The sequence below is a fragment of the Pseudomonas sp. NPDC088444 genome, from assembly GCF_044900175.1.
GTDB lineage: Bacteria > Pseudomonadota > Gammaproteobacteria > Pseudomonadales > Pseudomonadaceae > Aquipseudomonas.
The window spans coordinates 1-56,645 of the sequence record NZ_JBJDNK010000011.1 but is presented as its reverse complement, the minus strand read 5'-3'; the positions used below and the strand labels follow the sequence as shown (position 1 = coordinate 56,645).

Below are 56,645 nucleotides of genomic sequence, written 5' to 3'. Positions count from 1 at the left end.
TCCTGATCGCCGTCGGCCAGTTGCGTTCACGTACGCCAATCCTGCGCCTGCAATTGATGCTCAACGGCAGCTTCGGCAGCGTCTTGTTGATCGCCACGGCAGTGGGTGCCGGTCTGTACGGAACGGCCTATCTGGTGCCGCAGTTCCTCGGCATCGTGTCGGGCTACAACGCCGAACAGTCCGGTTCGATCATGCTGTTGTCGGGCATTCCGGCATTTCTACTGATGCCGATCCTGCCGCGAATGCTCGGCCGTTATGATTTGCGAATCATGGTCGGGCTGGGGTTGCTGCTGTACTGGGCCAGCTGTTTTCTCGACACCGAACTCACGACGCAAAGCGTCGGCCATGATTTCGTCTGGTCGCAATTGCTGCGCGGCTTCGGGCAGATTCTGGTGATGATGCCGCTGAGTCAATTGTCGATGCGCTCGGTGGAGGCCAAAGACGCAGGCGACGCCGCCGGGCTCTACAACATGTCGCGCAACCTGGGTGGCACCATCGGCCTGGCGCTGCTCGGCGTGCTGATGGACCGTCGCAGCCACTTTCACGACGACGCCCTGCGCGAAGGCATTCTGGCCAACAGCCAATTGGCCCAGGACCAGATGGCCAGCAGCACGGCCAGCCATCTCGCACAGACCGGCGATGCCTCGACCGCACAACTGCGAGCGTTTGCCCAACTGGCCAACGACATCGCGCAGCAGGCCTCGGTCATGGCCTACAACGACGCGTTTTACGTGCTCGGTCTGGCCATGCTGGCGTGCCTTCCCTTGATCTTCATTCTGAAAAAGCGCGCGGCGCTGGCAGGCACACGAAAATGATTGCTCGCACGATTCCCCTCTTCCTGACCCTCGGCCTGTTGTCCGCCTGCACCGTGGGGCCAGACTACAAAGGTGCACCGGACATAGCCCCCAAAACCCTCGCCGCCAGGCAACTGCCCCATGCCGACAGCACGGCGAGGAAAGCCCCCGCCGTTGCCCAGTGGTGGCAGACCCTGGGCGATCCGCAGCTCAACGGCTTGATCGAGCACGCCATGAACAACAGCCCCGATATCGCCACTGCGCAAGCACGTCTGCGCCAATCCAGGGCCAGCCTGAAAGGCAACCAGGCCAACCAGATGCCCAAGATCAGCAGCAACGCGGCGATGTTGAAACTGCGCTCCCCCGACACCTCAGCCTTTGGCGGTGAAAGCGGCGGCAGTCGAGGCCCGTTGACCTTGTATCTGGCGGATTTCGACGCCAGTTGGGAAGCTGACCTGTTCGGCGGCACCCGGCGCGCCATCGAGGCCGCACAGGCTGAAGCCGAATCGTCTCAGGCCCGGCTGGCCGATGCACAAGTGCAACTCGCCGCTGAGGTGGTGCAGACCTACGCGGATTTGCGTGATCAACAGACCCGACTGGCACTGGTGGACGCCAGCGTCGAGATCGAAGAACAGGCCGTAGACCTGACGCAACAGCGTCGTACCCAAGGCGTCGCCTCGCAGTTACAACTGGAACAAGTGCTGACCCAGGCCGAGAACACCCGCGCACAACGCCTGCCTTTGCAAGCGTCGATCATCGAGTCGATGGATCAACTGGGCCTGCTGTGCGGGCTGGAGCCGGGTGAATTGGACACGCAGTTGAATACCGCGCGCCCATTGCCAAACATTCCGAGCCAGGTGCCCTTCGCTGACCCGGCGGCGATTCTCAAGGCCCGGCCTGACATTCGTGTGGCCGAACGCGCGCTGGCGTCCAGCAACGCGCAGATCGGCGAGAAGAAAGCCGACTGGTTCCCAAAACTGAGCCTGATGGGCGACTTGTCGTTCTCGGCTGCCGATCCCGCCCATCTCGCACGCAAGGACAACGGCACCTGGTTACTGCTGCCACGGCTGAGCTGGAACATTCTGGATTTCGGTCGCGTGGCCGCCAGCGTCGAAGGCGCAGAAGCCGGACACGACGAAGCCCTCGCCCAATACAAAAGCGTGGTCTTGAGTGCTCTGCGAGACGCCGACGTCGCCCTCGCCCGTTATGGCCATCAGCGGGAAAATGTGGTGCTGTTGAGAAGTGTCGAAGCCTCCGCTGTGCGCGCCGCCGACCTGACGCGCCAACGCTATCGCGCGGGCACCGCGAGCACCCTCGACTGGCTAGACGCCGAGCGCACGCGCTATCAGGCGCAGGAAAGCCGCATCTCTGGCGACGCGGCACTGCTCAAGGATTTTGCCTCGCTGCACAAAGCCCTGGGGCTGGGCTGGACGCTGTAATCATCCGCGATCACACGCAGTCTTTGGCGGCCTGACCGAAACCGGTGGTCAGCAGGCTGCGTTCATAAATGAACACCTTGCCCCCGGTAGGCGCCTTGTACGCTTCGATCACGTTGTCAGCGGCCACCGAACTCGACACGACGATTCGGTAATGGCGTTGGGCCTGAGACAAGATCGGACTCATCGAATGGCCCTGTAACTTGGGCACCACACAGGCGGCGAATTGTTCGGGCGACTTTTTGGTTTCCAGCGTGAGGGTCGGCTCATTGGGTGCCGAGGCGCAGCCGGTCAACAGTGCGAGAGCGGTCAGGGTGGCGGAGATCATCAAAGTGCGCATGGTCAGGTCCTGTCAAAAATGCTGCTCATCAGGCAGTTCTTCTATGCAGGCCATTGTCCGGATTGATCGCCAGAACTGAACTTGAAAGGGCTGATGCTCACTATCACTGCAAGCGATAGTTGAAAGCCTATGACGCAAACTCAAAAAAAAACGCTGCATCTTCATGCAGCGTTTTTTATTCATCCATTTCAATCATACCGATAGCGCCAATCCATTAACCGTTTTGACGGCCATAACCTTGAGTGGTGTATTCCAGATTGTGCGAGGCGCCATTGCTGTCGACATAAGTCATTTGAGTTTTGACCAGACCGTCGACTTTCTCAGGGTCTTGAGCGGTTTTGACGCTGACGACCTTGGCAACGTCCAGGCCTTTGTGACGGTTGTACTGCTCGACCTGAGTCAGTGGCTGGGCGCTGGCGGCGCTGGTGGCAAGCTCATTAGCCGAAGCGAAGACACTAAAAAACGAGAGAGCGGCGAAGGCAACGTATTTCATTTTGATTCTCCAGAAGTCGGTTTAAAACGTGAGTGAGCAAAGCGCGGTTTCGTTTGCTTCTGGAACTCATTCTTATGGATTTTTTATCGAAGGATAAATACTTGCTGTCGATAGGAAACATTAGCGGCATCAATACCCGCGATTGTACTATTTGCTGCAACAGTGTTTATTCATATTAAACAACAATAACACCTCAACTAAGTTACACCGCGCAGGGTGGCGCAACCCTGCGCGACCCTTGAGTCTTAACGCAAACCGAAGCCAAGGCGTTTCAGCTCTTCAACCAGATGCTCCCGGCCATGCAGGTTGGCCACGCTGCGCAGGCGAGCGACCACCTGCTCGGACCACCCTGCCGCCTTCAGGCCTTCCTGCCTATAGAACGCACCCAGTCGCGCATCGTACTGTTCAATGGCGGACTGCTCGGGCGCCACCGAGTAAGTCTCGCGGTGCAGCACGGCCGACTGAGGCAAACGTGGCTTGACCTGCGCTGGACGCTCGGGCGCCGGATAGCCAATGCACAGGCCAAACACTGGATAGACCTGAGGAGGCAGTTCCAGTTCTTTCGCCACACCTTCGATGTCATTGCGGATCGCGCCAATGTAAACGCTGCCCAACCCCAACGACTCCAGCGCCACGACGGCGTTCTGCGCGGCCAGTGCTGCATCGATGGTGCCCAGCAGCAGGCTTTCCAGATAAGGCATGGCTTCGAGTTCAACCTGCTGGCGCTCACCCAGACGCGAGACGCGAGACAAATCGGCGAGCCACACCAGAAACAGCGGGGCCTGATGAATATGCGCCTGATTACCTGCAAAGCTCGCCAACCGAGCCTTACGCGCGCTGTCTTCAACCGCCACCACGCTCCAGACCTGCAAGTTTGACGAACTGGCCGCCGACTGGGCAGCCGCGATCAAGGCTTCCAGCGTGCCATCAGGCAAGGGCCGATCGGTGAAAGAACGGACGCTGCGATGATTGAGCAGCTCATCGAGCATTGGACTCCAGCTCCCTGGGACCTGAATGTCGGGCTGACCATAGCGAGTGGCGAGGCGTTGTTGAGCGGTGTCTGTCATGGGGAAGTTCCGGAACCGATGAATAAATCGTCTGAGACCGGCATTTCAGGACAGAACGCCCGCAAAAGGCAAGTTTTCGGGCAAACAAAAAAGCCAGCTACATGAGCTGGCCTTTTTGATGTTTCGTCTGGCTCCACGACCTGGACTCGAACCAGGGACCCAGTGATTAACAGTCACTTGCTCTACCAACTGAGCTATCGCGGAATGAGCGCTATCTTACTGATTGAAAAAGAGAAGTCAAGCAATCGAGTGAAAAAAATTCGCCGGGTAAGTCGACTCCACGTGCGAACCCGCCCGACGCACTTTTCGCCCTCAACGCTTAACGACGGTCCAGCCACACCGTTTGCGCGTTGCAGAATTCGCGGATGCCGAAGTGCGACAGTTCGCGACCGAAACCGCTCTTCTTCACGCCACCAATCGGGACGCGGGCGTCGGATGCAGTGTAGCCGTTGATGAACACGCCACCGGTTTCCAGACGCGCCGCGATATCGCGCGCCTTCTCGACGTCGGCAGTCCAGACGCTCCCGGCCAGGCCGAATTCGCTGTCATTGGCCAGTTCGACCGCATGCTCGGCGTCGCGAGCGACGATCAGCGACGCGACAGGACCGAACAGCTCTTCCTTGAACGAAGTCATGCCAGGGCGTACGTTCGACAGAATGGTCGGCGCGTAGTAGTTGCCCTCGCCTTCGATCTTCTCGCCACCGAACAGCAAGGTCGCGCCTTCGCTGACGGTCTTGAGCACTTGCTCGTGCAGCTCGTCACGCAGATCGTAACGGGCCATCGGGCCGATGTAGTTTTCTTCGTTCAGCGGGTCGCCGATTTTCAGGGCTTTGACCGCCGCCACGAACTTCTCGGTGAACGCAGGCAGCACGCTCTCTTCAACGATGATGCGTTTGGCCGCCACGCAGATCTGGCCACTGTTCTGATAACGGCCGATGGTCGCGGCTTTGACGGCCTCGTCCAGATCGGCGTCGGCCAGTACGATGAACGGATCGGAACCGCCCAGTTCCAGCACGCACTTCTTCAACGCAGCGCCCGCTTGGGCTGCAATCGCAGAACCGGCGCGCACGCTGCCCGTCACGGCGACCGCAGCAATGCGTGGATCAGCGATGGCCTTGGACACGCCTTCGTTGCCCACGTTGATGACTTCGAAAACACCTTGCGGCAGACCGGCTTCAGCCAGCGTGTCACGCAGCAAGTAAGCGCTGCCCATGACGTTTGGCGCATGCTTGAGCACGTAAGTGTTGCCCGAGAGAATCATCGGAATCGCGCCGCGCATGACTTGCCAGATCGGGAAGTTCCACGGCATGACCGCAAGGATCGGCCCCAGCGGCAGGTAATCGATGTAAGCCTTGTCGTTTTCCACCGGAGTCGTTTCAGGGGCCAGCATGGCCGGACCGTTTTCGGCATACCACTCGCAGGTCACGGCGGTTTTTTCCACTTCGCCACGGGCCTGAGCGATGGGCTTGCCCATTTCAGCGGTCATCATCTGCGCGAGGGCTTCGGCGTTCTTGCGCAATGCCTTGGCGATACTGCGCAGTTGCTCGGCACGGGCGCTGACGGGCTGCTTGCGCCAGGCCTTGAAGCCGGCAGCAGCGCGGGTCAGGGATTGTTCGAGATCAGCGGCGGTTTCGAACGGGTATTGTGCAAACACCTTGCCGGTAGCGGGGTTCAGCGAGACAGCGTGGGTCGACGATACGTGTTGCGACATGACAGATAGCCTCCTGTAAGGGTTGATCTTCACCACTGGGCTGACACCCGTTGCTGAAGTCTTGGCGTCACGATAGGCTCTCTGAAAAATTTCCGATAATGAATAATTATCAAAAATACATTCTCAAAACGAGAAAGATGAGAATTCGCCATGGACCTGACCCAACTCGAACTGTTCAAGGCCATCGCCGAGGAAGGCAGCATCACCGCTGCCGCCCAGCGCCTGCACCGCGTGCCGTCCAACCTGACCACCCGCATCAAGCAACTGGAGCAGGAATTGGGGGTGGACCTGTTCATCCGAGAGAAACTGCGCTTGCGCCTGTCCGCCACCGGCCACACGTTTCTGGACTACACCCGGCGCATTCTGGAACTGGTTGAAGAGGCAAAACAGGCAACCTCGGGGTCTGAGCCGCAGGGCGTGTTTTCCCTCGGTTCGATGGAAAGTACGGCAGCGGTACGCATCCCTTCCCTGCTCGCCGAGTTTCATCAGCGTTATCCAAAGGTTGAGCTGGATCTGTCCACCGGCCCCTCCGGTGACATGATCGATGGCGTGTTGTCGGGACGACTCAGTGCAGCCTTCGTTGACGGGCCGTTGCGCCATCCGGATCTGGACGGCATTGAATTGTTCGAAGAGGAAATGCTGTTGATCACCGCCGCCAGCCACGACCCCGTGACACGGGCACAGGACGTCAGCAGTAAAACGGTCTATGCGTTTCGCCAGAACTGCTCCTATCGCCGCCACTTCGAAGCCTGGTTCAAGGCTGATATGGCGACACCGGGGAAGATTTTTGAGATGGAGTCCTACCACGGCATGCTGGCGTGCGTGACGGCGGGTGCGGGGGTCGCCATGGTGCCGCGCAGCATGCTCGAAAGCATGCCCGGCAGCCGCAACGTCAACGCCTACCCGCTGAGCGAGGAGTTTCGCTACCTGAACATCTGGCTGACCTGGCGCCGTGGCGTGCGCTCACCGGCGTTGAATGCGTTCATCGACCTGGTGCAGAGCGCTGTAACAGCCACCGCCCCTGTCGAAGAATTGGCGGGAGAACCGAGCCCCACCATAACCCCTGTAGGGCATACCTCCTTGTTCAGCACGCAGCCCCTGTGAGCGAGTTTATCTGCGAAAGCGAGGTGTCAGGCGCCATCGATGTAAAGGCTGCCGACGTCTTCGCGAATAAATTCGCACACAAGGGTTAGCGACGCCCATTGCTCACGCTCAGGCGGACGACCTCTACGCCAACATCATGGAGCGCGGTAAAGTGCGGATCGGCGTCAACCTCAGTGGCCTGCCGTTTGGCACCTACAAGCCCGGCACGCAGACGCCGGTGGGGTTTGCCGTCGATCTGGCGCAGGACATTGGCCACAAACTGGGGGTCGAGACGGAAGTGGTCCCGGTCGTCGCCGCCAACCGCGCAGTGTTTCTGCAACAGGGCAAGGTCGATCTGCTGATCGCCAACATGACGGTCACGCCTGAGCGAGCAGAACAACTGGATTATGTCCCCACGCCCTACGAGCAACTGGGCGGCGCATTGGTTGCCCCGCGCCATTCCGGCATCACCCGCTGGGAGGACTTGAAGGATAAAACGGTGTGCATTTCTCAAAGGCGTTTCGCGGTCAGTCCGAGGTTCTGTTGGCCTTGCGTGGCAACGGCTGTGACGCGATTGTCCTCAACAGTCCAATCATGCATGAACTGTTGAGGCAGCCTGAGTGGGCGGGTTTCGAGATTCCGATTGCCGAGGATCTGGTGCCTGCAGATTCGGTGATCTGGCTGCGCAAGCGACAGCCCGAACTAAAGAGCGTGCTGGACCGTATCGTGCAGGACTGGCACGGCAGTGGCTGGCTGCTGGCCCTCGGCAAGCAGTACCAGATGCAACCGTCGCCCTTGATTGCTCAACTGCACGAGCAGTACGCATCAAAACCCGCGCTTGCGGTGCCGGTGACGCCCTGAACGGCGCCCACAAAAAAGCCACCCTGAACCGAATCGGGGTGGCTGGTTCGGCCTGACACTATTTGGTGAGTCGGTCGTAATCCATCTCACCGGCCACTTCGCGGAAGTTCATGTGGTCCAGTTTCTGGCCCTGTTCAGCCAGACGACCTGCGCCCACCTTGTCCGAACCGTCAGAGGCCAGGCCACGCTCTGGTTGGCCATTGGCAGCGACGGCGTTAGCGCCGACATGGTCTGCACCATCCGAAGCAACGCGATTGGCGCCCACTTTGTCTGCACCATCCGAAGCAACGCGATTAGCACCGACTTTGTCTGCGCCGTCCGAGGCAACGCGATTAGCACCAACTTTGTCTGCGCCATCGGAAGCTACGCGATTAGCGCCGACTTTATCCGCACCGTCCGACGCAACGCGGTTGGCACCGACTTTATCCGCACCATCAGAAGCCACGCGATTAGCACCGACTTTGTCTGCGCCATCCGAAGCCACGCGATTAGCGCCGACTTTATCCGCACCATCAGAAGCCACGCGATTAGCACCGACTTTGTCTGCGCCATCAGAAGCCACGCGATTAGCGCCGACTTTATCCGCACCATCAGAAGCAACGCGATTAGCGCCGACTTTATCCGCACCATCAGAAGCAACACGATTAGTGCCCACTTTATCGGCACCGTCCGAAGCTACGCGGTTAGCACCGACTTTATCCGCACCATCCGACGCCGTCGCATTGGCACCGACATGATCTGCACCGTCGGACGCCGTCTTGTTCGGACCTACCTTCTCGGATCCGTACTCGGCGACGGTTTTGCCGTCATTCACGTCGGACGCCGCATACGCAACAGACACACCCATGGCCAGCACGGAAACCGCGAGGCCCATCATCAATTGTCTTTTCATAACCGATTGCTCCACGTGTCATGTCGGTCGGTGCGAGCAAGATGCCCGGCAAGTTGCCTTCCTCGACAATAAAACATCGCACGTCCAATTCAATATGCGCGTACGTTCCTGATAACTAACGCCAGAACAGCCAGCAGGCAGTGATGAACCGGGCCGGTGTCTGGAAGACGACGGCCCACGTTCGCTCAGGATAGACCGCTTTGCGGGCTTGCGCCCGGCCACGCTGGACTGTCCGCCCAATGGCCAAGTCATACGCTACCGAAAGTTTCGAGCTATTACGCGTCCATTAGTTCGTCGCGGCGAAATAAAAGCACAATTGTGCAAGTGCGCGCTGCTACAACTTCGCAAAAGATTAATCGTGTAGCGGTAATAATAGAGGCGTTAACAGTGCCTCAAATAAGTGCACTCTGTGATCCATAAAGTAAGTCGGAGGCGACGCATGACTTAACCGATTGATTTCTCGGTACTCCCATGACGCAACGTTCATCGAGGCATTGCGAACAGACGTCCGCAATACCCCCATTGAAGCGAAATCTCGCAACAGAGCGTCACGTCATCTCGATGAAGTCTTCATCGGGGTCACGATCACGACGCCTGACGTGGTTGTCGTATTGTGCACGCAAGGCGGCGCCGGTCGTCACCGCCGCGTTGATTCCGGTGTTCGTGGCGCGGACTGCGGCATTGGCTGTCGCACGGGCTGCCTCGGCGGTGTGGGTTCCGACGAACGAAGCGCTGGTTGACGCGGCATTCTTCACGGTGTTTTGCAACAGATCCTCCGCCGCACGGGTGGCGGGATCGGTCACGACGCCCGCCGTGGTCCATCCTGCGAATACCGCCGATGAAGCCGCCGCGTTGGTGAGTTGGCTGACGGCGGTTTTCGCGTAAGGATTGCTGATGTTTTTCGTCGCCAGTTCCTGCAACTTGCCGACACCTGCAAAGCCGCCCGCCAGCGCCAGGCCATTCTGGGTCAGGCTGCTGGCCGTCACCAGACCGCGCACGGCCTTGCCGCCATCGGTGAGGATGTCGATGGGCATGCCCGCCACCCGCTTTGCGGCGTTCAACGCAGCGCCGGTATAGCTCGCGTTCTTCATGCCGCGCCAGGCGTCCAGCCATTCGGTTTCCTCATCCAGCGGCTTGGTTTCAGTGTCCTTGCGCCCGAAGACGTAGGCCCCGCCGCGCTGATGATCGCGGTTTTCGGTGGTCTGCATCCGACTGGCAAAGGCTGCGTTGGCCGCCAACCCGCCCACCGCCGCGATACCGGTGTCCATGCCTGCCTGAAGGCCAGGATGACCCGCCAGCGCCGTAGCCACTATCGTTCGCCCCAGGTTCCGTGCGGTGTAGCTCTGGATCGCGCCGCCCATGTCGACGCTTCGCTGAAGCAATCCCGGGGCCTGACGCTTCAGCGAGTCGGCCATGGCGCCATGCAGCTTTTCAGGCGCTGCCTTGAGGTATTGGGTGTCGCCGGTCACGCGATTCATCACCCCTGTGCCGACCTGATCCATGACCCCGGACAACGCGCCGGAAATCAGCGGCGTCAACGGTTTCAGCGGCGTGGGCAGCCAGTCACCCTTGTTGATCTCTGGACGTGCGTATTGCAACACCGTGGCGGCGGCGAACGGAATGGCACGAAAGGCGCTGGAACTGCGCGCCGCCAGGCGATCGAGCTTGTCGGCCTTGGCCAGCGTGTCAGCGATGTCACCCAGGGTTTCACCTTCGCGTTGCAGGACGCGCGCACGACTTTCGGCGATCAGGTCAAGCTGACGATTGTTTTGCGTGGCACGTTCGTTGTACAGGCCGACCTCATCCAGTTCCGCCTGGCTGGCGTCGCGGGGGATATCCTTGAGGGCTTGCCGGTGGGCGGCGAAGACATGGGTTTTCAGGTAATCGGCGATCACCCTGACTTCATGGGCCACCATCGCCGGGGTCATGGCATTGACCGGCCCGGTGCCTTGCCCTCCTTCGGTTTCGTGAATCGAGCTGGCGGCCGAAGTATCGACCGGCGCGACGCCTGGTGACGGCGTTCTTTGAATTCCATTCATGGTTGAACTCTCTGAAACGGGGGCCGCAGCGTTTCAGCGATGCGGCCAATGGCCGACGAGCAGGCACAGCCCGTCGGTGTTGGAAGGGACTGACCAGCGTCAGGCAGGCAGTTGACCCTGACCGCTTTCGATGATTTTGGCGAAGTTCATCACGTTGTTGACGTAGTTCGGATCGCCCACGCCGCCTGCGTTGGACAAATCGCCTTTGCTCACTTTGTCAGGGCCGGAGTTGTATGCCCGCAGCGCTGAACCCCAGTCGCCGAATGCCTGATGCTGGTCACGCATGTACAGCGCGCCCGCCATGATGTTGTCGTGGGCGTTGTTCACGTCGGCGTTGCCCAGCAGGTCGGGGTTTTCTTTCTTCAGACCGGCGAACGTATCGGCGTTGACCTGCATCAGACCGGCATCCGTCTTGCCGTTGACGTTGGTGGTGTCCTGCCCCAACTGGCCACGGGATTCGGCCCAGATTTGCCCGGCCAGAATGTTGGCCGGAACGCCGGTCGCTTGCGAGGCGTCCATGATGTCGTTGCGGTACGGTTCCAGTTGCTTAGGCAGGTGCAGATCGCCAGAGCCGCTGAGGGACGTGTCGTCGGTCACGCCGCTGGCAGCATTGCGGGTGGGCGCGCCCACACCCGAGCCGCCGTCCACGGAGCCACTTCCTCCGCCACCACCGCCATTGTCCACGCCGCCGCCACCGCCGTTTTGCGCAGCGAGGTTCTGTGTGTTCGGCAAGTTGTTGGGGTTGTTCTGCATGAGCATCTGCATCAGTTCCATCAGCAGGGTCATGATCTGCTGCACGATGCCGTTCTGGTTGTTATCACTGGACAGCGCATTGCTCGCATTGACTTGCGGGTCCTGGCTGTTCGGGGGCGCGAAGTTCACTTGTGACTGCTGCGCGGGGTTGGCGAACAGCAAGGTGCTCGGGTCAATGCTCTGATTGCCGCTACCACCGCCGTTCAACGGGTTGTGTTGCCCGGCTTTACCGCTCAGGGACGAGAAGTCCGTGGGCGTGCTCAAGTCCTGTAACGGACGAAGCGACGAAACACCGATGTTCATGATCGTTTACCTCTTTCAGCTCAGGGGGGATGAATCAATGGGCCTTGGGAATGCCGAACTGGTCCAGAACCGGGTCGACGTTGTGATCGAAGGCTTTTTGCGCCTTGTGTTTTTTCACCGCTTCGATGATCGCGGAGATGCCAAAACCCAGGCTCATGGCCGCGTCAGCGATCCAGCCCACCACTGGAATCGATGCACCGATGGCCGCGCCTGCCGCCATACCAGCGGCCTCGCCGACGACCATGCCCGCGACGCGGCCACCGACCTTGGCCGCGACTTCGCCCAACCCGGCACGGCCTGCAGATTTGGCCAGTGCGTCATAGCCGTGTTTGGCTGCCGACAGCCCGGATTTGGTGCTGTCGTAAATGGTTTTGGCCGCATCGGCCTTGTCGCCACGGGCGAGCATGTCCGAGACCGACGCAAAGCCTGCGATGGACTGAAACGCTTTAGGCCCCATCTGCGACGCCGCCTGCATGAGCATCGAAGGCGCGTGGTCCTTGTCGCCCTTGGCGTTGTCCAGCACCTTGCGCCCGGCCTTGGAGTCCTGAAGCTGATTCAACGTGGACTGCACGTAACTCGCCTGCTGCCCCTGAACGAAATCCTCGGGCAGCACGCTGTCGTAGGCGGCCTTTTGCGCGTCGGCGCTGTTCAGCGCCTGCTCGCCATCGGCCTTCTTCTGGTTGAGCAATTGCTGAACCGCGCCGCCTTCGCTGAAGTTCCGCACGTAGGAGTCCTGCACCCGGCCTCGCAGATCGGGGCGCTGGCCCAGCACCTGTTGCGCGGTCGGGACATTGGCGTCCGGCCCCAGCAGATCCTTCTGCATCTGCAACTGCGCGGACAACCCGCCCAATGCGCTGCTGTAGTCGGCGTTAGGTTTGTCCTTGGTGGTGGCCTTGTCGGCGGTGTTCAGATCGGTTTGCAGCGCCTGCCCGCTGTTGACCCGCTGCATCTGTTCGTTGACCGCCTTTTGCAGTGACGGCGTGCTGCTCACCAGCGCGCGGGACTGCTGCGGAATCTGCTGATCGAGGAACGCTTGCACGTCCGGATCGGCCTGTAACTGGGCAATCTTCTCATTCAGGGCGTCTTCGGTCTTGCCGGTCTTGCGCAGGTCCTCCCCCGCCACCACGCTTTGCAGGGTCTGCTGGAGTTTCACCATGACCGCCGCTTTCTGTTCCCCGCTATAGGCCGAGGGGTTCTCGAAGACGTCCTTGCCCAGTTTGCTGATGTCGGTATTGGCCACTGAATTGAGGGTCGCCGCGTCGCTGAGCACACTGGCGAACTCGCCGCCATTAGTGGGCGCCTGCTTCTTGATCCAGTCGCTGATGTTGCTGGCGCTGAACAGTTTGTCCGGGCTGTGGGCGGCCAGCGAACGGCCTTCAAGGCCACCCTGGTCGATCTGTGTCAGAAAGCCGGGCTGCGACCAGGTTTTCGCGGCCTGCCGCAACGGTCCGGCCAATCCCGGGTTGTCGTTCTGCAGGGCTTTGAGGCCATCGGCGCTGGTCAACCCGTTGACCTTGGTTTCGCCCTCGGTGCCCGCCGCGTGCTTTGGATCGGCGGCTTTGGTCAGCGGCTCGTTGGCCCGCATCAAGGCGGCGCTGCGGACCAGTTCAAGGGACTGCGGGTCAGCATCTGGATGGTCTTTCTGGTAATTGGCGATGTCCTTGTCGGCGCTGTCAGCGGCCTTTTGCATGTTCTTGGCGAAGGCTTTCAAGTCACCGTCAGTGATTTTTCCGTCGGCCTTGCCGCCATGTTTTCCGGTGTCTACCGCGGTTTTCAGGGCCGGGTTGGCGTTAATGAAATCCATCGCCTTTGCCGCGTCCGGGCCTTTCTCGGCGGCCATGCGGGCCGCGGCGATCGGTCGGTTCAGTTCTTTGGCCGCTTGCTCGCGCTGGTCCGGTGGCAGGTTGGCGACCATCGGCGCCCAGCGCTCCAGCTCTTTGGGTGATGAGTATTTGGAATCGTCGAGAAAACTCGCGTCGTCGGCCTTGGGGGTATCGACCGTGGTATCGGTATCGACGGGTTTCGGGGTGCCTACGTCGCTCACCGCCTGGGTTTGGCTGGTGGTGGTCGTCGTGGGCACTCCCGTGCTGGGTGGCGTTTGTGGCGCATTCGGCGAAACCTGCGTATTGCCCTTGAGCAACTGCGTGAGTTGTGCCAGCAGGGACACCAACTGCTTCTCGGTCGCCTCGGCATTCGCCGCAGGTTGCGCCGCCATGGCACCGAACTGCACACCGCCATTGCCTTGGGACAACAGCGTTTTCGGGGCTGCGGGCAACGCAGCACTCAGTGGTGATTGCAGGTGCCCATCGCCATTGTCGGGTTGAGGTGCGATGCCGCTGTAGGGACTGTTCGAAATGCGCATGGGGTCGTCATCCGGGAATGAGGGATGGCAACTGTGTGGTTCCGACAGAGAGTCAGTTCCGGAAAATGTTTCAGGTTGTGTCGATTTTACGGACAGCACCGCAGGCAAGCCATGCGGCTAGAGGATGATGAGGTGCGTTCAAAGGCCCATTCCAGAGCCTGCAACCGTTCCTATCATTCCCGTTGATGTCCACCATGAAGGCGATTGTCTTCAGGTTTTTCGGGCGTCGCGTAACATCGCGCCCATCGCTTGACTCCCCTTTGATTGCTCGCACAGGACTATCGACATGACCATCCATCTGATCAACGCTGTTGCCCTCACCGCTGTGACCGTTTTCCTGGTCAACCGCGCTTTCGCCCTGTACGACCTGGTCAACGCTGCAACCGTTTCCGAGCACATCTGAAACGGTTCTACCGTTTCGGCTGCGCTCGGCCAACACTGAGCCGGTCTCAGGCGAACGGGTCCATCTGACGTTTCAGTTGTTCCCTGGCCCGCGACAGACGCGAACGCACCGTGCCGATGGGCACCCCCAGTGACGTTGCGGTTTCCTGATAATTGCCGTCCATTTCCAGCGACACCTCGATCACCCGTTGCATGTTCGAAGGCAGTGTTCCGATTGCCTTGACCACCCGTGCCAACTGCCGATGGCCATCCACCTCATGACCAATGTCGCCGTGGGCTTCAAGCTCGGAATGGGTGTGGTCTTCCCAGCTTTCCTGATACGGCTGACGGTACAGTTTGCGAAAGTGATTGCGGATCAGGTTCAGCGCGATGCCGCACAACCAGGTCTGCGGTTTGCTGGCGTTCTGAAACTTGTGTTCGCTGCGCAGCGCCTCCAGAAACGTGCTTTGCAGGATGTCATCGACGTCCTCCGGGTTCATCACGCGCTTCTGAATGAAGGCGCGAATCATCTTGACCTGATCGGTGGACATCTGCCGGATGCCATGGATCGATTGACGGCGACGGGTGGATTCAATGTCGAGTATCGCGAGGCTTGGAAACATCAGGGCTCTTCCTTGTTTGGAGTGTGTTAGCCCTATAGCGATATGCGTGCCATTGAATTTATCGTTGTATCTATCTGTTTTATAACGTTATTTATTTTTACCCGTCGTTTGGTCGTGCAAAATCTTGCGCGAGGGCGCTGATTCTCAAACGGGATTTGGCACAGATTCGCGTGTTGGCGGATTCATGGAACCGGACAGTCGGCGCGACCACTCAGAGCGCATGACCACGCTCAGAACCGTCCTATGAAGATCGTCGCTCCCGCGCCACAGACGTTGCCTCCTGCTCCGGGCGCCACCGCGCCCAATACAGCGCTGTCGTCCGCTAAAAGTCCGGCTGTGCCGGTAGCGCCGCCGCGAACCAACGCGCCGAACCCCAACGGGACGTCACCGTTGCAAGTCTCACGCTTTGCCGCCGCGCTGGTGCAGCAAAGCCGCAGCCTGGGCCAGCGAGAACTGATCGCCAGTGGCAATGCCTTGCAGTCGCGGGCGGTGAAGCTGGGCGAGTTGTATCAGCAGTTGATGGGGTCGCAAGACACCGGTCTTGAAGACGCCGCGCGCAACTTGCGCAAGTTTTTGCTCAAGCAGCGTGCGGCCAATCTGGCGCAGGTGCTCAGTTATAGCGATGGCGATCCGGCCAAGGCTCACGTGGTGTTACAAGCCGCTCGCAAACAGGCTCAGGCCGACGGGGCCACAGGCGAACACGTGGTGCTGACTCAGCAACTGAAGCTGCTGCGGCGCAAATACGGCCAGCGTGCTCGGGCCGGTATCAACAGCGCCAAAGCCTTTTCCAAATCCGGAATCGACAGCAAGCGTCGCGGCGCCCTGCGTAACCTGTATGGCGTGGCGACTGCCGGGCAGCAGAACATCACCGGGCTGATCGACGCGCTGCTCAGCGAACGGGAAGAAACCGGCGATTTCGAACTCAACCTGCGCGACATGCGCAGCGCCATCGCCGACGACCTGTCATCCCTCACCCCGTCCACCTCCCCCCAGCAACTGCGCACCTTGATGCACGGCTTGAACACCGCCCGCCACGTCGCGACGCTGCTGCAAAGCTGCGAACACCTGCTGGGCCGGATGCGCAGCAAGAACCCGGGTTTGCAGGTCGACCCGGCGTCGTTCCTCAAGCACCTGTTGGCACTTTCGGGCAAGGGCATGACCCTGAATGAAACCCTGCAACTGACCCAGCACATCGGTGGCAAGCAGCTCAAGCACCAACTGGCGTTCCTCAACGGCCTGCGACCCATGCTGCAACAACTGCCGATCCTGCTCTGGCGTGACATGAAAAGCCGGCAAAACGCGTTGGGCAACCTGCTCATTCTCATGGCCGAACTGACTCGGCTGGAACAGAACCCGACCCTGGGAGACCTCGCCTGATGGATCGCGTCATCAACCTGCTCAACCAACTGGCCCTGGCGGCGATGCGACGCTCGGAAATCGTCGGTGCCTTCGTGGTCATCGCCATCGTGTTCATGATGATCACGCCGCTGCCCACCGGGCTGGTGGACGTGCTGATTGCCGTCAACATCTGCATTTCCTGCCTGTTGATCATGCTGGCCATGCACTTGCCCCGGCCGTTGGCGTTCTCGACCTTTCCAGCGGTGTTGCTGCTGACCACCATGTTTCGCCTGGCACTGTCGATTTCCACGACCCGACTGATCCTGCTCAATCAGGATGCCGGGCACATCGTCGAGGCCTTCGGCCAGTTCGTCGTCGGGGGCAACCTGGCGGTAGGCATGGTGATTTTCCTGATCCTGACCGTGGTCAACTTTCTGGTGATCACCAAAGGCTCGGAGCGGGTCGCCGAAGTCGGCGCACGCTTCACCCTCGACGCCATGCCCGGCAAGCAGATGTCCATCGACAGTGACTTGCGCGCCAACCTGATCAGCGTCCACGAAGCCCGTCGCCGTCGCGCCGAACTGGGCAAGGAAAGCCAGTTGTTCGGTGCCATGGACGGGGCCATGAAGTTCGTCAACGGTGACGCCATCGCCAGCCTGATCATCGTGGCGATCAACATGATCGGCGGCATCGCCATCGGCGTCGTGCAGCACAACATGAGCGCGGGCGATGCGCTTCAGGTCTACACCGTATTGACCATCGGCGACGGCCTGATCGCGCAGATTCCGGCGCTGCTGATCTCGGTCACCTGCGGCATGATCATCACCCGCGTACCGGACGAAGAACGGGCCGAAGCCAACATCGGTCGCCAGATCGCCGAGCAGATCACCAGTCAGCCCAAGGCGTGGATCATCGCGGCGGTGGCGATGCTCGGCTTTGCCGCCCTGCCCGGCATGCCGACAGCAGTGTTCATTGTCATTTCGATCATCTGCGGCGTCGGCGGGCTGTTGCAGTTGCACCGGGCCAAACCCAAGGCCGAGCAGGTCCAGGCCGTGGCGGTGGCTCCTGAAATGAATGGCCGGGAAGACCTGCGCACCTTTTCCCCCAGCCGCCAGTTCGTGTTGCAGTTTCATCCCAGCCAGAACCCGGCGCAGGTCGAAGCGCTGGTCAGCGAGATCCGCCAGCGCCGCAACCGGCTGGTGGTGCAATACGGCCTCACGCTTCCCTCGTTCATCATCGAACAGGCCGAACACTTGCCCCCGGACGAATTCCGCTTTTCGGTCTATGAAGTGCCGCTGCTCAAGGCGACCTTCACTGAAAGCCATGTCGCCGTGGACGTGCGCAGCCTTGAAGACTCACCGGACAACGCGCTTTCCGGCAGCGTCGAACGCCAGGAAGGCCAATGGCTGTGGCTGCCAGCCGACGACCCGCAATTGCTGGATCAACACGTCGAACGGGTCGACGCCATGACCCTGATCATCGAGCGCATGGAGCGCGCCTTGCAGTCGTGTGGGCCGCAATTCATCGGATTGCAGGAAACCAAGGCGATTCTCGGCTGGCTGGAGAGCGAGCAGCCTGAACTGGCTCAAGAGATGCAGCGGGTACTGCCGCTGGCGCGCTTCTCAGCGGTCTTGCAACGCCTGGCGTCCGAATGCGTGCCGCTGCGGGCGATCCGGCTGATCGCCGAAACCCTGATCGAGCATGGCCAGCATGAGCGTGAAGTGACGGTGTTGGCGGACTACGTGCGCATTGCCCTGAAATCGCAGATCTATCACCAATACTGCGGCGCCGAGGGCCTGTTGGTCTGGGTGCTGACCCCGGAAAGCGAAGGCATCCTGCGCGATGGTTTGCGCCAGACCCAGACCGAGACGTTCTTTGCGCTGGACAACGACACCAGTCAGTTACTGGTGCAACAACTGCACATTGCCTTTCCGGTGCGCACCAGCGAGCGGGCGGTATTGCTGGTCGCCCAGGACCTGCGCAGCCCGCTGCGTACGCTGTTGCAGGAAGAGTTCTATCACGTGCCGGTGCTGTCTTTCGCCGAAATCAGCAACGCCGCGCAGGTCAAGGTCCTGGGTCGCTTCGATCTGGAAGAGGACCTCGACGCACTGGATAACGACTATGCCGCCTGATCTGCCATCTGAGCGCCGGAGAGCTTCGCATGTTTGAATTACGGGTATTGAGTGGCCTGCATCAAGGCGCCGCGCTGCCGTTGGTGGGCGATCAATGGGGGATCGGTTCGGACGCTGAGCAGGACCTGGCCTTGCACGATCCGGGCGTCGAACAGTTGCATTGCCGATTGCAGCGCGACGGCGAACGCTGGGTCATGAACGGCGCCGACGGCCAGATTGGCGATCAGGAGGGGCATCGGCACGACACCGCCGAACTGCTGCCCAACACCGCGTTCGTGCTCGGTTCGGTGTGGCTGTGCGTGTCGGCGGCCGAGGATGCCTGGCCTACCCTGCCCGCGGTGATTCAACCACCCCCGAATATGGATGAACCGGCGCCTGAGCCGGAACCCGCCCCCACGACGCCACCGCTGGAAAAAGTCGAATCCCGTTCGCGTCTGCTCAATCGCACCACCGGCATCGTGGTCGGCGTGTTACTGGGTATCGCCGGAAGCGCCTGGAGCCTGACCCGCAGCAGTGCGCCTGAGCCGCTGGCGGCGGGCATTGCGACGCAGCCATCCGCCCAGAGCATCCACGCGCCGAAAACAGCCGCCGCGCCTGCGCATAAGCGGGTGCATCTGGCCAACGCCGATGACACGCGACGCCAGCTCAACACCATGCTCAGCGACCGCCTGCTCAGCGACGTCAACATTCAGGAAACCGCCGATGGCCTGACCCTGAGCGGCAACCTCAAACCCGAGTCGCAGTTGGTTTATCAGCGCATGTTGCAACGCTTCAAAGACCGATATGACAGCCCCGTGGCCCTGATCGACAACGTCACTGCGTCAAGCAGTGGCCTGCCGTTCACCATCGTGCAGATCATGTCCGGCCCCCACGCCCACCTGGTCACTGCCGACGGCCATCGGCTCTACATCGGTGACGAATTGAATGGCCTGCGCCTGACCCGCATCGATGACAACCGCATCCAGTTCGACGGCGAGCGGCATTACGAGGTGAACTGGTGAACGCCGCCCTCGATCAATGGAAAACCGCCCACACCCGGCGCCTAAACGGCTTTTCTGCGGTGCAGGTCAGTGGCCGGGTCAGTGCCGTGAGCGGGATTCTGCTGGAGTGCCAGATTCCCGCAGCCAAAGTCGGCGACCTGTGTGAAGTGAGCAAATCCGACGGCAGCGTGATGCTCGCCGAGATCGTTGGCTTCACTCGCGATTGCACCTTGCTCAGCGCGTTGGGCACACCGGATGGCATTCAGGTCGGCGCGCACATTCGCCCCCTGGGTATGGCCCATCGAATCGGTGTCGATGACGGCCTGCTGGGCAGCGTGCTGGACGGTTTTGGCAGGCCACTGCTGGAGGATTCCCAAGGCGCGTTTGCCGGACCGGGTGACCGGCGGGTGACCTTACCGGTGATCGCCGATGCGCTGCCGCCGACCCAACGCCCTCGCATCACTCAGGCGCTTCCCACGGGCGTGCGTGCCATCGACAGCGCGATTCTGCTCGGCGAAGGGCAGCGTGTCGGCCTGTTCGCCGGTGCCGGTTGTGGCAAAACCACATTGATGGCGGAGCTGGCGCGCAACATGGCCTGTGACGTGATCGTCTTCGGCCTGATCGGCGAGCGGGGTCGCGAGCTGCGTGAATTTCTCGATCACGAACTGGACGCCACCCTGCGCAGCCGTTCTGTGCTGGTCTGCGCCACCTCCGACCGATCGAGCATGGAACGCGCGCGAGCAGCGTTCACCGCCACCGCCATTGCGGAGGCTTACCGCGAGCGCGGCATGAAAGTGCTGCTGTTGCTCGACTCGCTGACCCGTTTTGCCCGAGCGCAGCGGGAAATCGGCATCGCGGCGGGCGAACCGCTAGGGCGCGGTGGTTTGCCGCCCTCGGTCTACACGCTACTGCCACGGTTGGTGGAGCGCGCCGGGATGAGCGAGACGGGTTCGATCACGGCGCTGTACACCGTGCTGATCGAGCAGGATTCGATGAACGACCCGGTGGCCGATGAGGTGCGTTCGTTGCTCGATGGCCACATCGTGCTGTCGCGCAAACTCGCCGAACGCGGGCACTACCCGGCTATCGACGTGCAGGCCAGCATCAGCCGGATTCTCAGCAACGTCACGGGGCGCGAGCACCAACAGGCCAACAACCGGCTGCGACGGCTGATGGCTGCCTACAAACAAGTGGAAATGTTGCTGCGTCTTGGCGAATACCAGCCCGGTGGTGACCCGGTGACCGATTGCGCGGTGCAATTGAACGAGCCGATCAACGCGTTTCTGCGCCAGGACCTGCGTGAGCCGGTGCCATTGCAGACCACGCTGGAGGCGTTAATGCAATTGACGTCGCAGTTGCCGGAGTGAATGAGTGCGCAAAGAACACCGGTGTGCCTCTGGGAACCGGGTTCGCAACCCGATACCCGTCGTGATCCACCAAGAGGCCGCCGATTCTAAATGGAAGAAGAACTGGAAATCGACCCGAACCATCTGGCCATGGAACAGGTGATCGCCGTGCTCAAGCCCTTGCGTCAGCACCGTCAGGCCAGTGCCGAACGGGCGCAACGCCGGGCGCAGCAGGCGCTGGAGGACATGCAGGTGCATTTGCAGGAAACCCGCGATGCATTGACCCAGGAACGCATCAACCAGCGAGAACGGCGTCAGGTGCTCAGCGACGCCAACCTGAACAAAGCCATGGCGTTGAACGATCTGGACCGCTGGCATGAAAAGGAACACCGCATGCTCGACCGATTGGCCTATATCCGTCAGGACGTCGAACAACAGCGCCTGGGCATCGACGAGCAGCACCAGCGTCTTGTACAGGCCCGTGCGGACGCCAAAGCTTCCCAGCGCGCCGTGGAAAAACTGGCCTGCCTGGCCGAAGCCCTCAACGAACAAGGTTGATTTGCCATGAATACGCCCATCAAAACCACGCCTCGCCCCGTTGCGCAGCCCGCCCAGCGGCCGGTTCAGGCGCAATCTCCGGCGCCTGCGGACAATCGCGCCAGCCTCGGCGGCCCGCGTCGCGGCGAGCTGGATCGCCTGCGCACCGCCTGGCATCAGCCCTCCCCCAACGACGCATTGAACGCCGACGGCCTGTTCTTCTCGCAACTGCTGGTGCCCTTGGTCAGCGAAGAACCGGATCATTCGGGTTTCGGCGGCAGCGGCCTCAATCCGTTGCCTCCCGGTGACGGCATGCCCACCCAATTGATCGACGAGCTCGCCGAGCGCCTCCCCGCACAGCCCGAGGGCCCGTTCAACGTGACGTTGATCATGCCCCGTCTGGGCAAGGTCCAGGTCAACGCCAACAAGCGCGACAATCAGTGGAACATCGAACTGGCCTTCGCCCGGCGCGGCGTACTCAAGCGTTTGCAACCCCATCAGCGCGCTTGTGAAACCGCGCTGGCTGAAGCGCTGGGCGAGCACGTGGATTTGTCCTTTGACGAGGTCCTGCCCGCATGAACCCGGTGACGCTACGCACAATCGACTCAACCGCTGCCCACTTCAGCCGCCGTTTGGGCATGGGGGCCAGCCTGACCTTCAACGCACAAGGGTTGCCCGGTGAGTTGACCCTTCGCCCGCAACGCTTGCCCGACGGCGATCAAACACCCTTTCAGACGTTCAACAGTGCCCTCGGTGTGTTCAGCCTCAGCGAAGCCGAAACCCTGCTCAGCCTGCTTGGCGAGCTGCCGGTCACGCTCACGGGCGAGCACCAGCCGTGGTACTGGCAGGTGCTCAATCAACATTTCAGTCCGGTGATCGCGGAACTGCTTTCGCCCCTTGAGCCACTCAGCGGTAACACTGCCTTGTCGACTGTCGATGAAGCGGCTGGAGTGAGCTGTCGGATGGCGCTGCGCCTGGGCCATCAGACCGTGCATGGCGTACTCCGCGCCTCTGCCGACGTCCTGCTGCGCTGGCTGGATGGCGCGGACTGGAAAGTCCATCGTGCGCAGGCTGATGAGCATTGGCCCGTCGACACGCCATTGGAGCTGGGCCGCTTGTCCCTGACACTGGAGCAACTGGCCTCGCTGCAACCCGGCGACGTCGTGCTGCCAACGCTCAGCCACTTCGACAGCGACGGTCATGGCCGCCTGCAACTGGGCGGGCGGCAATGGGCAGTGCAGACCGACAGCCACGACCGGCAGTTGTACGTACGGTTCAGCCATGAGGAAGCACGAAAAAATGACTCAGGAAGCGCTCTATGACGAAGAGCTGGACACCTCGATCAACGATGAATACCACGCGTCCCCCGAGCCGTATGAGGAGGACGACGCTCAGGCGCTGAACGCCGAGGACGTTCCGGCGCACGACGATTACGCCGCTGAAGCGCCGGTGCTTTCAAACGCTGACGCCCAGGCGCTGGACTCCATTGACCAACTGCCCATGGCCCTCACCCTGCGCTGCGGCAGCCTCAACCTGACCTTGGGCGATTTGCGCCGGATCGCGCCAGGCACGGTGCTGGAAGTCGGCGGGGTCAGGCCCGGATTTGCCACGTTGTGCCACGGCGAACGCGTCGTCGCCGAAGGTGAACTGGTCGACATCGATGGGCGTCTGGGCCTGCAAATCACCCGTGTGGCGTCGCCCGCATGATCATGGACGGGATGAACCCGGTGATGCTGGCGCTGTTTCTGGGCGCCCTGTCGTTGATTCCGTTTCTGCTGATCGTCTGCACGGCGTTCCTGAAAATCGCCATGACCCTGCTGATCACTCGCAACGCCATCGGCGTGCAGCAGGTACCGCCGAACATGGCGATGTACGGCATCGCACTGGCGGCGACGATGTTCGTCATGGCCCCGGTAGCCCATGAGATTCAGCAACGGATTCACGAACACCCCCTGGAAATGGGCAGCACCGACAAGTTGCAAACCAGCGCCAATACGATCATCGAACCGCTGCAACGCTTCATGAGCCGAAACACGGACCCGGACGTGAGTGCCCACCTGCTCGACAATACGCAACGCATGTGGCCCAAGGAAATGGCCGATCAGGCGACCAAGAATGACCTGCTACTGGCCGTTCCGGCGTTCGTGCTGTCGGAGTTGCAGGCCGGGTTTCAGATCGGCTTTCTGATCTACATCCCGTTCATCGTCATTGACCTGATCGTGTCCAACCTGCTGCTGGCGCTGGGCATGCAGATGGTCTCGCCGATGACCATTTCCCTGCCGCTCAAGCTGCTGCTGTTCGTGCTGGTGCAAGGCTGGACGCGCCTGCTCGACAGCCTCTTCTATTCGTACATGTGAGGCGGCCATGGAAGCTTTGGCATTGTTCAAGCAAGGCATGTTTCTGGTGGTGATCCTCACTGCGCCGCCGTTGGGCGTGGCCGTATTGGTGGGGGTGATCACCTCGCTGGTGCAGGCGCTGATGCAGGTTCAGGATCAGACCCTGCCCTTCGGCATCAAGCTGGCAGCGGTGGGCCTGACCCTGGCCATGACCGGGCGCTGGATCGGCGTCGAATTGATCCAGTTCATCAACATGGCCTTCGACCTGATCGCCCGTTCCGGGGGCATGCACTAGATGCCCTTCGACGCGCAAGGCTTTTTCGAGCTGATGCTGGGGATGGGGCTGGCCGCTGCGCGCCTGCTGCCCTGCATGATTCTGGTCCCGGCGTTCTGCTTCAAATACCTCAAGGGGCCGCTGCGCTATGCAGTGGTGCTGGTGGTGGCGATGGTCCCGGCGCCCGCCATCAGCCGTGCCCTGTCGTCGTTCGAAAACGACTGGTTTTCCATCGGCGCATTGCTGCTCAAGGAGGCGGTGCTCGGCACCCTGTTGGGCCTGTTGCTGTACGCGCCGTTCTGGATGTTCGCCTCGGTGGGGGCGTTGCTCGACAGCCAGCGCGGCGCGTTGAGCGGTGGGCAGCTCAATCCGGCACTGGGGCCTGACGCGACGCCCTTGGGTGAGCTGTTTCAGGAAACCCTGATCATGCTGGTGATCCTCTCGGGCGGGTTGTCGTTGATCACGCAGGTGATCTGGGACAGCTACCAGATCTGGCCGCCCACCGCCTGGTTGCCGGGCATGACGGTGGATGGCCTGAACGTGTTTCTCGAACAGCTCAACCAAACCCTGCAACACATGATGCTTTACGCCGCACCGTTCATTGGCCTGCTGCTGTTGATCGAGGCGGCATTGGCGATCATCGGTCTGTATGCGCAGCAACTGAACGTGTCGATTCTGGCGATGCCCGCCAAGAGCATGGCCGGGATCGCCTTTTTGCTGATTTATCTGCCCACGCTGTTGCAACTGGGCAATGGGCAGATTCTGCAACTGGCGGACCTCAAACACCTGCTGTCGCAATTGGTCCCCACGCCATGAGCGAGAAAACGCAGCCGTGAGCGAAAAAATACAGCCTTGAGCGGGAAAACACAGCCGTGAGCGAAAAAACCGAAAAGGCCACCCCCAAACAACTGCGCGACGCCCGTGAAAAAGGCCAGGTCGGGCAAAGTCAGGACGTCAGCAAATTGCTGATCCTGCTGGTGGTCAGCGAGATCACCCTGGGCCTGGCCGACGAAAGCGTCGAACGCCTTCAGCATTTGATGTCGCTGTCGTTTGGCGGCATCGGCAAACCCTACCTGCACACCCTCGAACAAGTCGCCAGCGAAGGCGCCTCGATGCTGATCGGCTTCATTCTCAGCAGCGTCGGCATGGCCATGTTGATGCGGCTGGTCGGGAGCTGGATGCAGATCGGCTTCCTGTTCGCACCCAAGGCCCTGAAGATCGACATCAACAAACTCAACCCTTTCGCCCATGCCAAGCAGATGTTCTCGGCGCAGAACCTTACGACCTTGCTGCTCAGTCTGCTCAAGGCCGTGGCGATCACCGCCACCCTGTACACGGTGGTCAAGCCATCGCTGGGGGCGTTGATTCTGCTGGCCAACACCGACCTGACCACTTACTGGCATTCGCTGCTGCAACTGTTCCGCCATATCCTGCGCGCCACGTTGGGGCTGCTGCTGGTGATCGCCATGGCGGACTTTGCGCTGCAAAAATACTTCCACGCCAAAAAGCTGCGCATGAGCCACGAAGACATCAAGAAGGAATACAAGCAGTCCGAGGGCGACCCTCACGTCAAGGGCCACCGGCGGCAACTGGCCCACGAGCTGCTCAACCAGGCCCCGACCGCGCCGCCCAAACCGGTGGAAGACGCCGACATGCTGGTGGTCAACCCGACCCACTACGCTGTGGCGTTGTACTACCGACCGGGGCAGACGCCACTGCCGCAGATTCACTGCAAGGGTGAAGACGACGACGCGCTGGCGTTGATTGCACGGGCGAAGAAAGCCGGGATTCCCGTGGTGCAGAGCATCTGGCTGGCGCGCACGCTGTACAAGGTCAAACCCGGCAAATACATCCCTCGCCCGACGTTGCTGGCCGTGGCGCATATTTATCAAGTGGTCAGGCAGTTGGAAGAAGTGACGGACGAGGTGATTCAGATTGAGGAGCCGTAAGGACGCTGGTCGCTGTCTTTCGCCAGAAGTCCGGCCCAAGCGCGACACTCGCCTACCCGCCCGGCACCCGCACCAACACGTAATCCTCCTTATCGAATCGCCCACTGAGCAGCACCGGCAGTTTCCAGAATCGCGTGCCTTGCAGCTTCTGGAAATCGTTGTTGCTCATTACCACATTGGCCGGTCCGACGATGCGCTCAAGCTGGGCGGGCGAATCGGTGAACAACGGTTGCAGATCCTCATCGACATTGACCATGAACTTGATGCCCTTGGCGTCCTTGCCCATGCCGTGCAGCACCAGCGCGGCGCTGTCGGTCCGGGTGACGTCACGCACGGCCTGCGTGAAATGGCGGGTGTCGTACAGCATGCGTTCGGTCTTTTCGAACACCCCGATGTAGCCGATCCACACCGCCAGCACCGCGCACGCCGGCAGCCCGTACAACCGCAGCCGGGGGCGCATCAACAGCGGCAAGGCGATCAACTGCAACAACCCCAGCACGGTCAAGATCGGCCCGATCTCGCTCAGTGCTTCAGGAAACCGCGGACGCACCGCCAGCAAACCGGCCATCAAGGTGCCGGGGATGAAGCAGCACAAGGTCAGGATCAAACCCCGTAACCACCAGAAATACTGACCGGCGCGAACCTGAAACGGGTACGCCGCCACAATCGCCGCCATGGGCAACATCGGCAGGATGTACCGGGCTTTTTTCGCCTGGGGAATCGACAGCCCGACCATCACCGTCAGCCCGGCAAACGCACACACGTAGAGCAGGTTCAACGCCTCGCTGGGCTGACGCCGCCCCCAGATCGCGACGACCACCAACACCAGCAGTGCCAGCGGGTAGGCCAGCGCGTAATTGCCGAACGAGCTACCGAAATACCAGAACACCGGGCTGGCGCCCTCGCTGCCATCCATGCGCGAGGTAATCTGCATGCGCAACACCTCGGCGAGCAGGGCCTCGCCACCGCTGAGCCGCGCCAGCAACAACAATGCGCCCATGCAGGCCACCAGCAGCACCAATGCGATCAGCGCGACCATCCAAAGACGCTGCCACTGGCGATTGAGCAGGTAATAGCTGCAGAGAATGCCCGTGGGCACGACCAGCCCGATCGGACCACGGATCGCGAAACCCAGCACCAGCAGCATCAGGATCCACCCCAGCCGCCGGGCGGAACTGAAATGATCGTGGGCATAGGCCAGATAGAAGACAGCAAAGGACACCGTCGCCAGCATCTGGTCCAGCGACACGGCACGGGTTTCGGTGATGAAGGTGTTGCTCAACAGCAGCAACGCGATGCTCAACCAGGCCCAGCGTCGCGAGTACGGGGCCAGCAGGCGGTACATCAATCCGACCGTGACCGCTGACGCAATGCACGTGGGCAACCATGCCGTGAAGCTGGTCACCTCGCCAAACGGCCACGAAAACAGGTAGATCAGCCAGGTCGAGAACCCGGAATAATCCGGGTAAGGCTCGCCATAGGTGGTGGGAAACACGCTGGGGCCGTGGCGCAACATTTCCTGGGCGAACAACACGAAGCGCGAGTCGAATCCGATGATGCTCAGGTGCCAGCTGGCTGCGACGAACAGCAGGAACGCCAGCCCCCCTGCGCGCCACGCCTGACGTCGGGCTCGCGCCGGGGTGACCCCGGATAAAAATTCGGAAGCGACTGCTGTCAATGCACACCCCTCAGCACGGCGATACCGGTCAACGACTGACGAAATAGTAGACGCGATCCCCCACCTTGACCTGCTCCACGATATTCAGTGGCGGCCGCGGCGCCTCTTCGCTCTCCATGATGGCGACGGTGCGGGCCGAACCGCTCAGCATCGCCTGCAACTGGCGATCGTCGTGGGCTGTGCCGAGCAGGCTCTGGCTGTAGAACACGCTGGCGCCGGCCAGCCGCTCACTGGGTTGAAACAGCACCACCTCCTTGCCTTCGGCCTGAAGCGCACGGACGCGTTCGGTCAACGGGACGAATGACAGTTTTTTGTCCAGCCTGGGCGCCAGCCAGAACGCCGAGGACAGATACCCGGCGCACACAAGTCCGACAACACCGACGGCCAGTGCCGGGCTGCGTTCGAGCCAGCGATGTGCCCGGACCGACGACCCGGCGCGATCACGCAAGCGTTGACGCAGCACCGCCAGGTATTCCGAGGCGATCACCGCCGCCGCCGGCGTCAACGACATCAGGTACACCATGCGTTTGCTCGATGCCAGGGTCAGCAACAGAAACTGGGCCAGCAGCCACAGGCTGAAGAACAACAGATGGCGGTCTTGAACGAGCTGCTTTCTGAAGTGCCACAGCCCCAGGTACACCAACAGGTTCCACGGCAGGAAGGCCTCCGGCAGTTTACTGAAGTAGTAATAGAACGGCTCGTAGTGACCGGCTTCAACGAATTCACCATTGAAACGGCCCACGCTGTTGGTCCACAGCACAGCCTTGAGGGACTCGATGCCACCCTGTCCGTAGAGAAAATAGAGCCAGATCAGCAACGGGATCAGCGCCAGCAACGTAAACATCAACGGGCGCAGCCAGTGGCTCAGCACAAATCGACGTTCCAGCATCGTTTCCACCACCAGATAGGCGAAAATCACCACCCCCGGCAATGCCAGCCCCAGCACGCCCTTGCTCAGGGTAGAAATCACGATACCCAGGCTGAACAGCAACCAGCGCCCAACGGGCAGTGTGGTGAATTGACGATGCCGACTGGCATGAAAAAACGCCAGCAGCGCCACGGTCACGCCTAGGGTCAAGAGGGCGTCTTCGCCCACTTGCCGGGCATTGCTCCAGAAGGTCGCCGTGGTCAGCAGCAGGCAGACTGCGCCCAGCGCAACGAAATGGGGTCGGCCGAAGCGGCGCAACAGGTGGTACAGCGCCCACAGCGTGAGCAATCCGGCGAAGGCCGAGGCCAGACGCACCGCCAACGGCACAGGCCCAATGACCCGAATCGCTGCGGCATCCAGCCACAGGCTCAGCGGCGGTTTTTCCAGAAAGGGTTCGCCGTTCAGCGTCGGTGTGACCCAGTTGTTGCTCAAATGCATTTCCATCGCGATCCCGGCAACGCGAGGCTCAGTGGAGTTCTGCAACTGATGATTGCCCAACGCAAAAAACAGCAATAACGCGCACAGTAATGCCACCGCATGGCTATAACGAACATTCACAATAAGTGTCCACCTTGAGAACAGGATCCGCAGCCGCAGCTTAAAGGCAAATTGTTAACGTTATGCGTGACGCCCTCTTGAAATCAAAAAACAACATTCCGATGTAAAACTTTCGTGAAAATACCCTTTAAGCGACGTTTGGATTGTTAACGAGGCAACGCCTTCGTATTCGTCAAACACGCTTCCACCCACCGCCCGCCTTCTGAATCACCCAGTGAATACGGGGCTTTCGAGCAAAGGTGAGATGTGAAAGTGTTTTTCACATGCGCTTCACTCCTCATTGACCCTCCTCTTTTTAAGCTACCCCCGCCTGATTCAAACCGTTTCCCTTTACGTTGAATGCCTGAGTGTAAAGGCGAGGCGCGCGTGAACACAGACCCCTCTTTTTTATTGAACGAGCCGACCATGAACTCGAACTTCACCCATGTGCTGGATGAACTCGGCACGCGTTATCACGCGCTGGGCACTCTTTCTCGACGTTTTCTTTTTCTGGCGGGGCTGTTATCGCTGATCGGGCTCGCTGCATTTGTATTGCGCCCGGCGCCACTGGCGGATCTCGCGCAGGGACAGCGACTGCATCGGGCCAACTTCTTCTCTTTGTGGAAGAAAGGTGATCTGGTGGTCCTGGTACGCCATGTCGAACGCTGCGACCACTCCACCAACCCCTGTCTGGCGCAGCCCGACGGCATCACGGTCAAGGGCCGCGTCATGGCCGACCGGCTCGGACAAGCCTTTCAATCGCTGGGCATGCAAGGGGTGAACCTCTACAACAGCCCCTTGCGGCGCACCGAGCAGACCGCAGCGTTCGCCTTCAATCAGACGACCGAGGGCCAGGACTGGCTGGCCAACTGCCGTAAATCGATGCTGAGCAATGTGATCAACCACAAACAGGACGGCCACAACCTGGTGCTCGTGACGCACAGCGAGTGCATCGCCGACCTGGAAAAATCCCTCAACGTGCCCTCCCCGTCGTCGCCGGATTATGGCTCGGCGCTGATCGTGTCGGTCGACCCGCAAACCCACGTCGCCAAGGCATTGGGCTACATCGACCCGCAGGACTGGGTCAAAGTCCTGGCCAAGCGCCCCTGAACCCTGACCTATCCTTCACCCTCTATCGAGACACCCCACCGTGCACAACCGCCGAAGCCGCTTTTACTTCAACAACCTGGGCATTCCCCTGTTGCTGGCGCTGGCCCTGTTCGTCAGCTTCGACCTGACCGGGCTTGATGTCATCCTCAGCGACTGGATGTACAACACCAGCACTCACGCGTTCCCGCTGCAACACAGCAAACTGTTCGAAACCATCACCCATAAATGGGCGCGGATCATCCCGAACTGGACCGGCGAACTGGCGATCATCGGCGCCCTGCTGTCGTTCATCTGGCCGCGCTTCAAAGCCGAGAAACACCAGACACTCATGGCGTGGCTGGAAAAGGTCCGGATCGCACCGCTGTTGCGTTTCCTGACCCGCCATCGTCGTGATTTGTTGTTCGTGGTGTTCGCGTTCTCCATCACCACGGGCGCCATTCACTACTTCAAGAGCCACACCAGTATTTACTGCCCGGTGGAGACCACGTTGTACGGCGGGGTCGAGCAGAAAAAAGAGTGGTTCGAAAATTTCAATCTGCTGCACGACGCGGGTGCGGGACGCTGCTGGCCCGGCGGTCACGCGTCGGGGGGCTTCACCATGATGGCGCTGTTTTTCGTGGCACGTCGCTATCGCTGGCGACACGCCCGTACGCTGTTGGCCTTTGCCCTGACACTGGGGATGGTGTACGGCACGACGCGGGTCTTGCAGGGCTGGCACTTCATGTCCCACACCTTCTGGGCCGGGATCATCGTCTGGTTCTCGATGTTCCTCACAGCACTGGTGTTCTATGGCAGGGCCAGGCTGGATCCTTCGATTCCGTTGGCGCCCAACGCCAGGGCCTTCATGCCGACACGCGTCCAGACGACCCCAGTACCACGGTGAAACAGCAACCCGCCGGTTCACGGCTGGTCAATGTCACGGTCCAGTGCTGATTGGCACAGATGCGCTGGACCAGCGACAGCCCCAACCCCAGCCCCTCCCCACGCTGCTCGTCGCCCCGCACGAAGGGCTGAAACATCGCCTGCTGCTTCTCCAGCGGAATCCCGATACCGCTGTCTTCCACCCTGAAACCATCAGGGCATATCGTCAGCCGGATAAAACCGTTGTCGGTGTAGTGCCAGGCATTGCGCAGCAGGTTGCCCATCACTGACCGCAACAACGCGGCGTTGTACAGGCCATCGGCGTCAGGGCACGGGACAAAGATGAAATTCAGCCCCTTCTCCCTGATCGGCTCACGCCAGATATCCACCAGCTCTTCTGCCACCTGCCCCAGGCCAGCCTGCTGCCCATTCGGTGCCTTGTTGCCTTCCGTACGGGCCAGCAGCAGGAAGGTTTCGACCAGTTGGTTCATACCCGCCGTGGCTTTGCTGATGCGCTGCACCTGCGTGCGGGAACGGTCGTCCAGACGCGGGTACTCCAACAGCAATTCGCAAGAGGTGGCCAGCACCATCAACGGCGTGCGCAGTTCGTGGCTGACGTCGCTGGTGAACAGTTTTTCCCGGCCCAACGCGGCGCGCAGACGCCCCAGCGTGTCGTCGAAGGAGCGCGCCAGCGCCCCCACTTCGTCCCGGGCGTAATCGTTGGCCAGCACAGGGGCCAGTTCCAGCAGTTGATCCTGATGCCGCACTTGACCGGCGAGCCGCGAGACCGGCGCCATCACGCGGGACGCCAGCAGTCGCCCCAGCAAAATGGCCAGCAACACACTGAGAATGAAGCCCACCAGCACCACAGCGAACAGAATGCGTTCGCGCTTTCTGAAACTGCGCTGGTCACGCAACAGGACATAGCGGCGCCCGCCCACGTCCTCGACCATGGCGTAATAGCCCTTGGTGCCGCGAAAGAACTCCTGAAAACCCGGTTGCAGGGGCTTGAGATCCTCGACCATCGCCACGTCGTCAATGCCGTCGTCGGCATAGAACAACTCGCCTTTTTCCGGACGATGCCGCCAATCCTCGATACGGTCCTGCGTCAGCAACCGATGCAGATTGCCGCCCAGGCTCATGATCGTCAGGCGCTTTTCCACCACATGCACCGTGGCGATCACCCCCACCGCAAACACCCCGGCCACCAAGGCGCTCATCAGGGCGAAGACGATCACGATCCGTTGTTTCAAGCTGTGTTTGATATCCATCCGACTCTGCGCACACCCAAGCTGACCACGACTGCCTCAGGGTTCGAACGCCCACGGCCTGCGCGCATTATCGGCATCCGGATGTCATGGTTTCGTCAATTGCCACGCGCGGGCGACGGGGTGCCTGCATAAAAACCGGATGCCTTCGTCCACAGAAAGGCCGTGGGTCAATTGCCCATTGATCGCGGCATCAGCGCCATCGCCATCGCGCAGCCGCCCATCAACACACAGGTGACGATGAACACGATCGACATACCGAAATGGCCGCCCAGGTAACCACCGGTCAGCGGCCCGAGCACCTGTCCGACGTATTGACTCGATGTGGAGTAGCCCAGCATTCGCCCGGCCACTGCGTCAGGCACGGCGTGGCGAATGATGGCCGCAATGCAAGGCAACAAGCCGCCCAACGCAACGCCCATCAGAAAACGCAGCGCGACCAGTTGCCAAGCGTTGGTGACAAACGCCTGGGGGATCAAGAGAGTGGCCGCCGCCGTGAGACAGCCGATCACCACCTTGCGATGGCCGATCCGGTCCGCCAGCTTGCCGATGCGCGACGCTGACAATACGCTGGCCAACGCCGTGGCCGACATCACCAGCCCCGCCATGAACGTCACGTTTTCGGTGTGCAACTGCGTCAGGTACACCGTGATGATCGGCTCGATGGACATGATCGAGAACATCACCAGGCTCGCCACCACGAACATGGCGATCACCGGTTTGCGGTCAGTGATCAATTCCCATGGACGCCGGGACGCAGTCGCCTTCGCATCGGCCTTCGGTTTGGGGCGAGGCGCCTCTTTCATCAGAAACAACGTGGCCAGGAAGGTCACGAAGATCACCCCACCGGCCAGAAAGAACGTGTTACGAATGCCGATCAGTGGCGGCAACGACCCACCAATTAGCGGGCCTGCCAGATTGCCAGCCATGATGCCTGACGACAGGGTGCCCAGCGCCCAGCCCGAACGCTCCTTGGGGGTCTGAGTGGCGACCAGAATCGTCGCGCCCGAGGCATATCCGCCCAGCAACCCGGCCAGCAACCGCAGGCCCACCAACTGATAGATGTTCTCCGCCAGGCCGATCAACGACATCGCGATCGCCATGCCAAGGCTGGCGCGAATCAGCATCAACTTACGCCCGTAACGGTCCCCCAATCGCCCCCACAACGGCGCGGTGAGCGCAGCAGAAAAGAACGTCGCGCCATAGGCAACGCCGGACCATTGCACCACTGCCGCAGCATCGCTCACGCCCAAATGCTCGACATACAGCGGCAGAAAAGGCAGCAGCAAGGTCATCGCGACGATGGTGGTGAAGGCGCCGATGACGCACACGGCCAAGTTACGTTTCCAGTGCTGCTCGATGACGGCGGTGGGCGGCGCGGCGGACATTTCGACTTCCTTGCTGGGTGATATCCGCACACGGTAGAGGGTCAAACGCCATAAATAAAATTCATGTTTTTCATACAGTGAATTCCCGTCTGGAATACCATCAAGGCGCTTTAAGGTCTATCAAAGGCGCAACAACAGTCCATTACTTCATCGTTAATCCTACGAAGTGCCTCACGCATCATCGCGGCTGATGACGTTTATCGACAGACAGTATTTCTTCGCGGCGCTCGCCCGTTTTTAAAATAGCGCCATCGACGGGTTAATCCCCACCTCACTTTTACACCCTCCGATGAACTGGAGTTCGCCATGAAATATGTACTGTTTGCTGCCTTATCGATGTTCAGCCTGTTTGCCTCGGCCAACGATAATACCCACAGTCCGTCGGCGGCCGTTCAGGACACTCAATACGACTACACCCACGATCTGGACATCGCCAAAATCATCCGTATCAGCAACGCCAACGTGGCCTCCAGCGAATGTGGCCCGCTCAAGGCGCAGATGGAATACGTGGACAGCAAAGGGGTCAGCCACACACTTGAGTACACCCGTCTGGGGGACGATTGCGAAAAAGGCTGAGTGTTTTGCAAGACACTTTTACCCATCCGTTAATAATTAACGCCACATTAATATTCACCCTGATTATCAATTCCCGTGATGCGCTGTATCGAGACTCGCCATTTCCGGACATCGCTAACTTGGCGAGATACTGCGGCCCTACCTACCGATCACTCTGTTTAATGCTGATGCTCTTTCTGGAGAAAGACCATGAAATACGCACTGTTTGCCGCGCTGTCGATCTTCAGCGCTTTTGCTTCGGCCAATCAAGCTGTCAACGCGGACGCCGCCGCCCCCCCTGCCGTCGAGTACACCTACTCGCAGCACCTGGACATCGCCAAAGTCATCAGCATGACCAGTGCCAGCGACGTGTCTACCGCCTGTGGTCCAGTGGAGTCGCACATGGTGTACGTCGACAGCAAAGGCGTGACTCACAATCTGGAGTACACCCGTCTGGGCGATGGTTGCCAGAACGGTTGATTGCCGACGCAGGGTTCTGCGTTATCGGCAAATAGGGTTAGAGTAAACGCGCTGGCTCCACAACCGGCGCGTCAGGTTGTGGGGCGCTTTCCATTCAATTGACTGAAGGAAGTCCCGCGTGAATCAACCGTCTCACCCAGCGAACATTGCTGAACTGATTGTCGACGCCATGCGCGACGGTCGAAAAATCACCGAGATTCGCCCCGATTACATCCCCGCAGACGCCTCCAGCGCCTACGCGCTGCAACGGGAAATTCTGCGCCTGCGCGACACCACCGTCGGCGGCTGGAAAGTTGGCTCCAAATCCACCAGCGGCGGCCCGATCAACGGCGCACTGTTGCCCGAAGACGGCCTGTTTGCCAGCGGCAGCCAGGTGGAAATCGTCGATTACCCCCAGCCCATTCTCGAACTGGAAATCGCGTTCCGCCTGAACCGCGAGTTCGCGCCCCGTGCCGAGCCGTATTCCGATGAAGAGGTGCTCAGCAGCATTGGCTCGATGGGCGCAACCATTGAGGTCGTTTCCAGCCGTTTCATTGCCTGGCCAAAAGTCGATCCGCTGCTGGCGCTGGGCGACCTGCTGAACCACGGCGCGCTGATCGTCGGTGATTTCGTGCCTTACGACCCGACATTTCCGTTCCTGGAGCCGGCGCTGACCTTCACATACGCGGGCGAAGACATCGTGCCAGGCGACGGCGCCAATCCGGCGGGCGACCCTCGCCGCCTGTTGCCGTGGCTGGTGAACCATCAAACGCAGAACGGTTTCAGCGTGACACCCGATCTGGTCATCACCACCGGCTCGTACACCGGCATGTACCTGACCAAAGGCGCGGGTGTGGCCGAAGGTGAAATCCGTGGCCTGCCGCCGATTTCGGTGGAGTTGATCTGATCGCTCATTAAGCGACCGCCTCCTGCCCACACGCCCTTTCCCTGCTTGCGAATACAGTGGCCCAGACACCATCCCGGCGTCTGGGCCACTGCGTTTGCGGCCTAGACCTCCCCCGCGCTCACCTCATTTCACTCTCTGAAATCCCGCCAGGGCGACCATCGCTTGCCTGTCGCTGACCGTGCCCGGTTTTCCGCTCATCACTTTTATTTAAATAGTCACTTGCATAGTGAAAGTCACACGATTAAATTATGACCATAATTTATTCACACCTTCACGCTTGAGAGGCTGTTCATGAAGAAGAAAAGCTTCGCCGACATGCCCTGTCCCATCGCCCTCAGCCTTGAGCACGTGGGGGATTGGTGGAACATCCTGATCCTCCGAGACCTGGCCTATGGTCTGAGTCGCTTCGACGAATTCCAGAAAAGCCTGGGCATCGCGTCCAGCACCCTGACCCGCCGCCTGAACGACCTGATCGCCTCGGGTCTGGTGGAGCGTCGCGCTTATACCGACAAGCCGCCGCGCTACGACTACCTGCTCACCGAGCGTGGTCGCGACTTTCGCCCGGTGGTGCTGACCCTGATGAAGTTCGGCAACAAGCACTTCGCCCGTAATGGCACGCGCATTCAGCTGTTTGACGAGCAAACCGACCAGCCCGTCGATCTGCAACTCACCGATGGCAACACCGGCAAGCCCATCAGCTTCCTCGAACACACCGTGCGTTACAGCGGCCCGCCCGAGAGCCTGTCCGCCTGGCGTGTCGAGACCGGCCGTACGCGTCGCGAGGGCTATCGCAACAGCCTGACCCCATCCCCCAAAACCGCCTCTTGACCACTGCAGCCCACAGGTAATCCGCCATGAATCAGCCACAAACCGTCACCGAGCCCGCTGCCGCTGCAGCACCGCCCAAATCCGCTCGGGGCAAACGCCTGATGTTGCTGTCGCTGGGCAGCGCCGCCGTGATCGGCGCCGTGCTGTTCGGCGCGCACTGGTGGACCGTCGGCCGTTTTCTCGAATCCACCGATGACGCCTATGTCGGCGGCGACGTGACGGTGATCGGGCCAAAAATCCCCGGCTACATCACCGAACTCAAGGTGGTCGACAACCAGTTCGTTCACGCAGGCGATCTGCTGGTAAAAATCGATGACCGCGACTACGTGGCCGCGTTGAAAAAAGCCGAAGGGGCCGTGGCCGCCGAAGAAGCGCTGCTGGCCAACCTTGATGCCACCGAGCAGCTGCAACACGCGGTGGTCAGCCAGGCGAAAGCCGGGATTGACGCAGCCAACGCCGAAACGGTGCGTTCGCGGGATGATCAGGTGCGTTATCAGGTGTTGTCGGGGCGCTCGGCGGTGTCCATCGAAAGCTTCCAGCGCGCTGACGCGACCTACAAGACTGCCCAGGCCAACGGTGCCAAGGCCCAGGCCTCGATGCTGGCCTCACAACGGCAACTGGACGTGATCGCCACCCAGAAACAACAGGCGCGTGCCGCGCTGGAGCAGGCGAAGGCCGAGCGGGACCTTGCGCAACTGAACGTCGGTTACACCGAACTGCGCGCCCCGGTCGATGGCGTGATCGGCAACCGCCGCGCCCGAGTCGGCGCCTATGCTGCCGCCGGGACGCAGTTGATTTCGGTGGTTCCGGCCACAGGCCTGTGGGTCGATGCCAACTTCAAGGAAGACCAACTGGCGCGCATGCAGCCGGGCCAGGCCGTGACGATTGAAGCCGACGTGTTGCCGGGCCAGGTGTTCCATGGTCATCTGGACAGCCTGGCCCCCGCCACCGGTTCGCAGTTCAGTGTGCTGCCGCCGGAAAACGCCACGGGCAACTTCACCAAGATCGTGCAGCGGGTACCGGTGCGGGTTTATCTGGATGGCGAAGACGGCCGCCTCGGCAAACTGCGTCCGGGCTTGTCGGTGATCGCTGAAGTCGACACGAAAAACCAGCCCCGTGACACCCATGATCAAGTCGCCAGTGCCGTTAACGGGAAGACCACGCCATGAGCTCGGTCGCCGCCAAAGCCAAAGGCCCGGTCGACGTTGCCTCAATGACGACGTCCACCAAAGTCCTCGCGTTCGCCACCATGTGCCTGGGCATGTTCATCGCGCTCCTGGACATCCAGATCGTGTCTGCCTCGTTGCGCGACATCGGCGGCGGCCTGTCGGCAGGTGCCGATGAAACCGCCTGGGTGCAGACCAGCTACCTGATCGCTGAAATCGTGGTCATTCCATTGTCCGGCTGGCTCGCGAGGGTGTTCTCCACCCGTTGGTTGTTCTGCGCCTCGGCGGTCGGTTTTACCGTCGCCAGCCTGCTCTGCGGTCTGGCCTGGAATATCCAGAGCATGATCGCCTTTCGCGCACTGCAGGGCTTTCTCGGCGGTTCGATGATCCCGATGGTGTTCACCACCGCCTTCGTGTTTTTCACAGGCAAACAGCGGGTCATCGCCGCCTCGACCATCGGTGCCGTGGCCTCCCTCGCGCCCACGCTGGGTCCGGTGATCGGCGGCTGGATCACCGATGTGTCGTCGTGGCACTGGCTGTTCTACATCAACCTGGTGCCGGGCATTTTCGTCGCCATCGCCGTGCCGATCATGGTCAATATCGACGCCATGGACCTGAAGCTGCTCAAGGGCGCCGACTACTTCAGCATGGTGTTCCTGGCGCTGTTTCTGGGCTGCCTGGAATACACCCTCGAAGAAGGCCCACGCTGGAACTGGTTCAGCGACCAGACCATTCTCACCACCGCCTGGGTATCGGGGCTGGCGGGGCTGGCGTTCATCGGTCGTACGTTGAGCGTGAATAACCCGGTGGTCGACCTGCGCGCCCTGAGCGATCGCAACTTCGCGCTCGGTTGCTTCTTTTCTTTCGTCACCGGCATTGGCCTGTTTGCCACGATTTACCTGACGCCCTTGTTTCTGGGCCGGGTGCGCGGTTACAGCGCGCTGGAAATCGGCGAGGCGATTTTCTCCACCGGGGTGTTCCAGTTGATGGCGATCCCGGTGTACGGCTTCCTCGCCAACCGCATCGACCTGCGCTGGATCATGATGTTCGGCTTGTCGCTGTTCGCGTTATCGATGTGGGACTTCTCGCCCATCACCCACGACTGGGGCGGTCATGAGTTGATGCTGCCCCAGGCCATTCGCGGGTTCGCTCAGCAGATGGCCGTGCCGCCTACCGTGACATTGACCTTGGGCGGCCTTCATCCTTCGCGACTCAAACAGGCCTCCGGGCTGTTCAACCTGATGCGCAACCTTGGCGGCGCCATCGGCATCGCAGCCTGCGCCACGCTGCTCAACGACCGCACCAACCAGCACTTTACCCACTTGGCGGAGCACCTGAACGTCAGCAACGAGGCCATGAACATCTGGCTTGCGACGGTCACCGACAACTTCGCCAGCCTGGGCCAGAACAGCGCCGAAGCCAGCAACTCAGCGTTGCATCAATTGTGGCTGTTGACCTACCGCGAAGCCCAAACGCAAACCTACGCCGATACGTTTCTGGTGATCATGGTCTGCTTCATCGTAGCCGTGGCGATGGTGCCGCTGATGCGTAAAGTTGCGCCGCCCAAAGCCCCCTCTGCCGACGCCCATTGAGACCGCCATGAAAACGCCTTCTTCCTTTTCAGCTCCCGTTCCGAGGACCGCTCCATGAACACTCTGGCGTCTCGTTTCAAACGCAACGGCGTCTTTGCGCTGAGCACGTTGTTCATTGCGCTGGCCGGTTGCACCGTCGGCCCTGACTACCACCAGCCGGACAACCCACTCACCGCGCACTACCAGAATCAACCGCTGCTGCAACAGCGGGTCGGTGAAACCCCGGCGCCTGCACTCGACAACTGGTGGACCGGTTTCAACGACCCCGAACTGAGCCGCATCATCCAGCGCGTGCTGGACCAGAATCTCGATCTGGCGAAATCCTTCGCCCGCGTCGAACAGGCCCGCGCTGTGGCACAGCAAGCCGGGGCGATTCGCTTGCCTCAGGGCGCACTGGACGCAAAGGCCGTGCGCCAGCGCCAGTCCACCGAAAGCTCGCAAGGCCAGATCGGCAGCACCTTTCCCGGTTACGACCGCAATCAAACCTTGGAAACACTCGGCGTCGGCGCCAGTTGGGAGGCTGATCTCGCAGGCGGTCTGAAGCGGGGCGAAGAAGCGGCCGTCGATGAAGCCCAAGCCGCAGAAGCCGCGCATGTCGGCGTGCGTATTTCCGTGGCGGCTGAAGCGGCAGACGCCTATTTCCGCATCCGGGGTGCGCAGCAGCGGCTGGCGGTCGCGGAGGATCAGGTCAAGACCCAGAATGGCCTGCTGGACCTGATCAAGGACCGCATGAGCATGGGCCTGGCGACGAATCGCGAGCAGGCGCAGGCTGAAGCGTTGGTCTTGCAGGCTCGGGCCACGATCCCGCCATTGCGCACTGAACTCGCCACCCAACTCAATCGGCTGGACGTGCTGATGGGCGCTCAACCGGGCACCTACGCCCAAGAGCTGACAAACAGTCCGCAACACTACAGCGTGCCCACCATCAGCGACTCTGACGGCCCGGCTGACCTGTTGCGTCGTCGCCCCGACGTGGTCGCGGCTGAACGCAAACTGGCAGCGTCCAATGCGCGCATCGGCGCGGCGATTGCCGAGTACTACCCCAAAGTTTCCCTGTCTGGTTTGCTGGGCTTCGACACGGCACATAGCGGCCAGTTGTTCACCGCGTCGGCCTTCCAGCCTCAAGCCATTCTCGGCCTGCATTGGCGGCTGTTCGATTTTGGCCGGGTCGACGCAGAAGTCGCGCAAGCCAAAGGTGCCAACGCCGAAGCGCTGGCCGAGTTCCGACTGGCGATGTTGAAAGCCACTGAAGATGTCGAGAACGCCATCTTCACACTGGTGGAACTGGAGCAACAACGGGAGGAAGTGAACGCCGAAGTCGCGGCGCATCAAACCGCACGGGATGCGGCGCAGGACGCTTACAAAGGGGGCGCGATCAGCCTGGTGGAAGTGCTCGACGAAGACCGCCAGTTACTGGTGTCGCGAGATCAATTGGCGCAGTTGCACGCCAATGATGCGCGAGCGGCGGTCTCGACCTTCCGCGCCCTGGGGGGCGGCTGGCCGCAGTCGGCAAAATCGGATGTCGCACACCGCTGAACCGTGCGCCCCACCCTCACCCTGTAGGAGCGCACGAGCAACGCGAGGCCGCGATCGGCTGCGCAGCAGTCGTAACACGCACAACACGGCATCAGCTGACGAACCGCGTTCTCAGCGTTTACTGCCGCTTCGCGCCAGATCGCGGCCTCGCGATGCTCGTGCGCTATTACGGGGTCTGCGGCAATGAATCACCCCTTGATGAAGCCCAGCAGGATTTCGTTGATCTCGGCGGCCTGAACAGTGCACATGCCGTGGGAGCCGCCTTTGACGATGTGCAAAGTCGAGCCTTTCACCAGTTTGTGGCTCTTCTCGCCCGAGGCCACCAGCGGCACAATCTGGTCGTCATCACCGTGCAGGATCAAGGTCGGCACATCGATCTTTTTCAGGTCTTCGGTGAAGTCGGTTTCCGAGAAGGCCTTGATGCAGTCGAACTCGCCCTTGACGCTGCCGAGCATGCCGATGGACCAGAACGAATCGATGGCCCCTTGAGAAACCTTTACGCCCTCACGGTTGAAACCGAAGAACGGCACCGCGAGGTCCTTGAAGAACTGCGAGCGGTCAGCCGTGAAACCTGCGCGAATGCCGTCGAACACATCCATCGGCAGGCCTTCCGGGTTGGCAGCGGTCTTCAGCATGATCGGCGGCACGGCGCCAATCAGTACGGCCTTGGCCACACGGGACGAGCCATGACGGCCAATGTAACGCGCCACTTCGCCACCGCCGGTGGAGTGACCGATCATGATCGCGTCTTTCAAATCCAGCGCTTCGAACAACTGCGCAAGGTCATCGGCGTAGGTGTCCATGTCGTTGCCATCCCAGGTCTGGCCGGAACGGCCATGACCGCGACGGTCATGGGCGATCACGCGGTATCCTTTCTGGCCCAGATACAGCATCTGCGCATCCCAGGCATCGCCATCCAGTGGCCAGCCGTGGGAGAACACGATGGGCTGACCGGTGCCCCAGTCTTTGTAGAAAAACTCGGTGCCGTCTTTCAGGGTCAAGATAGACATGTGCCGCAATCCTCGGGAAGTGTGCAGGGAAGATTGAGCGTAGACCCGGTTTTCGGATGTGCCTTGTAGATATGTGCTGGTTTCATGGAGACAGACTTATCAGGCCTGACGCTCTCCACGGCTCAACGCCCCCAACCTTGTCGAGATCGACTGCATCCCCTTACCCAGCTCACGCAAGGTGCTCGCGTCGCGCGCGCCCTGCTCGCTGGACGCATGAATACGCACGGCCAACTCGTTGATCTCATGGGTGACATGGCTCTGTTCCTGCGCGGCCACGGCAATCTGATGGGCGCGCTGCACGATGTCGTCGAAGCTGTAAACGGTCGTCCCCAGCGTCGCCGCCACCGAGACCGCCTGTTGCACCGATTCCCGGGTCCGCTCGGCGCCGGCCTGCATGGTCGAAACAGCTGACGTCGAGGCGTGGCGCAACTGGGCAATCATTTCCTGAATCTCGTTGGCCGATGATTGGGTCCGGCCTGCCAGCGTTCGGACTTCGTCAGCGACCACGGCGAAGCCACGGCCTTGCTCTCCGGCACGGGCCGCTTCGATAGCTGCGTTAAGCGCCAACAAGTTGGTCTGTTGGGAAATCGACTTGATCACCTCCAGCACACCGCCCACTCGCTCGATGTCATCGCCGAGCTGAGTGATCGCTGTCGCGGCACCGGAAATGTCGGTGGCCAGGGTTTCAATGAACTGGCTGTTGCTGTTCACCTGATCCTGACTCTTCTGCGCCTCGCCCAGTGAGCGGCGCGCCGTGTCTGAACAGTCGGTGGTGTTGTGGGCCACTTCGTTGGCACTTGCCGACATTTCGGTAATGGCGGTAGCCAGCAAAGTATTGTCCTGACGCTGGGCTTCGGCTCGCTCGGCCAGCCCGTGGGACAGTTGCGCCAGATCGTTGGCCTGACGTTCCAGCGACACCGACTCCTGCGCGATGCGCTGCAACATCTCACGCAGCGACCCGGCATAGCGGTTCACCGATCCACGCAATGCACCGATTTCGTCCGCCCGCACGATGGCCAGTTGCGCTTCGCTGTGCCCGCCCCGTCCAAGGCTTTCGATCTGCGCAGTGGTTTCGTCCAATTGCGCTAACAAGCGCCTGCCCGCCAACCACGCCAGCCCCAACAACACGCCCAGAAGCGGCAGCAGAAACAACAGAATCTGCCCGGTCAGACGATTGGCCAGGCCGACCACTCGCGCCTCCGGCGTCACCAGGCCGATGCGCCAGCCGGTGCCCTCCATCGTCGCCAGTGTCACATAGGCCGGGCCGTCGAGCCGCCCGTCACGCTCCAGACGCAAAGTAGAGATCGACGGCAGTTTGCCCGCCAGACGCTCTGCGACCGACTTGAACCAAGGCTGTTGCTGAGTCAGCCCCTCCACGGTCAGCAATCCCTTGGCACCTTTGGCGTCGGGAAAGTACAGCAGGTTGCCCGACGGATCGACCGCAAACGCATAGCCATCGGTCACACCGCCCTTGTCTTTGAGAAAGGCGGCCAGGCCGTCGAGTTTCAAGTCGATGGTCGCGACGCCCGCAAACGCGCCCTTTGCCCGATACGACACGCTGCAAGTGGTCATCGCCACACCGCTGACCGGATCCTGATAGGCATCGGACCAGACACAATGCCCCGGCGCAGAGGATTTGGCGCCGGTGTACCAGGACTCGGCCTGATACGGCGGGGTTTTGCCATCGTTGTATTCGTTGGAAAATTCCAGTCGATTGCTGGCGTTACGCGCCCAGAAAAAACTGCGTCGCTCGGTGCCCGGCGTAAAGGCGTTGGGCTCAGGCCACACGCCGCCACCGGCGATGGCGGTATCGCCCTGACTGTCGATCAGGCCGGGGAAATTGCTCATGAACAGCGCTTCATCATGAGGGAGGGATTCGGCCAGCAACGCCATCGACGCTGCGGTGCCTTCAATACGGCTCAAGGGCAACGCCAGTTGCCGGGTAATGGCACTGGCAGATTGTTCGGCCGCTTCGGTGCCGGCGTCCACCAACTGCGGTTTGCCGCCCAGGGTCATCACCGCAAAAATCGCCACGGCGGTGAGGATCAGCAATATCAGGATTCCCAAGGTCATTCGCCCTGCAATACGGCTGGGAATCAAAGGCATGGTGAAGCTCCAAAGAAAGGTGGTGGTACCTTTGCTACGGCCACGTGTGCAGAAAGTTGAACGTAAACCCCGTGTTTGACGCTTCCACCGACCAGCGGTCATGCACAGCGTCGCGGGTGTAAACCCAGCGTTACACGCCCATGCCGTCTTTAGCGGCCACGACGTGTTCTGGCAGGTCTGCCGCATGCCCGATCCACCACGCATCCAGCGTGTGCCCAACATGGGTCAGCACGCCTTTTGCCGGCTTCAAGGTGTCGATGATTTGCAACGCCAGACTCAGATCATTGTGATTGCGAGGCGCTTGCGGCTGCGGGGGCATCGAGCAGTCGAGGATCAACACATCCAACGCTTGTCGCTGCAAAAACGCGGTGGTGTCGTCTGGCAGGCCCACGGTGTCAGTGAGGTAAGCGACGCAACGTCCGCCACCTTGCAGCAGATAACCCAACGTCGGCTTCGAATGCAGCAGCGGCAACGCGGTGACACTCAACTCGCCAAACACGCGGGTTTCGAACGCGCTGAACGGCTGGCTGAAATCGAGAATCCCCGGGTGTTTGTACAAATCCGACAACCCCTCGGGGTCTGCCGGGCCGTGCACCGGGATCACCAGCCCCTGCCCCCAGCGCAAGTGCAGCAAGCCCTGGGCGTGGTCGGCGTGGTAGTGAGTCTGGAGAATGCCGCTGAGGCTATGGGGCGGGAAACGTTCAGTAAGGTCCGGCAGGCCGCTGTCGATCAACCAGCGCTGGTCCCCCAGTTCGACCAGTGCCGAGCACGGTCGTCGGCGCAGAGATGGATCGTTGTGCGCTGCTTCGCACGCCGGGCATCGGCAGCCATAGACCGGTACCTGCCGTGCATCTCCAGTACCGAGCAAGGTCAGGCGCATGCGTGCTCCCGATCAATGCGTTGTAGCAGGCGCCCGACGGTCTGATCCAGCGCACCGGAGTTGTCCAGCAGCAGAATGGAAGGGTCGTTCGAAAGCAGGTCGTCCGCAAACTGCGCATTGCGCGACAGCCGCGCCTCGATCTCTTCGGCGGACTCCCGACCTCGTGCCAGCAGGCGCTCCCGCAGGACCACCTGATCGACACTCAGCAGCACCACCAACAGGTCGGGATAGCGCGCCCGCGCCTGTGGCAGATGACCGCGTGAACCGTTGATCAGCACGTCATGCCCCTCAGCAAGCCATTGATCGATCTCGACTGGAATCCCGTAATGCAGGCCGTTGGCGAACCAGCTCAAGGCAAACGCACCCTGAGCTTGCATGTCCGCGAACCGTTCGGCGCTGACCGCCTGCGCGGCCTCGCCCTTGGCTTCCGCCGAACGGGTGATGACCCGCCGCACGATCCGACCGCCGCGAGCGGCCATCGGTTCGCGCGCGGCATCCAGCAGGCTGTCCTTGCCCGAACCGGACGGTCCGATGAGATAGATCAACCTGCCTGCCATCAGAAAACCCTCTTCGCTTCTCGCCAGACCTGCCGAATCACCGGCAGGTTGTCCACGGCACGGGCGTGAATCAGATCGCCGCGCAGACCGACGCGGATTTCACCCCGGTCGTGCAACCCTGCCGAACGCGCCGGGGCCAGACTCACGGTGGTCATCGCCTTCGCCAGCCCGACACTCGGCGTCTGCTGATCAGGCTGCTCGTCCAGTTGCTTGCCTAACGTGAACGCCGCCTGCAGCAGACTGGCCGGATAATAATCGCTGGACAGAATATCCAGTAGCCCTTCTTTAGCAAGGGTCGCCGCCGCGATGTTCCCCGAGTGCGAACCGCCACGAACAATGTTCGGCGCCCCCATCAGCACGCTCATGTCCAGACGACGGCAGGCCTGCGCCGCTTCCAGGGTGGTCGGAAATTCGGCGATGGTCATGCCGTAACCCGCCGACTCTTCCACGTGCTCGACCGTCGCGTCGTCGTGGCTGGCCACCGACAAGCCGCGATTCAGGCACATGTCGACGATGGCTTTGCGGTAGCGGTCACTGTAGATCTTCGAGTTGGCGACCTGCTCGACGATGAATGCGTCCATCTGCTCTCGGGTCAATTGGTACTTGCCCATGTAGTACTCACGGTACTTCGATTCCAAGGCGAACTGACGCTGGCCCGGCGAATGGTCCATGGTCGAGACCAATTGCACCAGTGGCTGCTCCACCAGATCGCGGAATACGCTGAGGGTGTCCGGGTGGCAGACTTCGCAGCGCAGGTGCAGGCGGTGTTCGGCGCGGGTCATGTCGGCGGCATTGGCCTTGGCGATCGCTTCGACCATGCCCGGCAACTGCTGCATGCGTTTGCCCTTGGGGTTGACGTCGCCGATGGACAAAGCGTCGAACACCGTGGTGATGCCTGCGGCGATGATCTGCGCGTCGTGGCTCATCACTGCCGAAGCCGACGGCCAGTCCACGCCGGGGCGCGGACTGAGGTGTTTCTCCAGATTATCGGTGTGCAGCTCGACCAACCCCGGCAGCAGGAAATCACCGTCGAGACTCTGCGCTTGAGGTACGTGACTGACGCCCGGCTGCACGTCGCTGATCAGGCCGTCGCGCAAAACAACGGTGCCAGTAAACACCTCATCAGCAGTGACAATGCGGGCGTTGGTCAGGATCTGTTCGTTCAACATGCCATCTGTTCCTTCGCAGTCAGTTCAAGGGGGGTCATGTCCAGCACGCGGTCCGACACCGTTTCCCGGGCCAGCCGGTCGTGGAAGATGCCGATCAGCGCGGCACCGGCCTGTTTGGCCTCGTTGATCAGTTCCAACACCACCTGGCGGTTGCTGTCATCCAGCGACGCGGTGGGTTCGTCCAGCAGCATCACCGGCCACGGCACCATGAAGCCGCGGGCGATGTTGACCCGCTGTTGCTCGCCGCCGGAGAACGTCCCCGGCGCCAGTTGCCACAAGCGCTGCGGAATATTGAGGCGGGTCAACAGGTGCTCGGCGCGTGCCTGGGCGTCCTCGCGATCCCAGCCGCGAGCCAGCGCCGGCTCCATCACCACGTCCAGCGTGGCGACCCGAGGAATGACTCGCAGAAACTGGCTGACGTAGCCCAGGGTCTGTTGGCGCACCTCCAACACGTCCCGAGGCTCAGCGTCCACCAACTCCCACCAATCGCCCTGATGCAGCACTCGAATGCTGCCGCCCGCTGGCAGGTAATTACCGTAAATCGTGCGCAGCAACGTGCTTTTGCCCGCGCCCGAATGGCCGTGCAACACCAGACACTCACCGCCACGCACCGAGAAATTCAGGCCACGCAGCACATTGAGAACCACCCCGTTCTGTTGATGAAGGGTGAAAGTTTTCGAGAGGTCACGGACCTCGATCAGCGTGTTCATGTCAGCCCCTTGCGAAAGTCCGGTCATGGTTGCAACACCGACGACACCAGCAATTGCGAATACGGGTGTTGCGGGTCGTCGAGGACCTGATCGGTCAGCCCGGTTTCCACCACCCGGGAACGACGCATCACCATCAGGCGGTCCGCCAGCAAACGGGCCACGGCCAGGTCATGGGTGACGATCACCACCGCCAGGTCCAGCTCCCGCACCAAGCCGCGCATCAGGTCGAGCAAACGCGCCTGCACTGACACATCGAGGCCACCAGTGGGTTCGTCCATGAACACCAGCCGGGGACCCGACACCAGGTTGCGGGCGATCTGCAAGCGCTGTTGCATGCCGCCGGAAAACGTTCGTGGCAAGTCGTCGATGCGTGCCGGATCGATCTCCACCTGCTCCAGCCAGTCCAGCCCCGCTGCGCGCAGTTGCGAGTAATTGCGCACGCCTTGAGCCATCAGCCGTTCGCCGATGTTGGCCCCCGCCGACACCGCCATGCGCAAGCCGTCACGCGGATTCTGCTCGACGAAGCCCCATTCGGTGCGCAGCAAAGTGCGGCGCTGGGCTTCGCTGGCGCTGTACAGGTCGAGCCACTGACCGTGAGTGTTTCGGTAATCGATACGTCCGTCGTCAGGCGGACAACGGCCACTGAGTAGCGACAACAGGGTCGACTTGCCCGAACCGGACTCGCCGACGATGCCCAGCACTTCGCCGGGATACAGCTCGAAACTGACGTCCTGACAGCCCTTTTCCGGGCCATACAGTTTGCTCAGGCCACTGACCCTGAGCAGCGGCTGGCTGCGATCAGAAGCCCACTGCGGTTGAACCTGCCGAGCCGCGATCATGGCGCGTCCCTCCCCTCATTGACGCGCTGGGCGCAGTAATCGGTGTCCGAGCACACAAAGCGTTGCGTGCCCCGATCGTCGAGAATCAGTTCGTCGAGGAACGACTCATGGCTGCCACAAATGGCGCAATGCTGATCCCATTTCTGCACTTCAAAGGGGTGATCCTCGAAATCCAGGCTGGTGACGCGGGTAAATGGCGGCACTGCGTACAAGCGCTTTTCACGACCGGCACCAAACAGCATCAGGGCCGGGTTCATGTCCAGTTTCGGGTTGTCGAATTTGGGGATGGGTGACGGGTCCATCACGTAACGCTCATCCACCGTCACCGGGTAGGCATAGGCCGTGGCGATGTGGCCGAAGGTGGCGATGTCTTCGTAGAGCTTGACGTGCATGACCCCGTAGTCGTTGAGCGCGTGCATGGTGCGAGTCTCGGTTTCCGACGGCTCGATGAAGCGCAACGGCTCGGGAATCGGCACCTGAAACACCAGAATCTGGTCGGCGTGCAACGGGGTTTCCGGGATGCGGTGGCGGGTCTGGATGATCGTCGCCTCTGGGGTGCGCTCGGTGGTTTCAACACCAGCGGTGCGGGCGAAGAATCGACGGATCGACACCGCGTTGGTGGTGTCGTCGGCGCCCTGATCGATGACTTTGAGCACGTCTTCAGCGCCCAGAATCGCGGCGGTCAGTTGCATGCCGCCGGTGCCCCAACCATAGGGCAGCGGCATTTCCCGACCGCCGAACGGCACCTGATACCCCGGAATCGCCACGGCTTTGAGCAGGCCACGGCGAATCATGCGTTTGGTCTGCTCGTCCAGATAGGCGAAGTTGTACGCCTCGTCCCGCGGTTCTTGAGGCAGACGACGCGGTTGTGCAGCAGCATTCATTGGGCCGACTCCTCGATAGGCGTATTGGCAGGCTTGCGCAGCTTGCGGATCAGTTCCAGTTCGGACTGGAAGTCCACGTAGTGCGGCAACTTCAAATGGGAAACAAAGCCCGAGGCTTCGACGTTGTCGCAGTGGGCCAGGACGAACTCTTCCTGCTGCGCGGGCGAGATCACTTCTTCGGCGTATTCCCCGGCGCGCAGCGAGCGATCCACCAGCGCCATGGCCATGGCCTTGCGCTCGGCGTGGCCAAAGGTCAGGCCGTAGCCCCGAGTGAACTGAGGCAGTTCAGTGGCCGAGCCGACAAACTGGTTGACCATTTCGCACTCGGTGACCTCGATCGCGCCCATGCAGATTGGAAAGCCCAGCTCTTCCGGCTCGATCCAGACCTCGACCTCGCCCACGCGAATTTCCCCGGCGAAGGGGTGATTGCGGCCATAACCCCGTTGCGTCGAGTAGCCCAGCGCCAGCAGAAAACCTTCATCGCCACGGGCCAGCGCCTGCAGGCGCTCGGCACGGCTGGCCGGGTACTCCAGCGGCTCGCGGGTGATGTCGGCGACCGCTGCGCCCGTGTCTGCTTCCTCTTTGATCAAGCCTTCTTTGGCCAACAGACCGGACACCCGGGGGCAGGCCTCAACGTTGGCATCAGGCCGGGTTTGCGGCCCCGGAAACTCACCTTCGGCCAGCAGGGTGAAATCCAGCAAACGGTGGGTGTAATCGAAGGTCGGACCCAACAACTGGCCCCCCGGCACATCCTTGAAGGTGGCCGACAAGCGACGGCTGATCTGCATCGCCGAGGTGTCGATGGGCTGGCTGGCGTTGAAGCGCGGCAATGTGGTGCGGTAGGCGCGCAGCAAGAAGATCGCCTCCACCAGATCCCCCGCCGACTGCTTGATGGCCAACGCAGCCAGTTCTTCGTCGAACAGCGAACCTTCGGTCATCACCCGAGCCACAGCCAATGGCAATTGCTGACGAATCTGCTCGACGCCCAGCTCCGCCACCGAGGTGTCACCCCGACGCTGTTTGGCCAAGAGTCTGTGGGCGTTGTCGATGGCCTGCTCGCCCCCTTTGACGGCAACGTACATCAGGCACCTCCCATGGACGACTGCGGGTTGGACAGCACTTGGGTGCTGCGCGGCAAGCCCATCAGTTCGCTGCCCGCGACAAAGAACACGTCGATGCCTCGGGGAAAGTCATTGCGCGATTCACGCTCGGCCCAGAACGCGTCCTGCAAGGGCAGGCTGACGTGGTTCTTGCTTTCGATCCCCGGCCCTTGCCAGGCCAGTTGACGCCCGCCTTGCAGGCTCGGCAGTTGCACCAGCAGCGTGCAGGACTGGTCGGGATAACGGTCGTTGCCCAGATCGAAGCCGCTCAGGTCATGCAACTGGCTGTCGTCGAGCAAGGCGAAGCGTGCGTTCTGCCGATCACTGACAATCGGGCAACCGCAGTGAAAGGTCAGGTTGGCGCGAATCGCCTGGGTGTCGAACGCCGGAGCCAGCCACAGCGGAGTGTCGACGTCCAGTAGCGCCAGGCACAAGGCGTGACTGGCCGACGCCAAGCCTTCCAGATGCGGCGGGATCTGCGCCGACGAAAGGCTCTGGGCCACGCCCGGCCCGGCCAGCGCTTTGAGGGCCGCGCGGAAGCTGCGCTGGGCGTCCAGCACCGGATCGTCGAACCCGGGCTGCAAAAAGGACTGCAAAAGGGAGCCAGTTGCGAGCGTCGTACTCATCAGTTTTCTCCTCTGACCAGCGTGAAGAAATCCACTTTGGTCGCGGCGGTTTCGGCTTGTTGTCGGGAGCGGCGCACAGCCTGAGCCTGCGCCAGGGGGTCGATCAGTTCAGCGATCCAGTGAGCCTGTTGCGGGCCTTGCAGATGGGCGTCGGCCAGTGCGGCGAGTTCGGCGTGCGCCTTGTCGCGCCCGGCCAGGTAGCTGTAGCCGGTGCGCCCGTCGGCCAGGCGCACCACACAACGGGTCACCGTCATTTCGCCGACGTTGAAGGCAGCGCCGCTGCCGCCCATGCGACCGCGCACCAGCGTCATGCCGACTTCCGGGGCGCGGATCAGTTGGTAGTCGGCGTCACGCAGGGCGGCTTCATGGGCCAGCAACTCGGCGTGACGGGTACGGGACAACACGCCAATCCAGTGCTGGCGAGCGGTCAGTTCAAGAGGTATCGAAGCAGTCATTGAGTCCGTCATGGGCGACATCTCCGTCAGGTGATGATCTGGTACTGGAAGCGATCCGAGCGGCTGGTGGAATGGGCAATCTCCACCGGGTGGCCGTCCGCATCGCGGGATAGGGTCAGCACGGTCAACGCGGGTAAATGGCGCGGCATCAGCAGCACGCTCGCCTCCTCACGGCTGGGCAGGCGAGCGCCGACCAGGCTGAACGCGCGAGTCAGCGTCAGATCACGGGACTTGAGGTATTGGCGCACTGATCCGCTGACGTAATCGGCCATCAGGTCGGCGTGGCTGGCGCAGTAGCGGTGACGAATCAGGCTGACCGGCAGGCCATCGAGACGCCGCAGGGTTTGCAGTTCGATCAGCGGCGCATGTTCTTCAAGGCCCAGATGCTTGGCTTCTTCACGGGTGGCCGCGCATTGACGCCGCTGCAAAAGTACGGCCTCGACGCCATGACCCAACGCAGACAGCGACTGGCTGTAGGCGCTTTCAGCAGCCACCGGGTACAGCAGTGGTCGCCCCAACACCTGCGTGCCTTTACCTTGGCGGCGCAGCAGGCTGCCTTCGCGCACCAATTCATCGATAGCCCGGCGCACGGTGTGGCGGTTGACGTCGAAACGGGCCGCCAGTTGAGTTTCGGCGGGCAAGAATTCTCCGGCGATGTAGCGGTTCAATTCGCGCCGCAAGGTATCAGCGAGTTCCCGATACCTCGGTTCTCTTTGCAGCGGTTCCCGCTGCGGGCGTTCGGATTGTCTAGACAACTGCATGGCTAAAAAAAGGGTTCGCACCCTCTCCTGTCAGAATCGTTAGATGAACTGCTTGCGCAGGCGCTGGGAAAAGATGTCGATGACACTGACCACCACGATGATCACCAGCAGCACCGAGCAGGTCTGGGTGAACTGAAAGGCGCGGATGTTTTCCCAGAGGATCACACCGATGCCGCCTGCGCCGACCATCCCCACCACCGTTGCCGAGCGCACGTTGGATTCGAAGCGGTACAAGGCGTAGGAAATCCACAGCGGCATGACTTGCGGAATCACCCCGAAGATCACTTCCTGCAAGGCACTGGCCCCGGTGGCGCGCACCCCTTCCACCGGCCCCGGATCGATGGCTTCGACCGCCTCCGCGAACAGCTTGGCGAGCACACCGGTGGTGCTGATCCACAGGGCCAGAACACCGGCAAACGGACCCAGCCCTACCGCGACCACGAACAGCATCGCGAAGACCATTTCGTTGATGGAGCGGAACGCATCCATGACGCGGCGCAAGGGGTGGTGAACCCACCATGGGGTGATGTTTTCCGCGCACAGCACACCCAACGGCACCGAACAGACAATGGCCAGAAAGGTGCCCCACAGGGCGATGTGGACGGTGACCAGCATTTCCTTGAGGTAGGCGCGCCACTCGTGGAAGTCAGGCGGGAAGAAGTCGGCGGCGAAGGTCGCCATGTTGCCGGAGTCGCGGTACAGGGCCAGCGGGTTCATCTCGGCGCCGTGCCAGGCCCAGGCCATCATCGCCAGAAACAGACCCCAGCCCAGGTATTGCGGCCAGGTGCGTTTGCCGACCGCGTCAGCGTATACAGCGTGTGTGGTCATCAGGGGATCTCGATATCGAGTGCATGAGAGACGGGCGCGACGACTCAACGTCGCGCCCTGCTGGTTAGCCCGCCTTGGCGGTGCCCTGCTTTTCCAGCTCCGAGATGCGGTCCTGCAACGTCGTCAGGCTGGCGTCGATCTCTTTCAGGCGGCTGGCCTTTTCATCAGCGCTCAGGCTGGTGCTGGCGGTGGTTTCGGTCTTCTGCTTGAACAGTTCCAGTTGGCGAATGGTCAGCAACTGGTCATCCGAGGACTTGAGGAACTTGCCCATCTGCATGTTCTTCAACACGCCCTTCTCTTCCTCGGTGTCGCCATAGGTCGCGAAGAATTCGCGGATGGTGTTCTTGGTTGCGTCGGACAGGCCCTTGCGCCAGACCATCGGGTCGGCCGGGATGATCGGCGACTTCCAGATCACTTTGAGCTTGGCCGCGCTTTCCGGCTGGGTGACCTCCAGGCGGTCCATGCTTTCGGTGTTGAAGGTGGCAACGTCCAGTTGACCTTTGGCGACGCTGAGGGCGTTGACTTCATGGCTGGAGTTCAACGTGCGCTTGAACGCAGTGGCGGCATCGACGTGGTTCTTGGCGAACACGTAGTAACCCGGCACCAGATAGCCTGAGGTGGAGTTCGGGTCGCCGTTGCCGAAGGTCAGCTCTTTGGCGTGCTTGAACATGTCGTCAATGGAATTGATCGGGCTGTCCTCGCGCGCAATGATCAGGCTCCAGTAACCCGGCGCGCCGTTGGCAGCAGCGGTCTGGGCGAAGATCTCGCCACCGGAACGGTCCACCGCTTCCATTGCCGCCTTGTTGCCGAGCCACGCCACATCGACCTTGTTGAAGCGCATGCCCTGAATCAGCCCCGCATAATCCGAGGCAAAAGTGGCGTTGACTTTCAGGCCGGTCTTTTTCGACATGTCGTCGAGGAACGGCTGCCACACGCTTTTCAGGTTCTGGGACGATTCGGTGGACATGATGCCGAAGTTGATAGTGGTCTCATCAGCGTGCGCGGTGCCCATCAGGCAGCCTGCGACGACGGCGGCAGACGCGAACACGCGACCGATACGGTTCAACATGAAATGCTCCTGGAACGTGGGTTGAGGTGTTGTGTGTTGTTGGATTTCGATCAGGCTTGAGCCAGCATCAAGCGCGTCGGGCGCTCGGCGCTGCGGGCCTGGTCGGCGAACATCAGGCTGGCGTCGGCATCGGCACCGTATAGATCGTTGAGGAACTGACCGCTGAGGTCGGCACCCTGGCCGTCGAAATGAATGCGTCCGCCTTTCAAGGCCACCGCGCGTGGGCAATAGCGCACGGCGTAGTCCACTTGATGCAGGGTCACGACCACGGTTTTGCCGTCACGGCGATTGATGTCAGCAAGGATTTCCATGACCTTGCGTGCGGACTCGGGGTCCAGTGAAGCGATGGGTTCGTCGGCCAGAATCACTTCAGCCTGTTGCGTCAAGGCGCGGGCAATGGCGACGCGTTGCTGCTGGCCGCCCGACAGGGTGGACGCGCGTTGCTGAGCGAAATCCGCCAGCCCGACGCGGTCCAGATTGGCCATGGCACGGGCCTTTTCTTTGGCGCTGAACATGCCTAGGCTGCCACGCCAGCGCGGCATGCGGCCCAGGCAACCGAGCAGGACGTTGTCCAGTACGCTCAGGCGATTGACCAGATTGAATTGCTGAAAGATGTAACCGATGTCGGCGCGCAGACGGCGCACTTTGCCGTTGAGACGGCCCGAAGCCTGCACTTCGCGGCCCAGCACGCGGACGCTTCCGCCGTTGCTGCGGTCGCAGCACGCGAGACCGGCCAGATGGCGTAAAAGCGTGGATTTACCCGACCCGGAAGCGCCGATCAGCGCCACCATTTCTCCGGGTTGTATAGACAACGCCAGATCAACCAGAGCGGTCTTGCGGGCGAATGTCTTGTTCAAGCGGTCGACGTGGATAGCAGCGTTCATGGAAGGCGTCTCTTGTCTGTCTGTGGGCGACGTTCAGTGCCAGTGACACTAGAGAGACGCTATGGCAGTTCAATGAACCGGGGATGACCACCGCATAACAGTTCGTTGACCGTTTGATGCCAGGTTTTTCATGGATTTTGTCGACAACTTCGATGAAGGTGGCGCTGTAGAGAGGTTGTTGGCTAGACAAGTGGGAGGAGGATCATCCAAAGCAATCCGACGCGCGCAATCTCCCATCAACGAAAATGTCGGAGGAATTGCCATAAAGACGCCAGTCACGCTATATGACTGCCATCCCAGACAACGTCCGCGAGGCTACAGTGCTTCCCGAAACCATCACCCTCAACGACGCAGCCAAGCGAATGGCCAAAATGCGCGGACGCGTTGGGCTGTGTTTCGTTGCCAGCCTTTCAATCATCGCAGGCATGACCGATGCGATCGGCTTCATGGTCGCTGGCGACTTTGTATCGTTCATGAGTGGTAACACCACGCGATTGGCGGTGGCTGCTGGTAGCGGTAACGGCGCGCTGGTTGTGCACATCGGGATGCTCATCGCCGCTTTCGTGTTCGGCAATGCGGTCGGGGTGATCGCGGCTCGAATGTCAAGGCGACGCGCCTGGCCGCTGCTGATGGCGATTGGAGGATTGCTTTGCCTCTGCGGACTGATGGATGTTGGCGCAGCCCCATTCCTGTTGGCGGTGCTCGCGATGGGCATGATCAACGCTGTGGTGGAGGAAGTGAACGGGCTGCCGATCGGCCTCACCTACGTCACCGGCGCTCTCTCCAGATTTGGTCGAGGCCTCGGACGCTGGATGATGGGCGAGCGCCGCAATGGTTGGCGGGTTCAGCTCATACCGTGGGGTGGAATGCTGCTAGGCGCTATTCTTGGCGGCGTGCTGGCCCAGTCTCTGGGCATCAAGGCCATGCTCGTCAGCGGTGCCATCACCTTCCTGCTCGCCATGTTGTCAGCCGCTATCCCGCGGAGCTGGCAACTGAGTTTTATGCCGAAATAGGACTCAACGGCACACATCATCGATATACGATTGGGTCGCCTTCAAGGCGGCCTGGTCGTCACCTGCCAAATCCGTGCCTGGGTGACCGAATATGAACCATCCACGACGAATACCCATCCATCGCCATACAACTGCCGTCGCGACTGTGCGACAATGCGCGCAAATTCCAAGGTGACCCCCACCCTCATCGCCCGGCAGCTCGGCACACTCCGTGCAGACGCTGCCGTTGACGTTTGGGCGCTGAAAAAATTCCGGCCGCTATCGTTCCGGTCTCCGGCCACCTTTTTGCTTTCCGTAAGTTATTGATAGGTAAACGCTTTGATCTCCACCGCGAATATCACCATGCAGTTCGGCCCCAAGCCGCTGTTCGAGAACGTTTCGGTCAAATTCAACAACGGCAACCGTTATGGTCTGATCGGTGCCAACGGCTGTGGCAAGTCGACCTTCATGAAGATTCTGGGCGGTGATCTGGAACCGTCGGGCGGCCAGGTGATGCTGGAGCCGAACGTGCGTCTGGGTAAATTGCGCCAGGACCAGTTCGCCTACGAGCAATTCACCGTGATCGACACCGTGATCATGGGCCACGAGGAGCTGTGGAAGGTCAAGGCCGAGCGTGACCGCATCTATTCGCTGCCGGAAATGACCGAAGAAGACGGCATGGCCGTGGCAGAGCTGGAGACCGAGTTCGCTGAAATGGACGGCTACACCGCCGAATCCCGCGCCGGTGAGCTGCTGCTGGGTCTGGGCATTCCGCTGGAACAGCATTTCGGACCGATGAGTGAAGTCGCACCAGGCTGGAAGCTGCGGGTGTTGCTGGCTCAGGCGCTGTTCTCCGACCCGGAAGTGCTGCTGCTCGACGAGCCGACCAACCACCTGGACATCAACTCCATTCGCAGGCTGGAAACGATTCT

General features: G+C 61.1%; 55 protein-coding genes, 1 tRNA gene and 2 pseudogenes (1 of these 58 running past the window's edge). 28 read left to right on the top strand and 30 right to left on the bottom strand.

What is annotated here, in order from left to right; translation table 11 throughout:
- Together ACI2KB_RS21385 and ACI2KB_RS21380 are read left to right on the top strand one after the other, a co-directional pair.
- A protein-coding gene (locus ACI2KB_RS21385; protein WP_404637675.1) for a DHA2 family efflux MFS transporter permease subunit crosses the window boundary here: on the top strand, positions 1–815 show its 3' portion. It extends 766 nt beyond the left edge of the window; 815 of the gene's 1,581 nt are visible here — the last part of the coding sequence; the start codon falls outside the window, past its left edge; it ends in the stop codon at positions 813–815.
- Complete coding sequence (locus ACI2KB_RS21380) at positions 812–2,233, top strand: efflux transporter outer membrane subunit (protein ID WP_404637673.1); 1,422 nt, start codon at positions 812–814, stop codon at positions 2,231–2,233. Before ACI2KB_RS21385 ends, ACI2KB_RS21380 begins: the two co-directional genes overlap by 4 nt.
- Before the next feature lie 10 nt (positions 2,234–2,243).
- On the opposite strand, the gene ACI2KB_RS21375 is transcribed toward ACI2KB_RS21380, so the two are convergent.
- The 5 genes from ACI2KB_RS21375 to ACI2KB_RS21355 form a co-directional block, all read right to left on the bottom strand.
- Positions 2,244–2,570, bottom strand: coding sequence for a hypothetical protein (locus tag ACI2KB_RS21375; RefSeq protein ID WP_404637671.1), 327 nt, complete (start codon positions 2,568–2,570; stop codon positions 2,244–2,246).
- A gap of 214 nt (positions 2,571–2,784) precedes the next feature.
- Positions 2,785–3,063: a DUF2790 domain-containing protein gene (locus ACI2KB_RS21370; RefSeq protein ID WP_404637669.1), complete on the bottom strand. Its 279-nt coding sequence runs from the start codon at positions 3,061–3,063 to the stop codon at positions 2,785–2,787.
- 245 nt (positions 3,064–3,308) lie between these two features.
- Positions 3,309–4,130 (bottom strand): NADPH-dependent oxidoreductase, encoded by an 822-nt coding sequence (locus ACI2KB_RS21365; RefSeq protein WP_404637667.1) that lies wholly within the window; start codon positions 4,128–4,130, stop codon positions 3,309–3,311.
- A 128-nt stretch (positions 4,131–4,258) separates the two neighbouring features.
- A tRNA-Asn gene (locus tag ACI2KB_RS21360) sits at positions 4,259–4,334 on the bottom strand.
- Positions 4,335–4,449: 115 nt separating this feature from the next.
- The gene (locus ACI2KB_RS21355) at positions 4,450–5,841 is read right to left on the bottom strand and encodes an aldehyde dehydrogenase family protein (RefSeq protein ID WP_404637665.1); all 1,392 of its coding nucleotides are present in this window, start codon (positions 5,839–5,841) and stop codon (positions 4,450–4,452) included.
- A gap of 150 nt (positions 5,842–5,991) precedes the next feature.
- Here ACI2KB_RS21355 and ACI2KB_RS21350 point away from each other — a divergent pair, with 150 nt between their 5' ends.
- From ACI2KB_RS21350 to ACI2KB_RS21340, 3 genes are all read left to right on the top strand, one after another.
- Positions 5,992–6,945: a LysR family transcriptional regulator gene (locus ACI2KB_RS21350; protein ID WP_404637663.1), complete on the top strand. Its 954-nt coding sequence runs from the start codon at positions 5,992–5,994 to the stop codon at positions 6,943–6,945.
- Positions 6,946–7,081: 136 nt separating this feature from the next.
- Positions 7,082–7,534, top strand: coding sequence for a transporter substrate-binding domain-containing protein (locus tag ACI2KB_RS21345; protein WP_404637661.1), 453 nt, complete (start codon positions 7,082–7,084; stop codon positions 7,532–7,534).
- Positions 7,519–7,785, top strand: a complete 267-nt coding sequence (locus tag ACI2KB_RS21340) for a hypothetical protein (RefSeq protein WP_404637659.1) — start codon at positions 7,519–7,521, stop codon at positions 7,783–7,785. Before ACI2KB_RS21345 ends, ACI2KB_RS21340 begins: the two co-directional genes overlap by 16 nt.
- A gap of 364 nt (positions 7,786–8,149) precedes the next feature.
- Here the strand turns inward: ACI2KB_RS21340 and ACI2KB_RS21335 are convergent.
- The 5 genes and pseudogenes from ACI2KB_RS21335 to ACI2KB_RS21315 all read right to left on the bottom strand — a co-directional run.
- A pseudogene (locus tag ACI2KB_RS21335) lies at positions 8,150–8,440 on the bottom strand (phage infection protein); the annotation flags it as partial.
- A 785-nt stretch (positions 8,441–9,225) separates the two neighbouring features.
- On the bottom strand, positions 9,226–10,716 hold the full coding sequence (locus ACI2KB_RS21330) for a type III effector (protein ID WP_404637657.1): 1,491 nt from the start codon (positions 10,714–10,716) through the stop codon (positions 9,226–9,228).
- A gap of 99 nt (positions 10,717–10,815) precedes the next feature.
- The gene (locus ACI2KB_RS21325; RefSeq protein WP_404638056.1) at positions 10,816–11,631 is read right to left on the bottom strand and encodes a transglycosylase SLT domain-containing protein; all 816 of its coding nucleotides are present in this window, start codon (positions 11,629–11,631) and stop codon (positions 10,816–10,818) included.
- Between the two features lie 175 nt (positions 11,632–11,806).
- Entirely contained in the window at positions 11,807–14,134 is a 2,328-nt protein-coding gene (locus ACI2KB_RS21320; RefSeq protein ID WP_404637655.1) for a type III effector HrpK domain-containing protein, read from the bottom strand.
- A 449-nt stretch (positions 14,135–14,583) separates the two neighbouring features.
- The gene (locus ACI2KB_RS21315) at positions 14,584–15,138 is read right to left on the bottom strand and encodes an RNA polymerase sigma factor (RefSeq protein ID WP_404637653.1); all 555 of its coding nucleotides are present in this window, start codon (positions 15,136–15,138) and stop codon (positions 14,584–14,586) included.
- Between the two features lie 243 nt (positions 15,139–15,381).
- Between ACI2KB_RS21315 and sctW the strand changes: the two genes are divergently transcribed.
- The 12 genes from sctW (at position 15,382) to sctU (ending at position 26,030) form a co-directional block, all read left to right on the top strand.
- A complete protein-coding gene (gene sctW / locus ACI2KB_RS21310; protein WP_404637651.1) occupies positions 15,382–16,515 on the top strand; it encodes a type III secretion system gatekeeper subunit SctW in 1,134 nt (377 codons plus the stop codon).
- A complete protein-coding gene (gene sctV, locus ACI2KB_RS21305) occupies positions 16,515–18,608 on the top strand; it encodes a type III secretion system export apparatus subunit SctV (protein ID WP_404637649.1) in 2,094 nt (697 codons plus the stop codon). Before sctW ends, sctV begins: the two co-directional genes overlap by 1 nt.
- A 29-nt stretch (positions 18,609–18,637) precedes the next feature.
- Entirely contained in the window at positions 18,638–19,609 is a 972-nt protein-coding gene (gene sctD / locus ACI2KB_RS21300; RefSeq protein ID WP_404637647.1) for a type III secretion system inner membrane ring subunit SctD, read from the top strand.
- Positions 19,606–20,955: a FliI/YscN family ATPase gene (locus tag ACI2KB_RS21295; protein WP_404637645.1), complete on the top strand. Its 1,350-nt coding sequence runs from the start codon at positions 19,606–19,608 to the stop codon at positions 20,953–20,955. Before sctD ends, ACI2KB_RS21295 begins: the two co-directional genes overlap by 4 nt.
- 90 nt (positions 20,956–21,045) lie before the next feature.
- Positions 21,046–21,492, top strand: a complete 447-nt coding sequence (locus ACI2KB_RS21290; protein WP_404637643.1) for a type III secretion protein — start codon at positions 21,046–21,048, stop codon at positions 21,490–21,492.
- 6 nt (positions 21,493–21,498) lie between these two features.
- On the top strand, positions 21,499–22,050 hold the full coding sequence (locus ACI2KB_RS21285) for a type III secretion system HrpP C-terminal domain-containing protein (protein ID WP_404637641.1): 552 nt from the start codon (positions 21,499–21,501) through the stop codon (positions 22,048–22,050).
- Positions 22,047–22,793: a type III secretion system protein gene (locus ACI2KB_RS21280; protein ID WP_404637639.1), complete on the top strand. Its 747-nt coding sequence runs from the start codon at positions 22,047–22,049 to the stop codon at positions 22,791–22,793. Before ACI2KB_RS21285 ends, ACI2KB_RS21280 begins: the two co-directional genes overlap by 4 nt.
- Positions 22,771–23,178 (top strand): FliM/FliN family flagellar motor switch protein, encoded by a 408-nt coding sequence (locus tag ACI2KB_RS21275; protein ID WP_404637637.1) that lies wholly within the window; start codon positions 22,771–22,773, stop codon positions 23,176–23,178. The genes ACI2KB_RS21280 and ACI2KB_RS21275 overlap by 23 nt, the downstream gene beginning before the upstream one ends.
- Positions 23,175–23,828 (top strand): type III secretion system export apparatus subunit SctR, encoded by a 654-nt coding sequence (gene sctR, locus ACI2KB_RS21270; protein WP_404637635.1) that lies wholly within the window; start codon positions 23,175–23,177, stop codon positions 23,826–23,828. The genes ACI2KB_RS21275 and sctR overlap by 4 nt, the downstream gene beginning before the upstream one ends.
- A 7-nt stretch (positions 23,829–23,835) precedes the next feature.
- Positions 23,836–24,102: a type III secretion system export apparatus subunit SctS gene (gene sctS, locus ACI2KB_RS21265; protein WP_108240629.1), complete on the top strand. Its 267-nt coding sequence runs from the start codon at positions 23,836–23,838 to the stop codon at positions 24,100–24,102.
- Entirely contained in the window at positions 24,103–24,897 is a 795-nt protein-coding gene (sctT, locus tag ACI2KB_RS21260) for a type III secretion system export apparatus subunit SctT (RefSeq protein WP_404637633.1), read from the top strand. It begins immediately after the preceding gene.
- Between the two features lie 56 nt (positions 24,898–24,953).
- Positions 24,954–26,030 carry a type III secretion system export apparatus subunit SctU gene (gene sctU, locus ACI2KB_RS21255; protein WP_404637631.1) on the top strand — a complete coding sequence of 359 codons (1,077 nt, stop codon included), beginning with the start codon at positions 24,954–24,956 and terminating at the stop codon, positions 26,028–26,030.
- A 52-nt stretch (positions 26,031–26,082) separates the two neighbouring features.
- Here the strand turns inward: sctU and ACI2KB_RS21250 are convergent, their stop codons facing one another.
- Positions 26,083–27,708, bottom strand: coding sequence for an ArnT family glycosyltransferase (locus tag ACI2KB_RS21250; RefSeq protein WP_404637629.1), 1,626 nt, complete (start codon positions 27,706–27,708; stop codon positions 26,083–26,085).
- A 28-nt stretch (positions 27,709–27,736) separates the two neighbouring features.
- Positions 27,737–29,194, bottom strand: coding sequence for an ArnT family glycosyltransferase (locus tag ACI2KB_RS21245; RefSeq protein WP_404637627.1), 1,458 nt, complete (start codon positions 29,192–29,194; stop codon positions 27,737–27,739).
- 405 nt (positions 29,195–29,599) lie between these two features.
- Between ACI2KB_RS21245 and ACI2KB_RS21240 the strand changes: the two genes are divergently transcribed.
- Complete coding sequence (locus tag ACI2KB_RS21240) at positions 29,600–30,283, top strand: histidine phosphatase family protein (RefSeq protein WP_404637625.1); 684 nt, start codon at positions 29,600–29,602, stop codon at positions 30,281–30,283.
- Positions 30,284–30,323: 40 nt separating this feature from the next.
- The gene (locus ACI2KB_RS21235; RefSeq protein ID WP_404637623.1) at positions 30,324–31,166 is read left to right on the top strand and encodes a phosphatase PAP2 family protein; all 843 of its coding nucleotides are present in this window, start codon (positions 30,324–30,326) and stop codon (positions 31,164–31,166) included.
- Here ACI2KB_RS21235 and ACI2KB_RS21230 read toward each other — a convergent pair.
- Both ACI2KB_RS21230 and ACI2KB_RS21225 read right to left on the bottom strand, forming a co-directional pair.
- Entirely contained in the window at positions 31,126–32,415 is a 1,290-nt protein-coding gene (locus ACI2KB_RS21230; protein ID WP_404637621.1) for a sensor histidine kinase, read from the bottom strand. The two genes, ACI2KB_RS21235 and ACI2KB_RS21230, sit on opposite strands and share 41 nt — an antisense overlap.
- 167 nt (positions 32,416–32,582) lie before the next feature.
- Positions 32,583–33,800, bottom strand: a complete 1,218-nt coding sequence (locus tag ACI2KB_RS21225) for an MFS transporter (RefSeq protein ID WP_404637619.1) — start codon at positions 33,798–33,800, stop codon at positions 32,583–32,585.
- A 306-nt stretch (positions 33,801–34,106) separates the two neighbouring features.
- Between ACI2KB_RS21225 and ACI2KB_RS21220 the strand changes: the two genes are divergently transcribed.
- The 7 genes from ACI2KB_RS21220 to ACI2KB_RS21190 all read left to right on the top strand — a co-directional run bounded on the left by ACI2KB_RS21220 (position 34,107) and on the right by ACI2KB_RS21190 (position 40,843).
- Positions 34,107–34,376 (top strand): DUF2790 domain-containing protein, encoded by a 270-nt coding sequence (locus ACI2KB_RS21220; protein ID WP_404637617.1) that lies wholly within the window; start codon positions 34,107–34,109, stop codon positions 34,374–34,376.
- A 189-nt stretch (positions 34,377–34,565) separates the two neighbouring features.
- Entirely contained in the window at positions 34,566–34,835 is a 270-nt protein-coding gene (locus tag ACI2KB_RS21215) for a DUF2790 domain-containing protein (protein ID WP_404637615.1), read from the top strand.
- A 118-nt stretch (positions 34,836–34,953) separates the two neighbouring features.
- Positions 34,954–35,721: a 2-keto-4-pentenoate hydratase gene (locus ACI2KB_RS21210; protein WP_404637613.1), complete on the top strand. Its 768-nt coding sequence runs from the start codon at positions 34,954–34,956 to the stop codon at positions 35,719–35,721.
- 291 nt (positions 35,722–36,012) lie between these two features.
- The gene (locus tag ACI2KB_RS21205) at positions 36,013–36,549 is read left to right on the top strand and encodes a winged helix-turn-helix transcriptional regulator (protein WP_404637611.1); all 537 of its coding nucleotides are present in this window, start codon (positions 36,013–36,015) and stop codon (positions 36,547–36,549) included.
- Positions 36,550–36,575: 26 nt separating this feature from the next.
- A complete protein-coding gene (locus tag ACI2KB_RS21200) occupies positions 36,576–37,718 on the top strand; it encodes an HlyD family secretion protein (RefSeq protein WP_404637609.1) in 1,143 nt (380 codons plus the stop codon).
- On the top strand, positions 37,715–39,307 hold the full coding sequence (locus tag ACI2KB_RS21195; RefSeq protein WP_404637607.1) for a DHA2 family efflux MFS transporter permease subunit: 1,593 nt from the start codon (positions 37,715–37,717) through the stop codon (positions 39,305–39,307). Before ACI2KB_RS21200 ends, ACI2KB_RS21195 begins: the two co-directional genes overlap by 4 nt.
- 54 nt (positions 39,308–39,361) lie before the next feature.
- The gene (locus tag ACI2KB_RS21190; RefSeq protein WP_404637605.1) at positions 39,362–40,843 is read left to right on the top strand and encodes an efflux transporter outer membrane subunit; all 1,482 of its coding nucleotides are present in this window, start codon (positions 39,362–39,364) and stop codon (positions 40,841–40,843) included.
- A 188-nt stretch (positions 40,844–41,031) separates the two neighbouring features.
- Here the strand turns inward: ACI2KB_RS21190 and ACI2KB_RS21185 are convergent, their stop codons facing one another.
- From ACI2KB_RS21185 to phnC, 16 genes and pseudogenes are all read right to left on the bottom strand, one after another.
- On the bottom strand, positions 41,032–41,853 hold the full coding sequence (locus tag ACI2KB_RS21185; RefSeq protein WP_404637603.1) for an alpha/beta fold hydrolase: 822 nt from the start codon (positions 41,851–41,853) through the stop codon (positions 41,032–41,034).
- Positions 41,854–41,952: 99 nt separating this feature from the next.
- Positions 41,953–42,660: a methyl-accepting chemotaxis protein gene (locus ACI2KB_RS21180; protein WP_404638054.1), complete on the bottom strand. Its 708-nt coding sequence runs from the start codon at positions 42,658–42,660 to the stop codon at positions 41,953–41,955.
- Between the two features lie 417 nt (positions 42,661–43,077).
- Positions 43,078–43,746 (bottom strand): annotated as a pseudogene (locus ACI2KB_RS21175) (cache domain-containing protein); the annotation flags it as partial.
- A gap of 343 nt (positions 43,747–44,089) precedes the next feature.
- The gene (phnP, locus tag ACI2KB_RS21170) at positions 44,090–44,839 is read right to left on the bottom strand and encodes a phosphonate metabolism protein PhnP (protein WP_404637601.1); all 750 of its coding nucleotides are present in this window, start codon (positions 44,837–44,839) and stop codon (positions 44,090–44,092) included.
- Positions 44,830–45,396, bottom strand: a complete 567-nt coding sequence (gene phnN / locus ACI2KB_RS21165; protein WP_404637599.1) for a phosphonate metabolism protein/1,5-bisphosphokinase (PRPP-forming) PhnN — start codon at positions 45,394–45,396, stop codon at positions 44,830–44,832. Before phnN ends, phnP begins: the two co-directional genes overlap by 10 nt.
- On the bottom strand, positions 45,396–46,565 hold the full coding sequence (locus tag ACI2KB_RS21160) for an alpha-D-ribose 1-methylphosphonate 5-triphosphate diphosphatase (protein WP_404637597.1): 1,170 nt from the start codon (positions 46,563–46,565) through the stop codon (positions 45,396–45,398). The genes phnN and ACI2KB_RS21160 overlap by 1 nt, the downstream gene beginning before the upstream one ends.
- On the bottom strand, positions 46,559–47,275 hold the full coding sequence (gene phnL / locus ACI2KB_RS21155; protein WP_404637595.1) for a phosphonate C-P lyase system protein PhnL: 717 nt from the start codon (positions 47,273–47,275) through the stop codon (positions 46,559–46,561). The genes ACI2KB_RS21160 and phnL overlap by 7 nt, the downstream gene beginning before the upstream one ends.
- A gap of 23 nt (positions 47,276–47,298) precedes the next feature.
- A complete protein-coding gene (phnK, locus tag ACI2KB_RS21150) occupies positions 47,299–48,114 on the bottom strand; it encodes a phosphonate C-P lyase system protein PhnK (RefSeq protein WP_404637593.1) in 816 nt (271 codons plus the stop codon).
- Entirely contained in the window at positions 48,111–48,998 is an 888-nt protein-coding gene (locus ACI2KB_RS21145) for an alpha-D-ribose 1-methylphosphonate 5-phosphate C-P-lyase PhnJ (protein ID WP_404637591.1), read from the bottom strand. The genes phnK and ACI2KB_RS21145 overlap by 4 nt, the downstream gene beginning before the upstream one ends.
- Entirely contained in the window at positions 48,995–50,080 is a 1,086-nt protein-coding gene (locus ACI2KB_RS21140; RefSeq protein WP_404637589.1) for a carbon-phosphorus lyase complex subunit PhnI, read from the bottom strand. The genes ACI2KB_RS21145 and ACI2KB_RS21140 overlap by 4 nt, the downstream gene beginning before the upstream one ends.
- Complete coding sequence (gene phnH / locus ACI2KB_RS21135) at positions 50,080–50,724, bottom strand: phosphonate C-P lyase system protein PhnH (protein WP_404637587.1); 645 nt, start codon at positions 50,722–50,724, stop codon at positions 50,080–50,082. Before phnH ends, ACI2KB_RS21140 begins: the two co-directional genes overlap by 1 nt.
- Complete coding sequence (gene phnG, locus ACI2KB_RS21130; RefSeq protein WP_404637585.1) at positions 50,724–51,179, bottom strand: phosphonate C-P lyase system protein PhnG; 456 nt, start codon at positions 51,177–51,179, stop codon at positions 50,724–50,726. The genes phnH and phnG overlap by 1 nt, the downstream gene beginning before the upstream one ends.
- Before the next feature lie 26 nt (positions 51,180–51,205).
- On the bottom strand, positions 51,206–51,940 hold the full coding sequence (gene phnF, locus ACI2KB_RS21125) for a phosphonate metabolism transcriptional regulator PhnF (protein ID WP_404637583.1): 735 nt from the start codon (positions 51,938–51,940) through the stop codon (positions 51,206–51,208).
- 39 nt (positions 51,941–51,979) lie between these two features.
- Positions 51,980–52,768: a phosphonate ABC transporter, permease protein PhnE gene (gene phnE / locus ACI2KB_RS21120; RefSeq protein ID WP_404637581.1), complete on the bottom strand. Its 789-nt coding sequence runs from the start codon at positions 52,766–52,768 to the stop codon at positions 51,980–51,982.
- Positions 52,769–52,832: 64 nt separating this feature from the next.
- On the bottom strand, positions 52,833–53,837 hold the full coding sequence (gene phnD / locus ACI2KB_RS21115; protein ID WP_404637579.1) for a phosphonate ABC transporter substrate-binding protein: 1,005 nt from the start codon (positions 53,835–53,837) through the stop codon (positions 52,833–52,835).
- A gap of 50 nt (positions 53,838–53,887) precedes the next feature.
- Complete coding sequence (phnC, locus tag ACI2KB_RS21110; RefSeq protein ID WP_404637577.1) at positions 53,888–54,721, bottom strand: phosphonate ABC transporter ATP-binding protein; 834 nt, start codon at positions 54,719–54,721, stop codon at positions 53,888–53,890.
- Between the two features lie 320 nt (positions 54,722–55,041).
- Between phnC and ACI2KB_RS21105 the strand changes: the two genes are divergently transcribed.
- A complete protein-coding gene (locus tag ACI2KB_RS21105; RefSeq protein ID WP_404637575.1) occupies positions 55,042–55,734 on the top strand; it encodes a YoaK family protein in 693 nt (230 codons plus the stop codon).
- 318 nt (positions 55,735–56,052) lie between these two features.
- Positions 56,053–56,645 (top strand): ATP-binding cassette domain-containing protein (locus tag ACI2KB_RS21100; RefSeq protein ID WP_404637573.1); only part of this gene is annotated, 593 nt, incomplete at its 3' end.

Bases quoted from the DNA above. Each gene is read 5' to 3' on its own strand.
- ACI2KB_RS21160 (WP_404637597.1), bottom strand. From the start codon at position 46,565: ATGTTGAACGAACAGATCCTGACCAACGCCCGCATTGTCACTGCTGAT.
- phnE (WP_404637581.1), bottom strand. From the start codon at position 52,768: ATGACCACACACGCTGTATACGCTGACGCGGTCGGCAAACGCACCTGG.
- ACI2KB_RS21230 (WP_404637621.1), bottom strand. From the start codon at position 32,415: ATGGATATCAAACACAGCTTGAAACAACGGATCGTGATCGTCTTCGCC.
- ACI2KB_RS21380 (WP_404637673.1), top strand. From the start codon at position 812: ATGATTGCTCGCACGATTCCCCTCTTCCTGACCCTCGGCCTGTTGTCC.
- ACI2KB_RS21140 (WP_404637589.1), bottom strand. From the start codon at position 50,080: ATGTACGTTGCCGTCAAAGGGGGCGAGCAGGCCATCGACAACGCCCAC.
- sctT (WP_404637633.1), top strand. From the start codon at position 24,103: ATGCCCTTCGACGCGCAAGGCTTTTTCGAGCTGATGCTGGGGATGGGG.
- ACI2KB_RS21275 (WP_404637637.1), top strand. From the start codon at position 22,771: ATGACTCAGGAAGCGCTCTATGACGAAGAGCTGGACACCTCGATCAAC.
- ACI2KB_RS21220 (WP_404637617.1), top strand. From the start codon at position 34,107: ATGAAATATGTACTGTTTGCTGCCTTATCGATGTTCAGCCTGTTTGCC.
- phnH (WP_404637587.1), bottom strand. From the start codon at position 50,724: ATGAGTACGACGCTCGCAACTGGCTCCCTTTTGCAGTCCTTTTTGCAG.
- ACI2KB_RS21365 (WP_404637667.1), bottom strand. From the start codon at position 4,130: ATGACAGACACCGCTCAACAACGCCTCGCCACTCGCTATGGTCAGCCC.
- ACI2KB_RS21195 (WP_404637607.1), top strand. From the start codon at position 37,715: ATGAGCTCGGTCGCCGCCAAAGCCAAAGGCCCGGTCGACGTTGCCTCA.
- ACI2KB_RS21145 (WP_404637591.1), bottom strand. From the start codon at position 48,998: ATGAATGCTGCTGCACAACCGCGTCGTCTGCCTCAAGAACCGCGGGAC.
- ACI2KB_RS21215 (WP_404637615.1), top strand. From the start codon at position 34,566: ATGAAATACGCACTGTTTGCCGCGCTGTCGATCTTCAGCGCTTTTGCT.
- phnD (WP_404637579.1), bottom strand. From the start codon at position 53,837: ATGTTGAACCGTATCGGTCGCGTGTTCGCGTCTGCCGCCGTCGTCGCA.
- phnK (WP_404637593.1), bottom strand. From the start codon at position 48,114: ATGATCGCGGCTCGGCAGGTTCAACCGCAGTGGGCTTCTGATCGCAGC.
- phnG (WP_404637585.1), bottom strand. From the start codon at position 51,179: ATGACTGCTTCGATACCTCTTGAACTGACCGCTCGCCAGCACTGGATT.
- ACI2KB_RS21185 (WP_404637603.1), bottom strand. From the start codon at position 41,853: ATGTCTATCTTGACCCTGAAAGACGGCACCGAGTTTTTCTACAAAGAC.
- ACI2KB_RS21225 (WP_404637619.1), bottom strand. From the start codon at position 33,800: ATGTCCGCCGCGCCGCCCACCGCCGTCATCGAGCAGCACTGGAAACGT.
- ACI2KB_RS21240 (WP_404637625.1), top strand. From the start codon at position 29,600: ATGAACTCGAACTTCACCCATGTGCTGGATGAACTCGGCACGCGTTAT.
- ACI2KB_RS21345 (WP_404637661.1), top strand. From the start codon at position 7,082: ATGGAGCGCGGTAAAGTGCGGATCGGCGTCAACCTCAGTGGCCTGCCG.
- ACI2KB_RS21180 (WP_404638054.1), bottom strand. From the start codon at position 42,660: ATGTCGGCAAGTGCCAACGAAGTGGCCCACAACACCACCGACTGTTCA.
- ACI2KB_RS21370 (WP_404637669.1), bottom strand. From the start codon at position 3,063: ATGAAATACGTTGCCTTCGCCGCTCTCTCGTTTTTTAGTGTCTTCGCT.
- phnF (WP_404637583.1), bottom strand. From the start codon at position 51,940: ATGCAGTTGTCTAGACAATCCGAACGCCCGCAGCGGGAACCGCTGCAA.
- ACI2KB_RS21350 (WP_404637663.1), top strand. From the start codon at position 5,992: ATGGACCTGACCCAACTCGAACTGTTCAAGGCCATCGCCGAGGAAGGC.
- ACI2KB_RS21290 (WP_404637643.1), top strand. From the start codon at position 21,046: ATGGAAGAAGAACTGGAAATCGACCCGAACCATCTGGCCATGGAACAG.
- sctV (WP_404637649.1), top strand. From the start codon at position 16,515: ATGGATCGCGTCATCAACCTGCTCAACCAACTGGCCCTGGCGGCGATG.
- ACI2KB_RS21280 (WP_404637639.1), top strand. From the start codon at position 22,047: ATGAACCCGGTGACGCTACGCACAATCGACTCAACCGCTGCCCACTTC.
- sctW (WP_404637651.1), top strand. From the start codon at position 15,382: ATGAAGATCGTCGCTCCCGCGCCACAGACGTTGCCTCCTGCTCCGGGC.
- ACI2KB_RS21285 (WP_404637641.1), top strand. From the start codon at position 21,499: ATGAATACGCCCATCAAAACCACGCCTCGCCCCGTTGCGCAGCCCGCC.
- ACI2KB_RS21320 (WP_404637655.1), bottom strand. From the start codon at position 14,134: ATGCGCATTTCGAACAGTCCCTACAGCGGCATCGCACCTCAACCCGAC.
- ACI2KB_RS21355 (WP_404637665.1), bottom strand. From the start codon at position 5,841: ATGTCGCAACACGTATCGTCGACCCACGCTGTCTCGCTGAACCCCGCT.
- ACI2KB_RS21330 (WP_404637657.1), bottom strand. From the start codon at position 10,716: ATGAATGGAATTCAAAGAACGCCGTCACCAGGCGTCGCGCCGGTCGAT.
- sctD (WP_404637647.1), top strand. From the start codon at position 18,638: ATGTTTGAATTACGGGTATTGAGTGGCCTGCATCAAGGCGCCGCGCTG.
- ACI2KB_RS21205 (WP_404637611.1), top strand. From the start codon at position 36,013: ATGAAGAAGAAAAGCTTCGCCGACATGCCCTGTCCCATCGCCCTCAGC.
- ACI2KB_RS21340 (WP_404637659.1), top strand. From the start codon at position 7,519: ATGCATGAACTGTTGAGGCAGCCTGAGTGGGCGGGTTTCGAGATTCCG.
- sctR (WP_404637635.1), top strand. From the start codon at position 23,175: ATGATCATGGACGGGATGAACCCGGTGATGCTGGCGCTGTTTCTGGGC.
- ACI2KB_RS21315 (WP_404637653.1), bottom strand. From the start codon at position 15,138: ATGTTTCCAAGCCTCGCGATACTCGACATTGAATCCACCCGTCGCCGT.
- ACI2KB_RS21375 (WP_404637671.1), bottom strand. From the start codon at position 2,570: ATGCGCACTTTGATGATCTCCGCCACCCTGACCGCTCTCGCACTGTTG.
- sctS (WP_108240629.1), top strand. From the start codon at position 23,836: ATGGAAGCTTTGGCATTGTTCAAGCAAGGCATGTTTCTGGTGGTGATC.
- phnN (WP_404637599.1), bottom strand. From the start codon at position 45,396: ATGGCAGGCAGGTTGATCTATCTCATCGGACCGTCCGGTTCGGGCAAG.
- phnP (WP_404637601.1), bottom strand. From the start codon at position 44,839: ATGCGCCTGACCTTGCTCGGTACTGGAGATGCACGGCAGGTACCGGTC.
- phnC (WP_404637577.1), bottom strand. From the start codon at position 54,721: ATGAACGCTGCTATCCACGTCGACCGCTTGAACAAGACATTCGCCCGC.
- ACI2KB_RS21190 (WP_404637605.1), top strand. From the start codon at position 39,362: ATGAACACTCTGGCGTCTCGTTTCAAACGCAACGGCGTCTTTGCGCTG.
- ACI2KB_RS21200 (WP_404637609.1), top strand. From the start codon at position 36,576: ATGAATCAGCCACAAACCGTCACCGAGCCCGCTGCCGCTGCAGCACCG.
- phnL (WP_404637595.1), bottom strand. From the start codon at position 47,275: ATGAACACGCTGATCGAGGTCCGTGACCTCTCGAAAACTTTCACCCTT.